Source organism: Streptomyces sp. NBC_01476 (assembly GCF_036227265.1).
Lineage (GTDB): Bacteria > Actinomycetota > Actinomycetes > Streptomycetales > Streptomycetaceae > Actinacidiphila.
In genome coordinates this window covers 940,368-995,722 of sequence record NZ_CP109446.1, presented here as the reverse complement: position 1 = coordinate 995,722, position 55,355 = coordinate 940,368, and the positions used below count along the sequence as shown (strand labels likewise).

The window sequence follows — 55,355 nt, the reverse complement described above, 5'->3', positions numbered from 1 at the left end:
CCGAGAGCACCGTCCGCCCGGCCCGGCCGGCCGGCCGCTGGGTGCGCCGGCCGGCCGCGGCACTGGCGGCCCAGGGCTCCTCCTGGTTCCGGATCGGTTTCGGGCTCGGACTCGGCGCGGTGCTCGCCTGGCTGCTGGTGCAGACGGTCCTGCAGATCAGCGAGTTGCTGACGCTGCTGCTGCTCTCCTTCTTCATCGCCGTCAGCCTGGAGCCCGCGGTCGCCCTGCTCTGCCGGCTCGGGCTGCGCCGCGGCTGGTCGGTGGCGGCGGTGCTGGTGGCCTTCGCCGGAGTGCTGGCCGGCTTCGTGGCACTGGTCATCCCACCGGTCACCGCCGCCGTCAACGCGCTCTCGAACGGGGTGCCGCGCTGGCGCGACCAGCTACACGACCACCACTCCACGCTCGGCCGGCTGGAGGACCACTACCACGTCATCGAGAAGGTGCAGGCCCAACTCGGCTCCGGCGGCGCCTCCCAGGTGGCCGGCGGGGTGCTGGGCGCGGGGCAGATGGTGATCAGCCTGGTCACCTCGACGGTGATCGTCATCACCGTCACGCTGTACGTGATGGCCGCGCTGCCGGCGATCAAGCGGTTCGGCTACCGCTTCGTGCCCGGCACCCGCCGGGATCGGGTGGAGTCGGTCACCGAGGAGATCCTCAGCCGGGTCGGCCGGTACATGCTCGGCAACATCGCCACCTCGGCGATCGCGGGCGTGGCCACCTTCGTGTGGTGCGAGGCGATCGGTGTGCCGTACCCGGCCGCGCTCGGCTTCTTCGTGGCGCTGATGGACATGGTGCCGGTGGTCGGCTCGACCGTCGGGGGAGTGGTGGTCAGCCTGGTGGCGCTGGCCGCCTCGCTGCCGGTGGCGATCGCCACAGCGGTCTTCTACGTCGGCTTCCGGGTCGCCGAGGACTACCTGATCATGCCGCGGGCGATGAAGTTCGCGGTGGACGTGCACCCTGTGGTGACGGTGGTCGCGGTGCTGGCCGGCGGTTCGCTGCTCGGCATCATCGGCGGCCTGGTCGCCATCCCGGCGGCCGTCGCGCTCGGCATCGTGCTGGACGAGTACGTCTTCCCCCGCACCGACGCGTCCTGACCGGGCGGCCCGGGCGGCCCGGGCGCGGACAGCCGGTTTGGCGGCGCCGTCCGGGGCAAGGCGCACTGATGCGGCTCGCCCGCGTCTCCGCCTTCCCCGGGCGTGGGCGAGCACCCGACGCATCCCCTACGACGGAGGAGGCCCTGATGCGGACGACCTTGGGTGTGGTGCTGGCGCTGTGGGGCGTCTTCTTCGTACTGTTCAGCGGCCGGGTGGCCCGCGGGCAGTATCCGCGGGGCCGGGTGGCCGCGACCGAAGCCCCCGCCGGGGGCGCCGGGCCGCACCGCGCGACCACCGCGTTCAACGCGGTCGTCGGCTGCGTGCTGACCGCCTGCGGTATCGCCCTCGCGGTCGGCGCCTTCTAGCCCGCGCCTTGTTGGCCCGCGCCTGTGACCGTGCGGTGCGCCTTCCGGCCCCGCGTCTTCGGGCCCCCGCGTCTACGGACCCCGCGTCCTTCCGGCCCCGTGCGGAAGCCGGCCGGCCGGTGTGATCCACGGCGCTGACAACTCCTGTTGTCGCCCGGGCGGCGGCATCTCTAGGATTCGGTATCTGTCCCACCCCGGGCCGCGCCTCCGCGCGGCCCGGGTTTCCGTGTCCACGGCACCAGGAGCCACCCGATGAACGGCCTCAACCAGTCCCGTAGCTACAGCGTCCTGCTGGTCGAGGACGACCCCGCCGACGCCCTGCTCATCGAGGACGCACTGAGCGAAGGCGGCGTGGCCCGGACCCTGGTCCACGTGGAGGACGGCATCGAGGCGCTGGAGTACCTGCGCGACCCCGAGCGGGAGCGCCCCGACCTGATCGTGCTCGACCTCAACATGCCGCGGATGAACGGCCGGGAGCTCCTCGCGGTCCTGCGGGACGACGAGGAGCTCAGCTCCATTCCGCTGGTCGTGCTCACCACCTCGGCGGCGCCCGACGACATCACCGACGCCTACCAGAAGCACGCCAACGCCTACGTCACCAAGCCGGTCAACCTGGACGACTTCCTGCTGGCGGTGCAGCGCATCGACGCCTTCTTCCTCGACACCTCCGCGCCGCTGCCCCGCGACCGCAGGTGACCGCCCGGCCGGTCAGGACCGCTCGCCGTCCTCCCGGATCAGCACCACGGTGGCCCGCGCCGTCACTTTCACCGTCTCACCGGTGCTGAAAGCCGCTGACGGCTCGCTGCCCGCCGCGGTGTCCACCACGGCCCGCCAGCGCTTCCCGTAGGCGGCGGCAGGCAGGGTGAAGGCCACCGGCTCCCAGTGCGCGTTCAGCAGCACCAGGAAGGAGTCGTCGCGCACCGCGTTCCCGTGCGCGTCCGGCTCGGCGATCGCGTCGCCGTTGAGGTGTACGGCCACCGCGTGCGCGTCACCGCGCCGCCAGTCCGCGTCCGCCATCTCCCGGCCGTCCGGGCGCAGCCAGGTCAGCTCGGCGGTGCCCGGGGCGGCGCCCGCCGCGTGGCCGAGGAAGAACCGGCGGCGGCGCAGCACCGGGTGATCGCGTCGCAGGGCGATCAGCCGGCGGGTGAAGTCGAGCAGTTCGCGTTGTTCGGCGCCGAGGTTCCAGTCGGTCCAGGAGGTCTCGTTGTCCTGGCAGTAGGCGTTGTTGTTGCCGTGCTGGGTGCGGCCGAGTTCGTCGCCGTGGGAGATCATCGGGACGCCCTGGGAGATGAGCAGGGTGGTCAGCAGGTTGCGCTGCTGCCGGGCCCGCAGCGCCAGGATCTCCGGGTCGTCGCTCTCGCCCTCCGCCCCGCAGTTCCAGGACCGGTTGTGGCTCTCGCCGTCCTGGTTCTCCTCGCCGTTGGCCTCGTTGTGCTTGTCGTTGTACGACACCAGGTCGCGCAGCGTGAAACCGTCGTGGGCGGTGACGAAGTTGACGCCGGCCCGCGGTCTGCGGAAGTCCCCCTGGTACAGGTCGGAGGAGCCGGTCAGCCGCGAGGCGAACTCCGGCAGGGTGCCGTCCTGGGCCCGCCAGAAGTCCCGCACGCTGTCGCGGTACTTGCCGTTCCATTCGCTCCACAGCGGGGGGAAGTTGCCGACCTGGTAGCCGCCGTCGCCGACGTCCCAGGGCTCCGCGATCAGCTTCACCCGCGAGACCACCGGATCCTGCTGCACCAGATCGAAGAACGCCGACAACCGGTCCACCTCGTGGAACTGCCGCGCCAGCGTCGCCGCCAGATCGAACCGGAAGCCGTCCACATGCATCTCGGTCACCCAGTACCGCAGACTGTCCATGATCAGCTGCAGCACATGCGGATGCCGCATCAGCAGACTGTTGCCCGTCCCCGTCGTATCGAAATAATGCGCCGGATCATCATCCACCAGCCGGTAGTACGACGCGTTGTCGATCCCCCGGAACGACAGCGTCGGACCCATGTGATTGCCCTCCGCGGTGTGGTTGTACACCACATCCAGGATCACCTCGATCCCCGCCGCGTGCAGCGCCTTCACCATCGCCTTGAACTCCTGCACCTGCCCACCCCGGCCACCCGCCGACGCGTAACCATTGTGCGGAGCGAAGAACCCGATCGTGTTGTAACCCCAGTAGTTCGACAGCCCCCGGTCCAGCAGATGCCCGTCCTGCACGAACTGATGCACCGGCATCAGCTCCACCGCCGTCACCCCCAGACCCGACAGATGCTCCACCACCGCCGGATGCGCCAACCCCGCATACGTCCCCCGCAACCCCTCCGGCAACCCCGGATGCAACCGCGTCAACCCCCGCACATGCGCCTCGTACATCACCGACTCGTGGTAGGGGCGCTTGGGTTGGCGGTCGCCCTCCCAGTCGAAGGCCGGGTCGACGACCACCGAGAGCATCGCGTGCTTCAGGTTGTCGGTGGTGCTGGGCAGTTCGGGCGCCTCCGGGCGGTAGCCGAGCAGCGACGGGTCGCCGTCGGCCTGGCCGTCGACGGCCTTGGCGTACGGGTCGAGCAGCAGCTTCGCCGGGTTGCACCGGTGCCCGCGGGCCGGGTCGTAGGGGCCGTGCACCCGGAACCCGTACCGCTGCCCCGGCCCCACCCCCGGCAGATACGCGTGCCGGATGAATCCGTCGACCTCGTCGAGGGTGACGCGTTCCTCCCGCCCGGAATCGTCGATGAGGGCGAGCTCGACCTTCTCCGCGACTTCCGAGAAGAGAGCGAAATTCGTTCCCGCGCCGTCGTAATGGGCGCCCAGGGGAAACGGATGACCGGTCCATTTCTGCATTCCGCGAGCCTATCCGCGGGAGCCGGTCTCCCATTCCACGTAGCGGCCCGACTCGCGGATTATTCCGGTGAGGAACCACAGCGCGACCGCGCCGTCGTCGGTCCAGCCCAGCACCGGGATGAAGTCGGGGATGGCGTCGATCGGGGAGAGCACGTACAGCACCGCCACCGCGGCGAACGCCAGCAACTTGCTGCGGGACAGGCCCGGGTAACGGCGGGTCAGCACCGACGCCACCAGTCGCGGCACGGCGAACAGCCGGCGGAACAGTCCGGGGGAGCCCGGGCGGCGGGTCTCCCGGTACAGGCCCCAGGCCGAGCGGCCGCGGCTCCATGTGGCCGGCGCCTGCCCTGCCTTGATCACTTCGGTCTTGCGCACGGTGCTCCGCCTTCCTTCACGGTCCTCACTCGATCCTGACGTTGGCCCCGCCGCTGAGCGGGCAGGCGCCACGGTGAAGCGCCGAGGACGCGCGTCCCCCGTAAACCACCCATGGAAGGCGGAATCCCCGTGAGCTGGCAACAACAGGCTGCCTGCCGGACCGAAGACCCCGAACTCTTCTTCCCCGTCGGCCAGTCCGGCCCGGCGAAGCTGCAGGAGCGCCGTGCCAAGGAGGTCTGCGCGCGCTGCCCGGTCACTGAGACATGCCTGCGCGACGCCCTCGCCGCGGGCGACATCGGCGGAGTGTGGGGCGGTACGACGGAGGAGGAACGGCGCGCCATCCGGCGCCGGACCGGCCGCCGGCGCTCCACCACCGGCCCTAAGGGGCACAGCGGCGGATGACGCCGGACAGCCGGACCGCAGTGCGCCGGCATCCGCCTCACCGGCGGTGCAGGCGCCTGTTGTCCAGGGCCGCGATACCGAGGGCGGCCAGGCCGATCTGGATCAGCCACTCGATCCAGTCCACGCCCTTGGTGCTCTGGACGTCGAAACCGGCGGCGATGGCGGAGCCGATGAAGGCGGCCACGATGCCGACCAGGATCGTCCAGATCACGCCGACGTGCTGGCGGCCGGGCACCACGAGGCGTCCCAGTACGCCGATCACGATGCCGATGATGATGGCGCTGATGATTCCGGAAATCTCCATGACGTCCTCTCCTGTTCACAGTTCTTCGCGGTCGTGCCTGCGACTGCGTCGCTGGTGGCTGCGCCCGGGCCTGCGCGGTCCGGGGCTTTCAGCGGAACGTGTGCCCGCCGGTGGCATGCGCACGCACGGTCAGCGGTCCTGGTGCCGAGCTGTTACGTATCAGTGTTCGATCGCGACATTCTGAGCGGTGATCAGCTCGATCACGCCCTTCACCCCGTCCCGGGCGAACGCCCTCAACTGCCGCTGCGCCGGGCCCCCTTCGGCCGGCAGCCGGTGCGTCAGCGCGAGGACCTGCCGGGTGTCGCCTGCCGCGTCGAAGGCCGGCGTGAGGTGGTCCACCAGATCCGACACCACGTCATGAGCAGGGCGGGAGACACCCTCCGTGTCGATCAGGGTGCCGGTGAGCCCATAGCGGGCCGCAGCAGATGCCCGGCCACCTCGTCCGGGTGCGGGCAGACCGGTGTCAGGGTCCAGCAGGAAGTATTCCTCTTCCACGCCCAGCGTGATCATGCGGGTCGGCTGCCCGGTGCCGGCGGACGCAACTCCGGCACTCCCGCGCCCCCGCCCCCCGGTATCCAGGTGCCCGGGCGGCCGGATCACGGGCCGGTGTCGGCGCGCTCCGCCCGCTGCGCCTCGTCCACCGTCGGGTACAGCGCGATGATCCGGTCCGCCCCGGTGATGCCCAGCAGCCGCAGCAGCTGCGGCGGGGCGCCCGCGATCCGCAGGTCGGTCAGCTGCCGGATGGTCAGCAGCACCGACAGAAAACTCGAGTCCGCGAAGGTGACGCCGGAGGCGTCGAGCACGACCGCGGGCGCCTCGGCCGCGGTCTCCAGGGCGTGCCGCAGCGGCCCGAGGCTCTCGATGTCGAGATCGCCGTGCGCCGCCACGACGCGTACCGGACCGGCGGACGGGCCGCGCTGCGGGGAATCATCATGCGTGGGCATGGCGGAAGTATGCACGAGTGTTCGGTCCGCCCGGAGCAGGTCGGGGATCGTTTACCCCGGGGGGTGTACGCCTCGGAAGCCGGGGTATGCGGTCGATCGGTCGTGAACGGCGACCGGACAGGGGAAGCGGAGATGGAAACAGGGACGGCAACCGGCCGCAGCAGCCGGCGTGGGCCGGCGGGCCAGGGCATCTGGGCCGGATCGGCGTACGACGGTCAGACCGGCGCCATCGCGGAGGCGCGTGCCTTCACCGCGGCCTTCCTGGAGCGGGCCAGAACGCTGCACGGCGCCCGGGTCCCCGAGCAGGCGGACGCCGACGCGCAGCTGGTGGTGAGCGAACTGGTCACCAACGCCTTCAAGTACGCCCCCGGGCCCTGCGCGCTCGACCTGGAGATCCGCGGCCCTGTGCTGGAGATCACGCTGTGGGACACCAACACCGCGCTCCCCATCGCCAGGGCGGCTGAGCCGGGACGGATCGGCCAGCACGGACTGGAGATCGTCTTCGCGCTCGCCGACGGCTTCGACGTACGGCGCGAGCCGGTCGGCAAACGGATCACCGTGACGCTGGCACTGGGTCCGATCGGCCCCTTCGACCTCTAACCGGAGGGCGGATCCGGGTGCTTCCGGCCGCATCCGGAGCCGGCACTCTTTCGAACACCTGCGCACTTACCGGGGCGACATGTGCCGTAACCTCAGGGCTCAACGAGCCGCGATCACCACGGAGGGGCCCGCACATGGCGGAGGAAACACCGGCACAGGGGCTTGAGCGCCTCCTCACCGAGCGGCGGGAGGAGTTCCTCGCCAGCTGGACCGGCGTCGTCACGACGACGCTGGCCGGGCGCCTCACGGCGGCCGAAGCGGAGCGTGAACTCACCGCGCTCTACGACTCCATCACCGCGGCCCTGGCCAAGGGCGGACTCGCCACCCGCGGCGACCACTTCGCGGAGACCCGCGGGCTGCTGGCGGAGCTGTCCCGCAACCGCGCCCGCCAGGGGTTCAGCCCCACCGAGACCGCCTTCGGCGTCTTCGCCCTCAAGGACGTGCTGGAGCCGGCCCTGACCGGCGACCCGGCGGACACCGCCGCGGGCCTGCGTTTCTTCCACGCCCTGGACGACCTCGGCCTCTACACGGTCGAGACGCACGCCAAGACCCGGGAGGAGATCATCGCCGCCCAGGCCGAGCAGCTGCTGGAACTCTCCACCCCGGTGGTGAAGCTCTGGGACGGCGTGGTCGGCGTACCGCTGGTCGGCACCCTGGACTCGGCGCGCACCCAGGTGGTGATGGAGAAGCTGCTCCAGTCGCTGATCGACCTCAACGCCACGCACGCCATCATCGACATCACCGGCGTGCCCGCGGTGGACACCCAGGTCGCCCAGCACCTGCTGAAGACCGTGGTCGCGGCACGGATGATGGGCGCCGAGTGCACCATCTCCGGTATCCGCCCGCAGATCGCGCAGACCATCGTGGCGCTCGGCATCGAGTTCGGCGACATCGCCACCAAGGCCACCCTCGCCGACGCGCTGCGGCACGCCCTGACCCGGATCGACCAGCGCAGGGCCGCCGACGAGCGGTCCGGAGGACTGGTATGACCGAGCGGGTGCCGGTACTGAAGATCGGCGACGTCCTCCTGGTCTCCATCCAGATCGACCTGGAGGACCAGATGGTGCTCGACCTCCAGGACGACCTCTCCGAGCGGATCGTCGCCACCGGGGCGCACGGCGTGGTGATCGACATCTCCGCGCTGGAGATCGTGGACTCCTTCGTCGGCCGGATGCTGGCCACGATCGCGGCCATCTCGCGGGTGCTCGGCGCCGAGACCGTCGTCGTCGGCATGCGGCCCGCCGTCGCGATGACGCTGGTGGAACTCGGCCTGTCGCTGGGCGGGGTGCGTACGGCGCTCAACCTGGAGCAGGGGCTGGCCAAGCTCGGACGGGCCAAGGCCGACCCGTCGGGCCTGCTGTGAGGACGGAGACCGGGCACGCCGGCGAGGCCGACGAGGCCGGCGAGTCGTCGGTGCAGGAACTGTCCATCGTGGCGAGCGCCGACGTGGTCAAGGCCCGCCAGGTGGTACGGATACTGGCCCAGCAGGCCCGGCTCTCCCTGGTCGACCAGACGAAACTCGTCACCGCCGCCAGCGAACTGGCCCGTAACACGCTCTCCTACGGCGGCGGCGGAAGCATGCGCGGCAGCCTGCTGGCGCGCGGACTCAAAGGAGGGGTCAGAGTGCGGTTCAGTGACCAGGGCCCCGGCATACCCGATCTGGACCTGGCCCTCACCGACGGCTGGTCCTCGGGCAAGGGCATGGGCCTGGGCCTCAGCGGCGCCCGCCGGCTGGTCGACGAGTTCGACCTCGTCTCCGAGGCCGGCAAGGGGACCACGGTCACCGTCGTCAAGTGGGCCAGATGACCCCCGCCCCCGCCACCGAGGCGGGCGACGTGGTGTGGCTGCGGGTCGGTGAGGCGATGCCGTCGGCCGCCCGCCGCGAGGCCGGACGGCTGGCCGCCCGGATCGCGCTGGGCACCGACCGCGCCAACGACCTGGCGCTGGCCGTCACCGAAGCGGCCACCAACCTGCAACGGCACAGCTCCGACGGCGCTCTCGCGCTGCGGATCGAGAGCCGCGGCCGGCCCGCCGGGGTGGAGTTCCTCGCCCTGGACAGCGGACCCGGCATCACCGACATCCGGGCCGCGCTGACCGACGGCATCTCAAGCGCCGGCACGCTCGGTCTGGGCCTCGGCGCCATCAACCGGCTCGCGGACACCTTCGGCATCCACTCGCTGCCCGGCCGCGGCACCGCGCTGCTGGCCCGCTTCTACCCGCGCGGCGCCGCGGCGCCCGCCGCCGGCGGCGCGGTGGGCGGGCTCACCCGGCCGATCACCGGCGAGGAGCTGTGCGGCGACACCTGGGCGACCCGGGAGGGGAGCACCGGCACCCTGGTGATGATGTGTGACGGGCTGGGCCACGGCCCGCTCGCCGCGCGCGTCGCCGAGACCGCCCGGCTGGCCTTCCGGGAGAGCCGGGCCACCGCACCGGCGCAGATCGTGCAGGACCTGCACGTCCGCCTCAAGGGTTCCCGCGGCGCGGCCGTCGCGGTGGCCCGGGTGGACGGGCCGGGCCACCGGGTGGAGTTGTCCGGAGCCGGGAACATCAGCGGCTTCGTGCTCGGCCCCGACATCCGCCGCACCCTGCTCTCCACCCCCGGGATCGTCGGTCACAGCATCTCCCGGCTGCAGACCTTCGAGGCGGAACTCCCGCCCGGCGCCGCGCTGGTGCTGCACTCCGACGGCCTGAGCAACCGGTGGACGCCCACCGACTTCCCCGGGCTGCTCGCCCTCGACCCGGTACTGATCGCCGGACAGCTGCTCTGGCAGGCCGGTACCCGTGGCGACGACGCAGGGATCGTCGTGGTGAAGGCGGACCGATGAGCGCCGGAGCGACCCCGGCCGGCGCGGGTGGAGCGGGTGGAGTGGGTGGAGCGGGTGGAGTGGGTGACGCGGCTGACGCGGCACGGTCCGCCGGTCCGCCGGCGGTGCTGACCATCCCGCTGCTCGGTGAGCGCGAGGTGTTCGCGCTGCGCCGCGACGCCAGCGCCGCCTTCCGGCTGCTCGGTCTGCCGGAAGCCGAGACGGTACGGCTCACCACCGTGCTCAGCGAGGTGGGCCGCGACCTGCTCGGCGCCCCCGGCCTCACCGCCCGCCTCGGGGTGGAGGCCGCGGACCCGCCGCGGGTCACCGTCCGGCTGGACTGGAGCGGGGACCTCGAACCGTCCGGGGACATCCTGCGGGCGGCGGACCGGCTGCTCGACCAGTGCGACTGGACCCCGGGGACGCGCTCGGTCCTGGTGCTGGGGCAGCCACTGGCCCGCACATCCCTATCCCCGGCGGAGCTGGCCGCCCGCGCCCGAGAGGAACTGGTCGGACTGAGCGGTATCAGCATGAGCGAGGAGCTGCGCAACCAGAATCACCACCTGCTGGCGGCGCTTGAGCAGGCCCGCGCCCACCAGGAGGAACTCCAGCGGCTCAACACCGAGCTGGAGGAGACCAACCAGGGCGTCATGGCGCTGTACTCCGAACTGTCCAAGGAACTGGAGGAGACCAACAGCGGCGTGGTGGCGCTCTACGCGGAACTGGACGAGAAGAGCCGCCAGCTGGCCCTGGTCAGTGAGGCGAAGACCCGGTTCTGGGCCAACGTCAGCCATGAGCTGCGCTCCCCGGCGAACGCCGTGATCGGCCTGACCCGGCTGCTGCTGGCGGCGGGCGCGGATCCGCTCAGCGCCGAGCAGCGGCAGCAGATCGCCCTGATCGCGGCCTCCGGCAGTACGCTGCTGGCCCTGGTCGAGGAGCTCCTGGACGTCGCCAAGGCCGAATCCGGCCGGCTCGAACCCGAACTCGTCGACACCGACCTGCGCTCCCTGCTGCACCAGTTGCGCGGCACCCTGGGCGGGACCGCCCGCCCCGGCGTGCGCCTGGTCGTCCCCGACGACAGCCGGCCGCAGCCGCTGGTCACCGACGAGGTGATGCTCACCCGGATCCTGCGCAACGTCCTGTCCAACAGCCTGAAGTACACCGAGACCGGCGAGGTGCGCCTCGACGTCGGCACCGAGGACCGCCGCGGCCGGCCCTGGTACGTCTTCACCATCACCGACACCGGCGTGGGCATCCCCGCCGACCAGCAGGAACGGGTCTTCGAGGAGTTCTACCAGGTGCGCGGCCCGCACCAGCGCGCGGTCGGCGGCACCGGCCTCGGTCTGCCGTACGCCCGCAAGCTCACCGAACTCCTCGGCGGCCGGCTGTCGCTGTCCAGCGCCCCCGGCGAGGGCACCCGGGTGGTGGTCGAACTCCCGGCGGAGACCCGGATCCCGCTGCCCGGGCCCGCGGCCGGCGACAGCGACGAGGGCGACGGGGTGCCGCCGCTCGGCTCCCTGGTGGTGATCGACGACGACCCGGCGTTCCTGGTCTCGGTACGGCCCGTGCTGGCCGCGGTGGCCCGCGGCGTCACCGAAGTGGTCGACAGCTCGCAGGCGATGGCGGCGGTACGCGCCCAGCGGCCCGACGCCGTCCTGCTGGACCTGTCGATGCCGCCGCCGGACGGCTACCAGCTCCTCGAACACCTCGCCCGCGACCGGGCGCTGGCCGGCATCCCGGTGGTGGTGCTCACCGCGGGCGACCACGAGGGCATCGACCGGTCACGGCTGACCCACGCCCGGGCCGTGCTCGGCAAGACCCACCTCACCCCCGGCCGGCTGGCCGGGGTACTGCACCGGCAGCCGGCCACCGGCCGTGGCCAGGAGGGCGGTACCCAGCCATGAACAGCGAAGCGGCAGCCGACACCGATCCGGCACTGGTCCTCGTGGTGGACGACAATCCCACCAACCGCTACATCCTCAGCGCCTGCCTGCAGCGGGCCGGCCACGCGGTGGTGGAGGCGGCGGACGGCGCGGGCGCGCTGGCCCTGCTGCACGGCGGCGGCCCGCTGCCCGAGGCGGCCGTGGTGGACGTACGGCTGCCGGACATGACCGGGTTCGAGGTGTGCGAGCGGATCAAGTCCGACCCGCACACCGCCGCCGTACCGGTGATCCACATCTCGGCCTCCGCGATCACCGTCACCGACCGCGCCCACGGCCTCAACCGCGGTGCGGACGCCTACCTGACCGAGCCGATCGCCCCCGACGAACTGCTGGCCACCGTCACCGCCACGCTGCGCTACGCCCGGGCCAGACGGCGCGCCGAGACCCTCGCCGACCGGCTCAGGCGCCTGAACCAGGCCACCTTGGCGCTGTACAGCGCGGGCAACGCCGCCGCGCTGGCCCGCGGCACCGCGCTCGGCGCGGTCGGGATCTTCGGGTCCGCGGCCACCGTCCTGCTCACCGCGCCGCAGGGCCGCCTCGTCCACGCGGCCGGCGCCGCGGACGGCCCGGTGGAGGTCACGGAACCGGCCGCCGCCCAGGTGCAGGCGCTCGTCCAGCGGCACCCGCTGGGCGTCACCACCGGGGTACGGGTGCACACCGTCCCGGCGGCCGGCGGCGCGCCGGTGCTCGCGGTCGCCATGGCCCGGGTCAAGGCCGGCCGGCCGCCGCTGTGCATAGCGGTGCCCGACGAGGGCCTGACCGCCGACGACCACGAACTGCTCACCCAGCTCGCCCACGCCAGCGCGCTGTCGCTTGAGGCGCTGCGCTCGTACAGCGAGGAGCACATCCTGGCGCTGACCTTGCAGCGGACCTTCCTGCCGGCCTCGCTGCCGGAGACCGGCCACGCCGAACTCGCCGTGCGCTACCTGCCGGCCAGCGAGACGACCGAGATCGGCGGCGACTTCTACGAGGCGCTGGCGGTACGCGACGGGCTGATCGTCGCGGTCGGCGACGTGGCGGGGCACTCGCTGGACGCGGCCGTGGTGATGGGCGAACTGCGGCACGCGCTGCGGGCGTACGCCCTGGAGGGGCACCCCCCGGACGTCATCGCCGCCCATCTGGAGCACCTGATCCGCACGCTGAACCCCCATGTGTGCGCCACGCTGTGCATCATGCTCATCGAGAACGGCGGTGACACCCTGCGGATCGCCAACGCCGGCCACCTGCCGCCGGTGCTGCGCGCACCCGACGGGCACACCTGGTTCGTCCGCGAGCACGGCCCGATGCTGGGGCTCGGGCTGCCGCACCCGCCGGCCGTCCGGGTCGGCGTGCCGGCCGGCTCGCAGATCGTGATGGTCACCGACGGGCTGCTGGAACGGCGCGGCACCGACATCGGCGACAGCCTCACCGAACTGGAGCAGGCCCTGGCGCAGGCACCCACCGGGGCCGAGGAGGTCTGCGACTACCTGCTGGAGCGCTTCCCGCCGGACGGCAACGACGACGTCGCGCTGCTGGTGGTGCGGCTGCGATGACACCGGCCGTCCGGAGCGTAGGGTGCACCGCAGTGGTCCGTAGGATGAAGCAGGCACCAACCGGTGACTTCAGGGTACGAGCATGCTGAGCACGCAGTGGCCCGTCCACCGGACCACGGCGGGGAACCACCGCTCACCGACCATGAGGAGCACCGGTGCCAGATCTGACCCTCACCGTCTCGGCCAGGCCCACCGGCAGTTGCGTTCTCGAGGTCGCGGGGGATCTGGACCTGCACACCGCGAGCCGGCTGCAGCACGCGGTGGAGGACGTGACCCTCGGCAGCGGCCTGGTGATCGACCTGTCCGGCGTCACGTACTGCGACTCCACCGGTCTCACCGCGCTGATCACGGGTTACCGCCGTACCCAGGAGGCGCACACCGGCTTCGCGCTGAGCGGGGTGTCCCGGGAGCTGGCCCGGATCTTCCAGATCGTCGGCATCGATCAGATCGTCTCGGTGTACGGCTCGGTGGACGAAGCGGCGACCGCTCTCGCGGAGCTCTCCGGCCGCCCCCGGTAATCTCGTCGTACGGTCCACCGACCAGGACGGGTACAGGTGTCCGAACGAAGAATGTGTCCGAACGGAGGGGGGAACGCGTGTCGGAGACCGGCGAGCTGATAACGGTGCTGGCCGAGGGTGACACGGTGGTGGTCCGGGTCACGGACGAGATCGACGCCGATTCCGCCCCGCTGCTGGAGCGGACCCTGGCACAGGCCGTGCTCAGTGCCCCGGTGCGCACGGTGATCGATCTGTCCGCGGTGCCGTTCGCCGATTCCTCGATCCTGCACACGCTGCTGACCGCGCAGCACCGGCACCGGGAGGCCGGCGGGAAACTCGTACTGGCCGGCCCGTTCAGCGACATCGTGCAACGGCTCTTCGACATCACCGGTACCGCCGGGCTGTTCACCATTGCCGCCACGTTCGACCAGGCGTTGGAGGCGTGACCGGATGGGTGACCGGATGACCGAGTACCGCAGGAGCCGGGGACGGAGTCCGCTGCCCGCGACGGGCGCGGCCGCCCGGCCCGGTGAGCGGCCGTGACGACGATGGAGCCGCCCTGTGACGCCGGGTACGCGCTGCCGACCAGCGCGGCCGCGGCCCGCGACCTCGTACGCGCTCTGCTGGAACGGCAGCCGGCGCCGCCCGCCGGCCGGCCGGCTCCCGCCGAACAGACCGTCACCGACGTGCTGTTGGTGACCTCGGAACTGGTCACCAACGCGATCCGGCACGCCGGCGGGGTCACCGCCTTCACCGCCGTCGTCGAGGACGGCTTCGTGTACGTCATGGTCGGCGACGCCAGCAGCGCGCCGCCGGTACGCTCCCCGGCCGCCGCCCCCGGCCGGCCCGGCGGCTACGGCTGGCCGCTGGTGTGCTCGGTGGCCGAGGACGTCACCGTCACCACGCACCGCTCGGGCGGCAAGGACATCCGCGTCCGGGTGCGGCTGAACTGACGGGCTGAGCTGAGGAGCTGAGCTGACGGGCCGACCGGCCGGCCGGCCCGGCCGGACCGGCTCTCCTGGCCGCCGGAAGACCCCTTGCGGGGGCCGGCACCCCAGGCCGGCGGGCCGGGAAAAATCTCCCCGCCGAAGGTGCATGGGACCCCGGACCCCGGGCAGGCGGAAGTCATCCCCCGCAGGGGACTCGCAGGGGACACGGTCCAGCCGGTGGTTGTCCGGCAAACGGCTGGACCACGCCCGGCGGCGCCACCCCCCCCCGGCGCTTCCGGGCCGCGCCCGGCCACCGACACGCCCCCCAGCACGGTGGCCGGGCGCCTGCCGTCCTCCGCCCTCCGGCGAGAGCCCGCGGCGGCCCGCACGGAGACTGTCCGGACGCTCACCACCGCGGTGCGAAGAGGAAGCGAGATGCCAGTGAAGGCCGTCGGCTGGGCGCGATCGTTCCCCGTTTCCGAAGGAGTGAAGGCGGGCCGTGACTGGGCCCGTACCCACCTGGACATGCTCGGCTGGACCCAGCGGGCACCGGACACCGCGGACGACGTGCTGCTGGCCGTCTCGGAACTGATCACCAACGCCCATGTGCACGCGCACAGCGACGCCCATGTCGTCCTGGTCTGGGACGGGAAGTGCCTGCGGGTGAGCGTCGGTGACTCCTCCGCGCAGCTGCCCGCGCCCCGGTCCCCTGACCCCGAGCGGACCTCGGGGCGCGGAATGGCGCTGATCGAGGCGCTCGCCGACGACTGGGAGGCGCACACCAAACCGGACGGGAAGACGGTCACAGCCGCCTTCTCCTTCGCGCTGCCGGACTGCCCCGACTGACCCGCGGGTCACGGCCGCTCGGCGCCGACCCGTGTTCCCATCCGGAGAGAACGGCGCATACGGTGAATGCCTGATCCACTTCGAGGAGGCATCCACATGCGGTACACCCGACTGGGCTCCACCGGCCTTGAGGTTTCGGCCCTGAGCCTGGGGTGCATGAGCTTCGGTGAGTCGGCCCGCGGCAACCACCGCTGGTCACTGGACGAGGAGAGCAGCCGTACGATCATCCGCCAGGCCCTGGAGGCCGGCGTGAACTTCTTCGACACCGCGAACGTCTACTCCGACGGCAGCAGCGAGGAGATCACCGGCCGGGCGCTGCGCGACTTCGCGTCCCGTGACGACGTGGTGATCGCCACCAAGGTGCACGGCCGGATGCGCCCCGGTGCCAACGGCGGCGGGCTCTCCCGCAAGGCGATCCTGACCGAGATCGACCACAGCCTGCGCCGGCTCGGGGTCGACTACGTGGACCTCTACCAGATCCACCGCTGGGACCCGCAGACCCCGCTGGAGGAGACCCTGGAGGCGCTGCACGACGTGGTGAAGGCCGGCAAGGCCCGCTACATCGGAGCCTCCTCGATGCACTCCTGGCAGTTCGCCCAGGCGCTCTACACCGCTGATCTGCACGGCTGGACCCGCTTCGCGTCCATGCAGAACCACTACAACCTCCTCTACCGCGAGGAGGAGCGCGAGATGCTGCCGCTCTGCGCCGACCAGGGCATCGGCGTCATCCCGTGGAGCCCGCTGGCCCGCGGCCGGCTCACCCGGCCCTGGGACGCCACCACCGCGCGGACCGAGACCGACGAGTTCGGCGCCACCCTCTACCACGAGGATGACCGGGTCATCGTGGAGCGGGTCGCCGAGATCGCCGGGAACCGTGGTATCCCGGCCGCCCAGGTCGCACTGGCCTGGCTGAACCGCAACCCGGTGGTGACCGCGCCGATCGTCGGTGTCACCAAGGCACACCACCTGACCGACGCGGTGGCCTCGCTCGACGTGGAACTGGACGACGCCGAGGTCGAGCGCCTGGAGGAGCCGTACCAGCCGCACCGGGTGGCCGGCTTCCGCTGAGCCGCGACGGATCCCCGCGATCTCTGACGGTGGGTCACTTCCGGTCCCCGCACCGGCCGCAGCCGTATGAAGGCCCGGTGCGGGGGCAGAAGGTCCGGCAGGCCAACTGAGGAGATCACCATGCCGATGACATTCCGGAAGTCGTTCCACATCCTGCCGGGCGTCCGGCTCAATGTGAACCGCAAGTCCCTGTCGCTGACGCTCGGCCGCAAGGGCGCGCACCGCACCTGGTCCACCACGGGCCGCCGCACCACCTCCGCGGACCTGCCGGGTCCCTTCGGCTACCGCCACACCGACCGCCGCGACTGAACCGGCACCGGCACGCTCGCAAGAAATCCGCAGAGCCGAGGGCTGAAGAGGTGAAGGGGCTCGCCCGCGAGCCCCGTGAAGGTGGCGAATCCCGCGAGGCAAGGCATCGAGACGGCCGGTGACACCGCGCCGGGCACCGGATGGCAGCGCATTCCCTTTCCGGTGCTGCTGGTGGACTCCGGCGGCGTGGTGCGCCGCGCCAACGACGCGGCGGTGCGGCTGCTGCCGCGGGCCCGGACCGGCGCCGAACTGGCGCAGGCCGCGCCGTCCTGGCTCGCCGAAGGACACCGGCGGCTGACCGGAGCCACGCCGGGCCCGGACCGCTCCGGGCCGGTGCACGGACCGGTCGGTGACCGCAGTTTCGAAGCGCACCCGTCGGCGCCCGACGAGACCGGCGCGGTGGCCTGGTGGCTGGTGGACGACACCGAACGCCGCCTGGCCGCCGACGCGTTGACCCGGGAGCGGGAGCGCACCGCCTTCCTCGCGGAGGCGTCGAACCTGCTGCTGGCGTCGCTGGACCTGGCCCGCTGCATGGACGAGGCCGCCCGGCTCGCCGCGACCCATCTGGCCGGCGTGGCCCTGGTGGTCGCCACCGGCAGCGGCCGCCGCCTGACCGTCAGCTCCTGCGTACGCGGCGCAGAGCCGGTCCGCCGGCAGGTCACGGGCGGCTCGACCACGGTGCCGGGACTCGCCGAGGCACTGGGCGGACTGCTGCCGGAGCCCTGCCGCCGGATCGAACCGGCCGACCTCCCCGCGTGGGTGGTGCCGGACGGTTTCGGCCCGGTGGGCGCGGCGGCAGTCACCTCGCTGCCCGGCCAGGGCGTGCCGGCCGGCGCGCTGATCCTGCTCCGCCCCGCGGGCGGCGCCGGGGACCGCGGGCTCGGCGCCGCCGACGAGAACCTCGCCAAGCTCTTCGCCGACCGGGCAGGCGCCGCCCTGTGCGCCGCGCGGCTGCACACCGAGCAGACCTCGATCACCGAGACCCTGATGCGGGAGCTGATGCCGCCGCGGCTGGGACATGTGGGAGGGGTGGAGTTCGCGGCGGACTACCGGGCGGCCCGGCCCGGCGACCGGATCGGCGGCGACTTCTACGATCTGCACCCCGGCCCGGGCCCCGGCGCGGAATCACTGGTGGTGCTCGGCGACGTCTGCGGCAAGGGCCTGGACGCCGCGGTGCTCACCGGCAAGATCCGTAACACCCTGCATGCCCTGCTGCCGTTGGCCGGCGACCACCAGCGGGTGCTCAGCCTGCTCAACGGCGCCCTGCTGAACTCCCGGCACACCCGCTTCGCCACGCTGCTGCTGGCCTCCACCGTCCGCCACGGCCCCGACGTACGGGTGCGGGTCACCAGCGCCGGGCACCCGGCGCCGCTGGTGGTCAGGGCGGACGGCCAGGTGGAGCCGGTGCCCACCCGCGGGAATCTGGTCGGGGCGATGCCGACGGTGGCGGCCAGGACCGAGCGGGTCACCCTGGCGCCGGGGGACACCTGTGTGCTCTTCACCGATGGCATCACCGAGGCCAAGGGCGGGCCGGGCGGCGGGGAGTTCTACGGGGAGACACGGCTGGCCGGGGCGCTCGCGCAGTGCGCGGGCGAACCGCCGGAGGCGGTGGTGGAACGGCTGATGACGCTGGCCGCCCAGTGGGTGAGCGGCGGACCGCACGACGACATGGCCGCGGTGGCGATCACCGCCCCGCGCGGTACCCACCTCAGCGCGGTGGGAGGGCACGGACCCGGGAGGTTCACCGGATGAGCACGGAAAGCATGCAAAGCACGGAAAGCACGGAAAGCACGGAAAGCACAGAAAGTACGGCAAGCGCATCCAGCACGACCGGCACGCCGGGCATACCGGCGGCAGCGCCAACGACCAGCACACCGACCGCATCAGCAGCCGGCGGCCCGCACCGGGCCGCCCACGCACCCCGTACCGGACGGCCCGTATGAGCACACTTCCCGAGACGCCGCTGATCCTCACCACCGTCGTGGTGGACGCGGCCACCGCCCGCACCGTGATCGACGGCGACCTCGACTTCGACACCGCCGGGGAACTGGTGACCGCGGTCGAGGACGGACTGGCCGCGCAGCCCGGGCTCCGCGACCTGCACCTGGACTGCGGGCGGCTCGGGGTCTGTGACTCGGTGGGCCTGTCGGTGCTGCTGACGGTCCATCGGCGGACGTCAGCGGCCGGCGTACGGCTGCACCTGGACGACCGGCCGCCGGCGCTCGACCGGCTGCTGGAGGTGACCGGGACCCTGGAGTTCCTGACCGCGGACCCGGCCGCCGGGGCCGAGGAACGGGCGGACCCCCGCGAGCGGCAGACCGGCCGGCCCTCGGCCGGCCCGCCGAACGCCTGACGCGCGTCCGGCCGGACCTCCGATGCCCGTCCGCCGGAGCCTGACGCGCCCGCTCAACACCTGACGTGTCCACCGGGGACCCCACGCCCGTCCCCGGGACGCCAGGCCGCACGCGCCGGACACCGACCCGCGGCCTGACGATCTGTGTGAAGTGGCGATGCCCGGGCACACGCCCCCTCCCGGGCACCGTCAGGCGCCCGTCGAGAAGGGGAGGCCGGGCGCCATGTCGTCGCACGTACAGTCGAAGGGCCGACGGGCAGCCGGAGCGGCCGCCCGCCGCTCACCGCGCGAGGTGCTCACCTCCGCGGGACGCGCGGGATTCGTCGCCCGTGGAGTCATCTACGTCCTTGTCGGTGTTCTGGCCATCCGTATCGCGTTCGGCGACGGCGGTCAGGAGGCCGACCGGCAGGGCGCGTTGCAGTCCATCGCGGCCAAGCCCTTCGGGACCGCGCTGCTGTGGGTCCTGGTGGCGGGCTTCGCCTGCATGACACTGTGGCGCACCGCGCAGGCCGTCATCGGCACCGACGAGCCCGGTGAGTCCGGCAGCGGCGGGTCCGCGGGCAGCGGCAGCGGCACCGGCAAACGGCTGATGAACGCCGGCCGGGCCGTCTTCTACGGCTTCGTCTGCTGGGGAACCGCCACCTTCGCGGCCGGCGGCGGCGGTTCCGGCAGCAGCGACCAGAAGTCCAGGGACTGGACCCGGTCCGCGCTCGACCTGCCCGCCGGCCGCTGGCTGGTCGGCGCGGTGGGCATCGGCCTGGTGGCGGCGGGCGCGACCATCGCGGTCCGCGCCGCCCGCCGCACCTATATGAAGAAGCTGTCCACCGCCGGGATGGGCCGCCGGACCCGGCAGGCGGTCACCGTCACCGGCACCGGCGGCGGGATCGCCCGCGGCACGGTCTTCGCCGGAGCCGGCGTCTTCGTCGTGGTGGCGGCGGTCCGCTTCGACCCGGGCCGGGCGAAGGGCATCGACGACACACTGCGCTCCTTCACGCACACCGCGGCCGGTCCCTGGCTGCTGGTCCTGGTGGCGGTCGGCCTGGTGCTCTTCGGCTGCTTCTCCTTCGCCTCCGCCCGCTGGCGCCGGGTCTGACCCACCGCCAGATCCACCGCCAGATCCGCGGCCGGATCCGCGGGCGGATCAGGTCCCGGGCCGGCTCGGCGGCGTAGCCGGGGCCGGCCTGGGCATAAGGCCGCCATGGGAATCGTGAGCTGGATCATCCTCGGCCTGCTGGCCGGAGGCATCGCGAAGATACTGCTGCCCGGCCGTGACCCCGGGGGCCTGCTCGGCACCCTCTTCTTCGGCGTGGCCGGCGCCTTCGTCGGCGGCTGGCTGTCGGCGAAGTTCCTCGACCGGCCGGTGCGGCACGACTTCTTCGACGGCGCCAACTGGCTGGCGGCGATCGGCGGCGCGCTGGTGCTGCTGATCGCCTACCGCCTGGTCTTCGGCAATTCGCGGAACAGCCGGCGCTGACGGCGCGTTGTCAGTCGGTGTTCTGTCCTGCCGCCGCCCCGCCCCGATCGGCCGCTTCAACAGGCCGCGCGGGCCGGGCGGCGGCAGACTGACCACCGGAGCCGAAGCGTGAGCACCCAGGAGCACCGCATGAGCGAGAAGGCCGACATCGGAGTGACCGGGCTGGCCGTTATGGGCAGCAACCTGGCCCGGAACTTCGCCCGCCACGGCTACACCGTGGCACTGCACAACCGGACCAAGGCCAAGACCGACGCCCTGATGGAGCAGCACGGCGAGGAGGGCGCCTTCATTCCGACCGGCAGTGCAGAGGAGTTCGTCGCGGCGCTGGAGCGGCCCCGCCGGCTGCTGATCATGGTGAAGGCCGGCAAGCCCACCGACGCGGTGATCGCCGAGTTCGCGCCGCTGCTGGAAGAGGGCGACGTCATCATCGACGGCGGCAACGCCCACTTCGAGGACACCCGCCGCCGCGAGCGCGAACTGCGCGAGCAGGGCATCCACTTCGTCGGCACCGGCGTCTCCGGCGGCGAGGAGGGCGCGCTCAACGGCCCGTCCATCATGCCCGGCGGTTCCCCCGAGTCGTACCAGTCCCTCGGCCCGATGCTGGAGAAGATCGCCGCCAAGGCCAAGGACGGCAAGCCCTGTACCACCCACATCGGGCCGGACGGCGCCGGGCACTTCGTGAAGATGGTGCACAACGGCATCGAGTACGCCGACATGCAGCTGATCGCCGAGGCGTACCACCTGCTGCGGACGGTGGCCGGCTACACCCCGCAGCAGATCGCGGAGACCTTCCGCACCTGGAACAACGGGCGGCTCGACTCGTATCTCATCGAGATCACCGCCGAGGTGCTTGCCCACACCGACGCCGCCACCGGTAAGCCGTTCGTGGATGTCGTCGAGGACCAGGCGGAGCAGAAGGGCACCGGTCGCTGGACCGTACAGACCGCGCTCGACCTCGGCGTCCCGGTCTCCGGTATCGCCGAGGCGGTCTTCGCCCGTGCGGTCTCCGGCCACGCCGACCTGCGGGCCGCCTCCCGGGACCTGGCCGGGCCGCAGGGCACGCCGCTGGACGAGAAGGCCGCGGCCGCCTTCGCCGACCAGGTGGAACAGGCGCTCTACGCGTCGAAGATCGTCTCCTACACCCAGGGCTTCCACCAGATCCAGGCCGGCAGTGACGAGTACGGCTGGAACGTCGACCTCGGTGCCATCGCCTCCATCTGGCGCGGTGGCTGCATCATCAGGGCGGCCTTCCTCGACCGGATCACCGCCGCCTACGACGGCCGCCCCGACCTGCCGAGCCTGCTGTCCGACCAGCGCTTCGCCGACGAGATCGGCGCCGCCCAGGACGACTGGCGGGCGGTGGTCGGCGCCGCCGTGCAGCAGGGCGTCCCGGTGCCCGGCTTCTCCGCGGCGCTGGCGTACTACGACGCGCTGCGCGCCGAACGGCTGCCCGCCGCCCTCACCCAGGCGCAGCGGGACTTCTTCGGTGCCCACACCTACCGCCGCACCGACCGCCCGGGCAGCTTCCACACGCTGTGGGGCGGCGACCGCAGCGAGACCGAGGTCTGAGGGCGCGCGTACCGCGTCAGGACCGGGGCAGGCGACAGGGTGAACAGGACGTCGAACGAGCCACGGTGAGAGGACCGGCCATGATCGAACCCGCTGATCTCCGCGAGTGGCGAGACCACGATGTGGTGGATGAAGAAGGCCACAAAATCGGCGCCCTGGAGGCGGTCTATGTGGACACCGTGACGGACCAGCCTTCCATGGCGACGGTCCGGATCGGTGTGCCCACCCGGCACCGGCTGGTGTTCGTACCGGTCGGTTCGGTGATCGCCGGACCGGGTTACGTACGAGTGCCGTATGCGAAGACACTGGTCAAGTCGGCCCCCTCGATCGGAACGGACGATGTCCTGCCGATCGAGGACGAGGAGGCGGTCTTCCAGCACTACGGCCTGCCGTACAAGCCCGGGGCGGACGGCGCGCGTCAACTCGCCCGCCGCTGAGCGTGGGCGCCGCGGGGGAGACCCCGACTCCGCGGCGCCCGGCAGCGCCTGACGCATGGCACATCAGCAGAGCAACGCACCATCCCAGCGGCGCACCGGTTCGCACCGGGGCCGACCGGCCGGGAAAGGAGATCAGACCATGAGCGTGTTCCTCTTTCTCATCCTCGTCGCGATCGTGCTCGGTCTGATCGGCGCGGTCGCCGGCGGACTCGGCTACCTGCTGGTGATCGCCGTCGTGCTCTTCGCCGCCGACCTGGTGTTCGGCTGGTGGCGACTGCTGCGCAAGTCGCGCCCGGCGCGATAGGCGCGCATGCACGCCATCACCGACTGGCTGACACGATCCTCCGGGCCCGCGGTCTACGCCATCGTCTTCGCCCTGGTCTTCTGCGAGGACGCGCTCTTCTTCGGTTTTGTGCTGCCCGGTGAGACCGCGGCCGTCCTCGGCGGCGTGGTGGCCGGGCAGGGCCATGTCTCGGTGTACCTGCTGGCCGCCCTCGTCGTACTCGCCGCGATCAGCGGCGACTCGGTGGGTTACGAGATCGGCCGCCGCTACGGCACCCGCATCCTGGAGACCAAGGCGCTGCGCGGCCACCACAACCGGATCGACCGGGCCCAGCAGCTGATCCGCCGGCGCGGCCCGGCCGCCGTCTTCCTCGGCCGCTTCATCGCCTTCTTCCGCGCCCTGATGCCGGCGCTGGCCGGCATCAGCCGGATGCCGTACCGCGTCTTCCTGCTCTTCAACTCGCTCGGCGGCCTGGTCTGGGGCGTCGGCTTCGTGCTGCTCGGCTACTTCGCCGGCGCCGCCTACCAGCAGGTCGAACGCACCGCGGGCACCGCGGTGGCGGTGGTCGTCGCGGTCGTCGTGGTGGCCGCCTTCATCGTCTGGCAGATCCGCCGCAGGCGCCGCGAGCACGCCCCGGAGGAGGAGCAGGACAGCGGCGAGTCCCACGAGGAGAAGACCCGGCACTGAACGCGCGGGCCGGCGCCGGGCGGTACCGGCCCGCCCCGAGCAGATCGGGCGGGGCCCGTTCGGGCGCACTTCGGTGCCGGGCGGCGTGAGCCGGGGGCCGGGGGGAAACCGCTCAGGCATGGCGAACCCCGCAAGCCTTCCCGGCACCGACGAGTCGTACTGGGTGCACACCACCGACAGCAGCCGTTTCGCCCCGCTGACCGACGACCTCACGGTGGACGTCGCCGTCGTCGGCGGCGGCATCGCCGGGCTCAGTACGGCCTGGGAGGTGGTCCGCACCGGACGCTCGGTGGTGGTCCTGGAGGCCGACCGCATCGCCGTAGGCGTCAGCGGCTACACCTCCGCCAAGGTCACCGCGCAGCACACGCTGATCTACGACCGGCTGCGCCGCAGACACGGCGAGGAGGCCGCCCGGCTCTACGCCGAGTCCCAGCAGGGCGCGGTCGGGCGGATCGCCGCCGTCACCGCCGAACTCGGCCTGGCCTGCGACCTGGAACAGCGCCCGGCGGTCACCTACTCGCTCGACCCGGCCGACCGCACCGAACTGCGGGCCGAGGCCCGTGCCGCGCGCGACGCCGGGCTCGACGCGGAGTACACCGAGACGACCGGCCTGCCGTTCGCGGTGGCGGCAGCGGTCCGGGTGAACGGGCAGGCGCAGTTCCACCCCCGGCACTACCTGCTGGGCGTGGCCGCCGATCTCGCCAAGCGCGGCGGCCGGATCCACGAGCGCACCCGGGTGACCGGCCTGCACGAGGGCGAGCCGTGCCGGGTCACCACCGAGACCGGTGCCACCGTCACCGCCCGCGACGTGGTGGTCGCCACCCACTACCCGGTCTTCGACCGCGCGCTGCTCTTCGCCCGGATGGCCCCGCGCCGCGAACTCGTGGTGGCCGCGCCCATCGACGCGAGCGCCGACCCGCAGGGCATGTACATCAGCCGCAGCGAGGGCAAGCGCTCGGTGCGCACCGCGCCGCTCCCGGGCGGCCGGCGGCTGCTGATCGTCACCGGAGAGGACTTCACCCCCGGCGCGGGCGGCGTCGCCGACCGCTACCGCCGGCTCGACCGGTGGATGCACGAGCGCTTCCCGGCCGCCGCGACCAGCTACCGCTGGGCCGCCCAGGACAACGACCCCAGCGACAAGATCGCCCTGGTCGGCCCGCTGCACCCCGGTGCCCGGCACACCTATGTGGCCACCGGTTTCGGCGGCTGGGGCATGACCGGCGGCGTCATGGCCGGCGCACTGCTCAGCGAACTCATCGCCGGCCGCTCCCCGGCCTGGGCCGGGCTCTACGACCCGCGCCGCCTGTGGTCCACCCTCAAGGAGGCGCCGACGCTGCTGAAACAGCAGGCCGAGGTGGGCCTGCACTTCGTCGGCGACCGGCTGCGTACCACCCACGCCGACTCGGTCGCCGACATCCCACCGGGCAGCGGAGCCGTGGTCAGGGCCGGCGGCCGGCGGCTGGCGGTCTACCGGGACGAAGACGGCGCCGCGCACGCGGTGTCCGCCCGCTGCACCCACCTCGGCTGCCTGGTCGCCTTCAACGACGCAGAACGCAGCTGGGACTGCCCCTGCCACGGCTCCCGCTTCGGGATCGACGGCACGGTGACACACGGGCCGGCGGTCCGGCCGCTGGAGCCGCACGACCTCGACGGTCACGCAGAGTGAAACGCATGGGGTCCCGTCGGCCGGCCGCGGAATGTGCGGGTACGGCAACAATCGTGACGTGTGGGGTTCGAACGACCCCTGGCTGAGCACCTGAAGAGTATGCGTACTACGCCAGAGCAGGTAAGCACCCCGTCGACATCCGGACCCGCCGCTGTCGTACGCCGTCGTCACCGAGTGGCACCACTCGGCGCGGCGGCGGTGGCCGTGCTGGCCCTCGCCGCGGCCGGCTGCGGCAGCAGCGGCACCTCCAACGCCTCCGCTTCCGCCACCCCGGCACCCACCACGACGGCCCCGGCATCGTCCCCGGACACCACCACGCCACCCGCGGGCCTGGCGCCCAGCGCCACCTCGGCCCCGCCGGTGACCACCGCGCCGCCGAGCGCCACCGGCGCGCCCGCCTCCGGCAGCCCGCAGGCAGCCTCCAGCCGGTGCACCGTCACCAGCCTGAAGATGCGGCTCGGCCGCGGCGACCCGGGCGCGGGCAACGTCTACTACCCGCTGCAGTTCACCAACACCGGCAAGAGCGCCTGCGTACTGAACGGCTTCCCCGGCGTGTCGCTCATCCAGCGCGACGGCAGCGTCATCGGCAAGCCCGCCGCCCGGCAGGGCGGCGCCGGAAAACCGGTGACCATCGCCCCCGGGAAGACCGTCCAGTCCGACCTGCACACCCTCAACAAGGGGATAAAGGGCAACAGTTGCTGGAAACAGCCCGCCTATCTGATGGTGTACCCTCCTGGGTCCACCGAGTCCATGACGCTGGCCACCAGCAGTCCGCTCGTCTGCGGTGACACCTTCGACGTCAGCGCCGTGCACTGAATCCCTTCCGGCCGGCCGCCTGCCCGTAGCACTCAAGGACACCCATGACCGTCAACGGAATCGACGTCGCCTCGTATCAGGACACCGCGTACGCCACCTCGGGGCTGGGCTTCGTCATCGTCAAGGCCACCGAGGGCACCAGCTACGTCAACCCCAAGCACGCCGCGCAGATCGCCACCGGCCGGCAGCACGGCCTGGTCATCGGCCACTACCACTTCGCCAGGCCCGGGTCGGTGAGCGCCCAGGTGTCGTACTTCCTCCAGCACGCCGCCCCGAAGGCCGGGGACATCCTGGCGTTCGACTGGGAGGACACCGGGGTGCCCGACGAGGACAAGGACGCCTGGATCAAGCAGGCGCAGAAGGCCGCGCCGGGCCACCGGGTGCTGCTCTACTGCAACCGCGACTTCTGGCTCAACCGCGACCACACCTCCTTCGCCGGCGACGGCCTGTGGATCGCCGACCCGGGTGCGCCCGCGGGCAAACCGCGGGTGGAGCACGCCTGGCTCATCCACCAGTACAGCGAGGCCGGCGGTATCGACCACGACGTGGCCGACTTCGCCGGCAAGGCCGCCATGCAGACCTGGGCAGGCAAGGGCGCGGGAGCACCCGCGTACGAGCCGTTCCCCGGCGCGGCCTGGTTCACCACCGGCCGCCGCTCGCCGATCGTCGCCGCCATGCACGACCGGCTGGTCGCGGTCGGCTGCAACCACTACACCACCACCGCCAACAAGGACGTCATCGGCTCCGGGGACGTGGCCTCGTACGAGGCCTGGCAGCGCAAGTACAACACCGACCACCACAAGGGCTGGAGCGGCTCGGCGCTGAAGTGGCCGCCCGGGAAGGAGACCTGGGACGCGCTGAAGGTGCCCAACGTCTGACCGCCGCGGCGCCGGCTCCTGACGGGTGACGGGTCCTCACGGGTGACCCGGACCCGCCCCGGCGTTAGCGCCCGCCCACCGCGGGAAGAGCGCTGACCATGGGACCGATCGAGGCACTGGAACGGATCGCGTTCCTGCTGGAGCGCTCCGGCGCCCCCACCTACCGGGTGCGGGCCTTCCGCAACGCCGCCGGGGTGCTGGCGGCGCTGCCCCCGCAGGAGCTGGAGCGCCGGACCGCGGCCGGCCGCTTCACCGACCTCAAGGGCATCGGCGACACGACCGGCCAGGTCATCGCCGAGGCCTGCGCGGGCCGGGTGCCGGAGTACCTGGCCGCCCTGGAGGAGCGGGCCCGCACCCCGCTCACCGAGGGCGGCCGGGAACTGCGGGCCGCGCTGCGCGGCGACTGCCACCTGCACTCGGACTGGTCCGACGGCGGCAGCCCCATCGAGACGATGGCGTTCACCGCCCGCGAACTCGGTCACCAGTGGGCGGTGCTCACCGACCACAGCCCGCGGCTCAAGGTGGCCCGCGGGCTGTCCGCCGACCGGCTGCGCCGCCAGCTCGACGTGATCGACGAGCTCCGCCCCCGGCTGGCGCCCTTCCGGCTGCTCACCGGGATCGAGTGCGACATCCTCGCCGACGGGTCCCTCGACCAGGAGGACGCCCTGCTCGACCGGCTGGACGTGGTGGTCGCCTCCGCCCACTCGGAGCTGCGGATGCCGGCCCCGGCCTTCACCCGCCGCCTGGTGGCCGCGGTCTCCAACCCGCTGGTCGACATCCTCGGCCACTGCACCGGCCGGCTGCTGGGCCCCAAGACCCGCCCCGAGTCACAGTTCGACGCCGAGGCGGTCTTCGCCGCCTGCGCCGCGGCGGGCACCGCGGTCGAGATCAACAGCCGTCCGGAGCGTCTCGACCCGCCCCGCAGGCTGCTGAGGGCCGCCCGTGACGCCGGCGTGCTCTTCAGCATCGACACCGACGCGCACGCGCCCGGCCAGCTCGGCTGGCAGATCTACGGCTGCGCGCGGGCCGAGGAGGCCGCCATCGCGCCGGAGCGGGTCGTCACCACCTGGACCGCCGACCAGGTGCTGGAGTGGACCAGGACCCGGCAGCCGCCCGCGGGGCGGTGAGAGCGGCTGAGAGCGGCCAGCGGGGGAGGTGTCATGCGGGGACGGCCGGGTGGGACCGCCCCGGTGGAAGTGCCGCGGGCAGCCGGGGTCAGTGCGTCATGGCCGCCTGGTCGATGACCCGCCGCGCCGCCAGCACCAGGGTGGCGTTGTCGGGGGCCGGCGTGCCGTCCGGGAGCCGCAGGGTGTCCTCCAGGCCGATACGGGTGTCAAGACCGCCGGCCGCGGCCAGCTCAAGCACCGGCCAGCAGGCGGCGTCCTCGCCGTGCAGCAGCACCGGGTGCCGCCCGGCCGTGTCGAGGCCGTCGAGTTCGGCGAGTTCCGCGAGCAGCCGGTCCGCGGAGGCCGGGGCGGTGTGCGGGTCGGTGTCGGTGACCTCGGCGAGAATCCGCAGCACCCGCTCCGCGCGGGGCCAGGCCCGTAGCCGCGAGGCCGCGCCGGTGCCGGAGAAGATACCGGCCTCGATGCCGATGCCGGTGTCCAGCAGGGCGTCGGCGACCTTGTCGGCGCCCGGCTCGTGCCAGTTCACCGACGCGTGGTCGGGCAGCACCGACCAGGCGCGTACGAGCGACGCGCGGCGCATCGGGTCGGATTCGGTCCACGCCCCGGTGGTCACCCCGATGGGGATGCCGGGGGCACTGGCCCGTACCGCGGCGACGGCGGCGTCCACGAAAACGGGTTCCATCGTGTCGGCGCCGGTGTCGTCCTTGGGGTGGAGGTGAACGGCCCGGGCGCCCGCGGCCACGGATTCGGCGGCGGCGTCGCCCAGTTCCTGGGGTGTCACCGGGAGACGTTCGCAGTCCGAACGGTCCCGGGAGCCGTTGAGGCATACCTGCAGCATGGCTGCGATCATGGCATCCGCAGCCTGCCCTGTCGCTCAGCGGCGGCGGTCGGCCGCCGCCGGATCAGTCTTTCGAGGGGCCGGCCGAGCGTTCGCCTGATGCTCGGCCGGCGGCTTTTCCCGGCGGGGTCCGCCCTCGCCGGGCAGCTCGGGAGCCGCTACCAGCGGCGGCAGATCACGTACCAGATGTTCGGGGTTGTCATCCGTCATGAACTTCGCATACCCCACATCAGCGATTCACCCGGACGAGCGACGAGAAGACTGAAATCGTTCGCGCGTTCGTCTGCATGCGCCTTTCACGAGGGGGCAAGCGGCGGTCAGGAGGTTGATAATCATGGGTCCCCTGCTTCTGGTACTTCTGCTCGCACTGGTCCTCTTCGGCGTCGGATTCGCCGTGAAGATCCTCTGGTGGGTCGCGGTCGTCGTCCTTGTCGTCTGGCTGCTCGGTTTCGTGATGCGCGGCACCGGCTCCGGCGGTTCCAGGGGACGGTGGTACCGCTGGTGAACGGCGCTCGCGCGCAGCACGACGGGCCGGGGGCCCGGCCGGAATCCGGCCGGGCCCCCGGCCCGTAGGGGCGTCACTTCCCGGTGGGCCCGCCGTGCAGGTCGGCCACCAGTCCGGTGAGGCCGCGGACCCCGAGTTCGGCGAGCCTGGAGCGGGCGACGACCGCGGCGGTCTCCCTTTCCCGGCGGGCGGCCCGCAGGTCGCGCTGGATCCGCCGCCGGAGCTCCCGCAGCTCTCGCTGGGCGCCCGAGCGGCGCCGCTCGGCGGAGGCGCGCACCCGGTGGTCCTCCCACCGGGTGCGGGCAGCGTGCGGCGAGGTTCCCTGATCCGGCATGTCCGTGCCCGATTCTGCGGGACGCGGCTGCGGCAGCGGCCGGGCCGCCTCGGCGGGAAGGACACCGACGGTGTCGAGGTAGGCGGTGATGGCGTCGAGGCCGGTGGCGCCGGTCACCGCGGCGATGTAGCCGTCCGGGCGGACCAGCACCCACTGCCCGGGCGCCAGGCCGTAGGCGCTGCGCACATGGCCGCCGCTGTCGCGGATGTCGCCCCGCACGCCGATGGTGTGCATGTGCAGGCCGCCGCGCGGCTCTGGTGCCGCGGCGCTGTCGACGCCGTAGCCGAGCAGGGTCCAGTGGGGGCCCTGGAAGAGGCTGAACAGCCGGGTGGGCAGGCCGCCGGCGCCGGTCACCGGGGCGTCGGGCGCGCGGTCACCGGCCGGCAGGCCGGTGTACTCCGGGTCGTCGGGCAGGGTCAGGGGCGAGTCCGGGTAGCCGAGGTCGAGCTGGCTGACCTCGCGCCCGCGGTGGGTGTGGCGGGTCCTGGCGGCCTCCAGCAGCTTCTCGGACAGGCCGAGCACCGCCTCGGCGACCGGCCGGCGCTCCTGCTCGTAGGTCTCCAGCAGCGATTCCGGAGCGCCGTCGAGCACCGCGGCCAGCTTCCAGCCGAGGTTGTAGGCGTCCTGGACGCTGGTGTTCAGACCCTGGCCACCGGTCGGCGGGTGGCAGTGCGCCGCGTCTCCGGTCAGGAGCACCCGATCGCGCCGGTACGTCTCGGCCAGCCGGGCGTTCATCGAGAACGCGGAGGCCCAGGAGACCGAGCGGATCACGATGTCGTCCCGGCCGGTGCGCTCACGCAGCAGCGCGGTGAGCCCCTGCGCGGAGAGGTCGGCCTCGATGTCGAAGGGGATCGGGGCCTGGAACTGGAACAGGCCGGTGCCCGGCAGCGGGCAGAGCGACACCTGGGAGGAACCCCCCTGGCCCCAGCGGTGCCAGGCGTCCGCCGGGACGCCGTCGACCAGTACGTCGGCCACGATCGCCCGCACGCCGAGGGTCTTTCCGGGGAAGCCGATGCCCAGGGACTTGCGCACGAAGCTCGATCCGCCGTCGGCGCCGACCAGATAGGCCGCCCGTACGGTCCGCTCGCCGTCCGGGGCCGCGATCCGCGCGGTGACGCCGTCGGGGTCCTGCTCGAAGCCGACGAGTTCGCAGCCGTAGGACGGGGTGTGGCCGAGCTCGGCCAGCCGCTCGCGCAGCCGGCTCTCGGTGCGGAACTGCGGGACGAGCAGCGGGATCTGGTACGGCTCGTCCGGCGTCGGCTCCGCCAGCACGACGGCCGCCCGGTCGACCGGCCCGTCGGCGGTGTACACGCGCTCAACGGGGTACTCACCCCCCGAGGCGACGATCCGGTCGATCACCCCCAGATCCTCGAACACCTCCTGGCTGCGCGGCTGGATGCCCTTTCCGCGCGAGCCGGTGAACGGGTGCGGTGCCTTGTCGATCAGCAGGAACTCGATCTCCCGGCGGGCGAGGTCGATGGCGAGGGTCAGCCCCGCCGCGCCCGTTCCGCAGATGATCACTTCGGTGTCAGCGGTGTGCGTCATAACGCGGTCTCCGGCGGTGGCAGGTGTCCGGGCGGTACGGCCCGCCCGGGATGTCGGCTGCGGGGTGATCAGGCGGACATGGTGAACACCAGGCGCCGGCCCGGCTCGGTGGGTGCTCCCCATGCCTCCTCGACCTCGGTCAGGGGCACCGGCTGGGCCGCGGCGGTCAGCGTGCCGGCCGAGAACTCATCGATCAGGGACGGCAGTTCGGCGACGATGCCGGCGGCGGTGACCGAGCCCTGCCCGCTGCCCATGATCCGCAGATTGGCCGCCCGCAGGACGAAGGAGGGCAAGGTGAGGTCGAGCCCGGCCGTCGAGCCGATCTGGATCCAGTCCAGCGGGGCGCTGCGGTCGGCGCGGTGGGTGAGCAGCGCGGGGATGGCCCGTTCGGTGGGCGCGCCCCAGGTGTAGTCGATCACGACGTCGACGTCCGCGGCGGCCTTGCCGAGCTGGTCGGCGGCGTGTTCCGGGTCGCCGGCCAGGGAGACCAGGCCGGTGGCCCCGAGGCCGGTGAGCAGGTCCAGGCGCTGCGGGTCGCGGCCGGCGGCGACGATCCGGTCGGCGCCGAGGCGGCGGGCGATCTGCACGGCCATCCGGCCGGCGTTGCCGGTCGCGCCGAGCACCAGCACGCTCTGCCCGGGCTGGAAGGAGATCCGGCGGCGCAGCGCCACCCACGAGGACATCGCGGGGTTCATGGCGGCCGCGATGACGGCCGCGTCGGCGTCGTCCGGCAGGGGGACGGCGCGGCGGGGGTCGACCACCGCCTGCTCGGCCATCGTGCCGGGGTCGTCGTCGTCCGCCACGAAGTACACGCGCTGTCCGTCGGGCAGCTGTCCCACGCCGTCGACGCCGGGGATCAGGGGCAGCTGCCCCTCGCTGGTGTAGTGGGTGCCATTGGCGCCCGAGCGGACCCGGGGGTGCAGGCCGGCGGCGAGCATCCGCACCAGGACCCGGCCCTCGGCGGGCTGCGGGGCGGCGGTCTCCTCGTAGCGGGGCGGACGGTCGAACGAGCTGACCACGGCGGCGTACATGGTGACTCCTCTCGGCATGGCGGGCCCGTTGCCAGGGCCGCCGGCCAGGTTTAGTTCGTGACACCAACCAAATTAGTTGGTGCCGCGTACTACGTCAAGTACGATGGGGTCATGCCCGATGACGCCACGCTGCCGCCGACCCGACCCGACGCACCCGTTCCCGGAGGGCCGCCGGGGCAGGGCAGGGCCGCGGGGCCGGCGCGGACACAGGACCTGGGGATCGTGGACAGCCTCGCCCAGCTGTCCTTCGCGGTGCAGGGCGCGCTGGGGAAGGTCGCCGCCCAGCAGGGCCTTTCGGTCATCCAGCTGCGGCTGCTCGGGGTGCTGCGTGATCGCACCCCCGGCATGCAGGAGCTCGCCCGTCATCTGGGGCTGGACAAATCCAGCATGACCGGGCTGGTCGACCGGGCCGAGCGCCGCGGTCTGGTCCGCCGCACCGCGGCGCCGCACGACGGGCGGGCCGTGCGGGTGTCGCTGACCGAGCAGGGGCACGAGGTGGCCCGTGCGCTCACCGAGGACGCCGACCGGGAGGTCCAGGCCCTCGCGGCGCATCTCACCGGACCGCAGCGCGCCCAGCTGTCGCTGCTGGCGAGCCTGCTGGTGGGCGGCGACGCCACGATCTGACGGCCGGCTGTCCGGGTGTCCGGGTGCCGCGCCCCTGCGGCTGCCGTGCCACCGTCAGCGGTGCCTTGCCGGCCGGGGCGGTCCGGGCGCGGCTCGGGCGCGGTCGGGCGCGGTTCAGGACAGCGCGTCGTACCCGACGAAGGTGAACATCCGCTCCCCGGGGCCCAGCGGTTCCGGCGAGCCGGTGAAGCGGTGGACACCGACCCCCTGCTGGGCCGCCGGGTCGTTGAGCCAGACCCGGGTGAAACCGCGGTCCTCCAGCAGGCCGCAGATCCACGGGAAGCGGTCCGGCGCCTTGCGGTTGCGGGTCCAGATCAGCGTGCCGCCGGTGGCGCACAGCCGGCTGCCGTAGGACACCGTCCGCTCGATGTCCTCGTCCGTGATGTTGCCGAACAGACCGCAGAGCAGCACCAGTTGGGCCGGGGCCAGGTCTGTGTAGTGGTCGGTGAGCGCCGCGTCGCCGACCACCGCCTCGATGCCGTCAAGACCGAGCACCGAAGCGTCCTCGCGCGCCCTGGCCGCGTTGCGCGGGTCGAGTTCCACCAGCCGGGCGGTGACATCGTGCCGGCGCGGATGGTCCTCCAGTGCGCCCAGCAGGTCCCGGCCCTGCCCGGCACACACGCTCAGTACGCGCACCCGGCCCGGCGGCAGATCGTCCAGCGCGATGGCGACCCGCTGCTGCACGGTCCGCAGCTGGTTGACGAGCGGTGATTGGGGGGAGTCGTACGCGCCGTGCCAGGCATGCCAGTCCATGCCCGCACCCTAAGGAGCGGCACCCCGCGGGCGCAGCCACTTTCACCGGCCCGGCCGCGCCGGCCGCCCGGCCAGGGCGAGGGCTCAGCCGTCCATCCGGTCGATCTGCCGGATCTTGTTGGTGACGTCCAGCGCCGCGACCTTGTAGGACTCGGCCAGCGTCGGGTAGTTGAAGACCGCGTCCACCAGGTAGTCCACCGTGCCGCCGCAGCCCATCACCGCGTGGCCGATGTGGATCAGCTCGGTGGCGCCGGTGCCGAAGCAGTGCACGCCGAGCAGTTTGCGGTCGGTGGGGGAGACCAGCAGTTTGAGCATGCCGTGCGCGTCCCCGATGATCTGGCCCCGGGCCAGCTCGCGGTAGCGCGAGACGCCCACCTCGAACGGGATCAGGTCGTCGGTCAGCTGATCCTCGGTCCGGCCGATGAAGCTGATCTCGGGAATGGTGTAGATGCCGATCGGCTGCAGGTCCTGCAGGCCCTCGGCGGGTTCGCCGAAGGCGTGGTAAGCCGCGCAGCGGCCCTGCTCCATCGAGGTGGCGGCCAGCGCCGGGAAGCCGATGACGTCACCGACCGCGTAGATGTGCTCCACCGCCGTGCGGTAGTCGTCGTCCACCGCGATGCGGCCGCGCTTGTCCGCGCTCAGTCCGGCCTTGTCCAGGTCGAGGCCGTCGGTGAGGCCCTGCCGGCCCGCGGAGTACATCACCGCGTCCGCGGCGATCTTCTTGCCGCTCGCCAGGACGGTGAGCGTCCCGCGGGCGTGCCGTTCGACGGCCGCGACGGTCTCGCCGAAGCGGAAGGTCACCGCCAGGTCCCTCAGGTGGTACTTGAGCGCCTCGGTGACCTCGCCGTCGCAGAAGTCCAGCATCCCGGCCCGCTGTTCGACCACCGTGACCTTGCTGCCGAGAGCGGCGAACATGGAGGCGTACTCCATGCCTATCACCCCGGCGCCCACGATCACCATGGACCGCGGCACCCGCTCCAGATTCAGCACACTGTCCGAGTCCATCACCGTGACGTCGTCGAACTCCACGCTCGCCGGGCGGGCCGGCCGGGTGCCGGTGGCGATCACGATGTGCTCGGCGGTCACCAGCCGGTCCTGCCCCGAGGCGTCGCGCACCGCCACCGTGTGGTCGTCCATGAACCGCCCGACGCCGGGCAGCATGGCGACCTGGTTCCGCGAGAGCTGATTGCGGATCACATCCACCTCGCGGGTGACCACGTGCTGGGTGCGCGCGGTCAGGTCGGCGATGGTGATGTCCTCCTTCAGCCGGTAGCTCTGCCCGTACAGATCGCGCTGGTTGAGCCCGGTGAGATAGAGCACCGCCTCGCGCAGGGTCTTGGAGGGGATGGTGCCGGTGTGCAGCGACACCCCGCCCAGCCGGTCCGGGACATCCACGATCGCCGCCCGGCGGCCGAGCTTCGCCGCGGCGATCGCGGCCTTCTGCCCGCCGGGGCCTGAACCTATGACCAGCATGTCGAAATCGGGCACACCGCGAGTGTGGCATCCGCCCGCGCGGTCCCGGAAGAGCGGACCGGGACCCGTTACCGGCTTGGTGCGCCGCGCACCGCGCCGTTCACCGCGCCGTTCCCCGGACTCCCCGCCGGACTCCCTGGGCAGCCGGTGTCCCCTGACGGATTCTCAGGGCCGGAAGACCACCTTGATCGCACCGTCCTCCTTCTTCTGGAACATCGCGTACGCGTCCGGCGCCTCGTCCAGCGGTACGTGATGGGTGGCGAAGGAGTCGACGCCCAGCGGGTCCTCGTCGGTGAGCAGCGGCAGGATCTCGTCGCTCCAGCGCCGTACGTTGGCCTGGCCCATCCGCAGCTGGACCTGCTTGTCGAACATCGTCATCATCGGCAGCGGATCGGCGGCGCCGCCGTACACCCCGCTCACCGAGATGGTGCCGCCGCGCCGCACCAGTGAGATCGCCAGCTCCAGCGCCCCGAGCCGGTCCATGCCCGCCGTCTCGGTGAGCCTGCTGCCCAGGCTGCGCGGCAGCAGCCCCGCCGCGGCCTGCGCCAGCTTCGCCACCGTGCTGCCGTGCGCCTCGGTGCCGACCGCGTCGATCACGCTGTCCGGGCCGCGGCCGTGGGTGAGGTCCTGCACCGCGCTCTTCAGCGCGTCCGCCGAGTCGAAGGCGGTCAGATCCAGCGCGATCACCCCGTCCTGGCGGGCCCGGTCGAGGCGTTCGGGCACCAGATCCACCGCGATCACCGGACCGGCGCCCAGATGCCGGGCCACCCGGCAGGCCATCGCGCCGATCGGCCCGAGACCGAGCACCAGCAAGGTGCCGTCCTGCGGCAGGTCCGCGTACCGCACCGCCTGCCACGCGGTCGGCAGTACGTCGGAGAGGTAGACGAAGCGGTCGTCCGGCGGGCCCTCGGGCACCTTGATCGGACCGAACTGGGCCTGCGGCACCCGCAGATACTCCGCCTGCGCGCCCGGCACCGAGCCGTACAGCTTCGTGTAGCCGAAGAGCTGCGCGCCCATTCCGTACGCGGTCACCTGGGTGGTCTCGCACTGCGTCGGCAGCCCCTGGGCGCACATCCAGCAGTGGCCGCAGGCGATCTGGAAGGGCACCACCACGCGGTCGCCGGGCGCCAGGTTCCGCACCGCAGGGCCGACCTCCTCCACGATGCCCATCGGCTCGTGGCCGAGGATGTCGCCCGGGGTCATGAACGGCGCGAGCACCTCGTAGAGGTGCAGGTCGGAGCCGCACAGACCGGAGGAGGTGATCCTGATGACGGCGTCCGTCTCCTCCTGGATGGCGGGGTCCGGTACGTGCTCGACACGTACGTCCCGCCTGCCGTGCCACACGGTAGCCCGCATAAGTGCACCTCTTCCGTCCGCTGGGGCGCTGATGCCTTGTCCGTCAGGCTGCGGCTGCCCGGGACGCATCCGGGCAAACGGAACCCGCCGGCCGCGGTCACCCGTCCGGCCACGCCCGGGGCGCGGCGCCCGGCGGGCCGGGACAGCCTGGGAACTGCGGGCCGGCGGTGGCCGGCCCACGCCGGGGCAGGCGGCAGCGACCGGAGCGGAGAGGAAGGGTGCGGGACTGTGGACTCCACCCACCGGCGGGCAGCCGTCACCGCGCCGCGGCCGGACCGGGACGCGCGGCACGCGGGGATTCCGGCCGGGCGCCGTCGAGCCGGCTCCCGCCGCCGGCCGTACGAAGGAGCGGAGTGAGCGCCGGCCGGCCGCTGCGACGGCCAGGCGAGCGCGTCCCCGCGACGAGAGGACACGTCATGCGCCGTCCCCGGCTGAGCGGCACGGCCCTCCGGGGCCGCACCGAGGCGGTCGCGCCCGTGTGCCGCCCCGGCCGCCACCGCACCGGCCCGGGTGCCGGAGCCTGCGGCCCGGCCACGGCGGGGGACCGCCGGTGACCGCCCCGTCGCGGTATCCCGCCGCCGTGCAGCCGGTGGGGTCACGGACCGACGAGGACGTGGCCGGCGCGGTGGAGCGGGTACTGGCCGAGGTGTTCCGGGACCGGCGCGCGGAGGCGGCCGCGGTCGACCCGGTCTTCGCCGGGCACATCGCCCGGCGGCTTGCCGACTTCGCCCTGGACGGCGGGGCCCGCCGCCGGCCCGCCCTGGTGTGGTGGGGGTGGCGCGCCTGCGGCGGGCTCGGCGGCCCGGAGAGCGTACGGTCCGTGCTGGAGGTCGCCGCCTCGCTGGAACTGATCCAGTGCGCCGCACTGATCCACGACGACGTGATGGACGGCTCGGCGGTCCGCCGCGGGCAGCCGGCCGTGCATGTGGACCTCGCCGACCGCTACGGCGGCGCCGAACCGCCCGGGCCGCTCACCGCGCGGGCCGCGGCGCCCTTCGGCTGGTCCGCGGCCGTCCTGGTCGGCGACCTCGCGCTCGCCTGGGCCGACGACATGATCGCCGACGCGGACCTCACGCTCGCCGCCCGCTACCGGCTGCAGCAGGTGTGGCGGGCGATGCGCACCGAGATGGTGGCCGGCCAGTACCTGGACCTGCAGGCCCAGGTGACCGGCTCCCGCTCGCCGGCCCGGGCGATGCGGATCGCCTACCTCAAAAGCGCCCGCTACTCGGTGGAACGCCCGCTCGCGCTGGGCGCCGCCCTCGCCGGGGCGGACGCCGCCACCCGCCGGGCGCTGCGCGACGCCGGCCTCTGCGCGGGCCTCGCCTTCCAGCTCCGCGACGATCTGCTCGGCGTCTTCGGCGACCCGCTGCGTACCGGCAAACCGGCCGGCGACGACATCCGCGAGGGCAAGGTCACCTATCTGGTGACCACCGCCCGCCGGCTCGCCCGGCAGAACCCGGCGGCGCTGCGGGTGCTCGACACCGCCCTGGGCGACCGCGAACTGACCCCGGCCGCCCTCGACCGGGTCCGCGAGGTACTGGTCAGCACCGGCGGCAGACGGTACGTCGAAGCCCGGATCGACCGGCTGGCCGACGCCTGCCGGACCCGGCTGCGTGCGGTCCGGCTCGAACCGGCCGCCAGGGAACGGCTGCTGGCGGTCCTGGAGGACGCGGCGGGACGCACCGGTCAGCAGCAGAACCGCCCCGGCGGAGGCCCCGGATGAGAACGGTCCCCGGCCCCACAGGGCACACCGTCGTCGTCGGCGCCGGCCTCTCCGGGCTCGCCGCCGCCCTGCATCTGCTCGGCGCGGGGCGCCGGGTCACCGTGGTGGAGCGCGCCGCGCAGCCCGGCGGGCGGGCCGGCCGGATCGAACAGGGCGGCTACCACTTCGACACCGGGCCCACCGTGCTCACCATGCCGGACCTGCTGGAGGAGCCGCTGGCAGCGGTCGGCCGGACACTGCGGGACCACCTGGAGCTGATCGAACTCCACCCCGCCTACCGCGCCAGGTTCGCCGACGGCAGCAGCCTCGATGTGCACACCCGCGCCGAGGAGATGGAAGAGGCGGTCCGCGCCTTCGCCGGACCCGCCGAGGCGGCCGGCTACCGGCGGCTGCGCGGCTGGCTGGAAGCCCTCTACCGCGCCCAGTTGCGCCACTTCATCGACACCAACTTCGACTCGCCGCTGCAACTCCTCCACCCCGACCTCGCCCGGCTGGCCGCCCTGGGCGGCTTCGGCCGCCTCGACGCCGGGATCGGCCGCCACCTCCACGACGAGCGGCTGCGCCGGGTCTTCTCCTTCCAGGCGCTGTACGCGGGGGTGCCGCCGGCCCGCGCGCTGGCCGCGTACGCCGTGATCGCCTACATGGACACCGTCGCCGGCGTCTACTTCCCGCGCGGCGGCATGCACGCCGTCCCCCGGGCACTGGCCGGCGCGGCCGAGGCGGCCGGCGCGGACTTCCGCTACCGGCAGGAGGTGACCGGCCTGGAGCAGCGCTCCGGCCGGGTCACCGCGGTGCTCACCGCACACGACCGCATCCCCTGCGACGCGGTGGTCCTCAGCTGCGAACTCCCGCACGCCTACCGGCTGCTGGGCCGGACCCCGCGCCGCCCGGTGCGGCTGCGCCGCTCGCCGTCCGCGGTGGTCCTGCACGCGGGCACCGACCGCACCTGGCCCGAACTGGCCCATCACACCATCTCCTTCGGGGCCGCGTGGGAGCAGACCTTCGAGGAACTCACCTCCTCGGGACAGCTGATGACCGACCCCTCACTGCTCATCACCCGGCCCACCACCCACGACCCGGACCTCGCGCCCCCCGGCCGTCATCTGCACTACGTCCTGGCGCCCTGCCCCAACACCGACATCGGCCCCGGCCCGGCGGACTGGCGTGAACTCGGCCCGGGCTACCGGGACTCGATCCTGACCGAACTGGAAAAGCGCGGCCTGGCCGGGCTCGGCGCCGCCATCGAGCAGCAGCGCCTGGTCACCCCCGCCGACTGGTCCGACCAGGGGCACGCCGCCGGCACGCCCTTCTCCCTGGCCCACACCTTCGCGCAGACCGGCCCGTTCCGCCCCGCCAACCTGGTCCGCGGCGCCGACAACGTGGTGCTGGCCGGCTGCGGCACGACCCCCGGGGTGGGCGTACCGACCGTCCTGATCTCCGGGAAGCTCGCCGCCGCCCGCATCACCGGGGCGCCGCCCCGGCGCCGCCTGCCCGGACGTCCGGTCCGCACCCGGCCACCGGCCGCCGACGAGGGATAACGCGCATGCCCCGACACGAACTCGACGCCGCCGGAATCCACGACCCCGCGCTGCGGGCCGACTATCTGGCCTGCCGGCTGCTCAACTCCCGCCACGGCCGGACGTACTTCCTCGCCACCCGGCTGCTGCCCGCCGCCCGCCGCCCCGCCGTGCACGCGCTCTACGGCTTCGCCCGCCGGGCCGACGACATCGTGGACGACCTCGGCAGCGGCGCCACCGCCGCCGAGCGGGAAGCCGCCCTCACCGGACTCGGCCGCCGGCTCGACCGCTGCCTGCACGGCGAACCCGGCACCGAACCGGTGGTGCGGGCACTGGCGCACACCGCCGCCTCCTACGGCATCGCCCACCGGTACTTCACCGACTTCATGGCCTCGATGCGGGCCGACCTGCACGTCACCGACTACCCGGCCTTCGCCGACCTGCGCGCCTACATGCACGGCTCGGCCGCCGTCATCGGCCTGCAGATGCTCCCGGTACTCGGTCATGTCGTCCCCCGCGAGGAGGCCGAGCCGCACGCCGCCGCGCTCGGGATCGCCTTCCAGCTCACCAACTTCCTGCGGGACGTGGGCGAGGACCTCGACCGCGGCCGGGTCTATCTGCCCGCCGACCTGCTCGCCGCGCACGGGGTCGACCGGGCCCGTCTGGAGTGGAGCCGCGGCACCGGCCGCCGCGACCGCCGGATCACCGCCGCGCTCGCCGACTTCGCCGCCCTGACCCGCGGCTTCTACCACCGGGCACTGCCCGGCATCCCGATGCTCGACCCGGTGGCCCGGCCCTGCGTCCGGACCGCGTGCGTGCTGTACGGCGGCATCGTCACCGCGGTGGCGGACGACGGCTACGCGGCCTTGCACCGGCGCTCCGCGGTGCCCCGGCGGGTACGCGCCTCGGTGGCGCTGGACGGCCTGGTCCGGGTCGGCGCGGCCCGGCTGCGGGCCGCCCGGGCCGCCGAACCGCCCGGCACGGGAGGGCCGTTCGCCCTGGCGGAGGCTGCCGCATGATCCGGATCCCGCTCAGCTTGCGCCGGGGTGCGGTCCGGTGGGAGGAGCAGCGACCCACCTGGCAGGACGCCAGACCCGCGCTGATCGCGGCGGCCCTGAAGCGCGCCCAGGACCGCCCGTCCGGCAACTGGTACGTGCTCGGTGCGTCCAGCGCGGTCACCGCCGACCGCCCCTTCGGCCGTACCGTCGCCGGCGCCGAGGTGGTGGCCTGGCGCGACGCCCGCGGCCGGCTGGTCGCGGGGCCCGGCGCCTGCCCGCACCTGGGCGCACCCCTCAAGGACGCGGTGGTGCGCTGCGGCACCCTGCGCTGCCACTGGCACGGGCTGGCCCTGGGCGGCACCCGGCCGGTGGCCGGCTGGTCCGCCTTCCCCGCCCACGACGACGGTGTCCTGGCGTGGGTGCGGCTCGACGCGGCCGGCGGCGGGGAACCGCTGGACCGGCCGGTCGTCCCGGCCCGCCCGCAGCCTGCCGCGACCGTCGCCGCCGTCTACAGCGCCACCGGAACCTGCGAACCCGAGGATGTCGTCGCCAACCGCCTCGACCCCTGGCACGGCGCCTGGTTCCACCCCTACTCCTTCGTGGACCTCACCGTGGTGGACCCCGGGGCCGAGGACTCCTTCACCGTCCAGGTCTCCTTCAAGGTCGCCGGGCGCCTGGTGGTCCCGGTGCGGGCGGTCTTCAGCGCGCCCGAACCCCGTACCGTCGTCATGCACATCACCGACGGCGAGGGGCGCGGCTCCGCCGTCGAGACCCACGCCACCCCGCTGGGCCCCGACGGCACCGGCCGGCCGCGCACCGAGGTGACCGAAGCGGTGCTCGCCACGTCCGCCCGCCGCGGCTTCGCCGCCGCCCGCGCCGCGGCTCCCCTGCTGCGCCCGCTGATGCGGGCCGCGGCCGGGCGGCTGTGGCGCGACGACCTCGCCTACGCCGAAAGGCGCTGGGCGCTGCGCAGTTCGGGCCGCTTCCCGGGCTGAGCGGCGGCGCCGGTCAGCGGGCGGCCAGCGCGCCGAGCGCGCGCAGGGCCGCCGTCCGTCCCCGTGCCGGGACCGTCCACAGGGTCTGACCGCGCACCCCCCACCGTGCCAGCAGGGCGTTGGCGGCGAGGAAACCGGTCGTGGCGGCCCGCTCCATCAGCGCCACCGGGAGGCCGGTGCGGACCAGGTCGCCGGCCAGCATCACGCTGGGCGCCGGGGTGCGCACCCCGGGCCGGTCCCGGTAACCACCGACCGGGAAGAGCGGGCAGTCGGCGCGCCACTCGTGGCGGGCGTCGATGATCCTGGCGTCCCGGGTCTCGGGGTGGACCCGGTGCAGTTCGCCGACCAGCCGGTCCTGGAGCGCGGCGCGGTCGGCGGCCGGATCGACGGCGTAGGCGTGGAGTTCGAGCACCGAGCCGCCGGAGGCCGCCGCCCAGCGGGCCGCCTCGCCCTCCCAGGTGTGCAGGGCGCTGACGTTGTCCAGCGGGCCGTAGCCGCTGGTGCCGAGGAAGCCGGGCCGGCCGGGCTCGGTCGGGCGGTCGAGCCAGAGCCGGGAGACGAGGAACGGCGGAGCGGTACGCAGAGCGTCGATCCCGGCCCGCCAGCCGGCGTCCCCGAGGTCCGGGGACGCGGCGGCCACCGCCCGCAGGCCGGCGGTGTCCAGGGCGAGGACCACCCCGTCGTAGGTGCCGGAGCCGCCGGCGGTGCGCACCGTGGCCCGGGCGCCGTCGGCGGACGGCGTCACCGACTCGACCGCCTCCCCGCGGCGCACCTGGACGCCGTGTCCTTCCAGGTAGCCGCAGAGCGGGTCCCACAGGGCGTCGGGGAAGGGCTCGGCGGGCACGTCGAAGAGCAGGCCCTCGCTCGACCCGAGGAAGTAGATGTGGAACATCAGTGCCAGTTCGGCGGCGGACAGGTGACGCGGGTCGACGAAGAAGCTGCGGGAGAAGACCTCGAAGGCCAGGTGCCGGGCGGCCGGCGGGAAGCCGATGCGGTCAAGGAAGTCCGCGGCGCTGACCGTGTCCAGGCGGTCGTAGACGCCGGGCACCCGGACGTCCAGCAGCGGCAGCGCGGCCACCGGGTCCATGGCGGCCAGGTCGCGCAGACCGAAGCTGGGGCTGCGGGCGACGAAGCCCAGCGCGCTCCAGGGCGGGGTGCGCGGGACGCGGGCGAAGCTGTCGCGCGGTCCCGCGCTGTGCTGGAGCGGATAGTCCGGCAGCGGGGTGAGCATGCTCAGCCCCGGGTCGACACGGCGCAGCAGTCCGCGCAGGTTGTAGTACTGGCGGAAGAAGGCGTGGAAGCCGCGGCTCATCGTCGCGGCCGAGCCGTCCGCGAGCACCGTCCGCCAGCCGCTGAGCCGGCCGCCGAGCTCCGTCCCGCGCTCGAAGAGCACCACCCGCACGCCGCGTTCGGCGAGTGCGGTGGCCGCCGCGAGCCCGGCGATGCCGCCGCCCGCCACCGCGACCCGCGGGGGCCCTGCCGGGTCGGCCCGGGGGCGCCCGGGAGCGGCGGGCAGCACCTCGGCCCGCCGGTCGCGGCCCCTGCGGGCGCCCGCGGGGGCGGTCACCGGGGCGTCCGGCCGAGGAAGGTGTGCACGATGCCGGTCTGCCAGCCGGGCATCGGCAGCGCACGTACCGCCTCGAAACCGGCCGCAGCCAGCCGTCCGGCGAAGGCCGGCGCGGTGTCGAACTCCAGCACACTGCGCCGCAGATACCGGTACAGCTCCCGGTCGCCGCTGAGCGCCCCGGCCGGCTGCACCACCGTCGAGCAGACCGTGTTCCACACCGCGCGGTGCACCGGCCGGCCGCTGAGGGTGTACTCGTGGACCGCGAGCCGCCCGCCAGGCGCCAGCAGTTCCCGTACCGCGCCGAGCACCGCGTCGGGGTCGGTGACATTCCGGAAGAGGTAGGCGGCAAGTGCCCCGTCGAAGGGGCCCTCCACCCCGGCCCCGGCGAGCAGTTCCACCGGCGCGTGCACGAAGCGCACCCCCGGCGGCCACCGCTTGGCCCGCGCCCCGGCCAGCATGCCGAGCGAGGCGTCCACCGCGGTGATCCGGGCCCGGGGCGCCACCGCGAGCAGCGCCGCGGTGGAGGCGCCGGTGCCGCACCCCAGGTCGAGCAGGTGCAGCCCCGCGCCGCCGCCGGGCAGCCGCAGCCGCCGCGCGGACCGGCGCAGGCCGGCGTGGTAGCCGGGGTTGAAGGCGGTCAGCCGGTCGTAGCCGGCCGCGGCGTGGTCGAAGGCGGCGGACAGTTCACGGTCGCGCAGCAGCGTCATGTCCCGGTCCCTTCTCGGTGGCGGTGGCGGTGGCGGTGGCGGTGGCGGTGGCGGTGGCGGTGGCGGTGGTGGTGGCGGCGGTGCCGGTGCCGGTCGCGTGCGGGGCGCCCGGACCCCGGCGGGGCAGCCGGGGCAGCTCCAGCACGGTGCGCAGCATGGGCAGTACGGGGGTGCGCAAGCCGATGGCGATGTCCTCGGCGATCCGGGTGCGGCCGTCGAGGAAGCGCAGCAGCCGCGCCGGCGGCACCCGGGAGAAGAGCCGGACGAAGAAGTCCGCGCCGTCCACCCGGCCGGTGTCCAGGGCCCGCAGCAGCGCCGCGTCCATGGCCAGCGCGCGGGCCGGGTACGCGGGCGGCGGGGCGGGGTCGCGCCCGGCGGCCAGCGCGGCGGCGACCGCACCGGCCTGCCGCTGCGCCGCGGCGAAGGTGTAGCCGGTGGCCGGCCGGGTGGCGCCGCCCGCGGTGCCGATCCGGAAGACCCGGGCGCCGGCCCGGCGCGGGAAACGGGCGTCGGTCATCGGGATCACACCCTGCTCGGTGGCGGTGATCCGCAGCCCGGACAGGCCCAGCACGTCCCCGGCGTAATGGCGCAGCGCGGCCTCGTAGCCGGCGTCGTCGAGCGGCGCCGGCGAGAACTCGGTGTACTCCACCAGCGCCTCACGGGCGGTCAGCGGCAGCAGGTAGCCGAAGGAGAGCCCGCACGCGGGCTGCGGGGTCCTGAAGTCCATCAGATCCGCGACCGAGGGGTCGAAGACGGGGGAGCCACAGGTGACGAACCAGCCCCGGAAGTGCTGCAGCAGCGTGGTGCGGGCCGGCGGCAGCACCGCGGGCGGGCGGGAGTCGTACGCCCACCGGGTGCGCCACACCACCTCCCGGCCGGCCGGGTCCGTACCGCGGACCAGTACGCCGCCGGCGTCGTCGCGCACCTCCCGCACCGCCGCCTCGGCCCGCCGGACGTTCGGCGCGGTCGCCAGCCGGGCGGCCACCAGGGACTCGAAGTCCCGGGACCGCAGCATCTTGTACGTCAGGGGCGCGATCGACGCCAGGACCGGCCGGCCGTCGGCGGCACGCACCCGCAGCCGGTCCCAGCGGGCCGTCAGCACCGCGTCGTACGTGCCGCCAGGCTCCTCCCAGAAGCACCAGGTCCGCTCCGGCGGGCGCAGTTCACCGGCGGGCGCGTCGACGAGCAGCACGCTCGGGGCGCCGGTCAGGGCCGGGTCGGCGAGCCGGTGGGCCAGTGCGAGGCCGGCCGCGCCCGCACCCACCACGGCGACATCGGCGTCCCACGCCACTGCGGCTCCCTTCCGTGCCCGGAGCGCACCGCGCCGGTCCGCCCAGCATCCCGGTTCCGCGCCCGCGAGCCGCGCAGGCGGCCCGCGAGTCGTCCCGGTCGTCCGGGAGCACGTCCAGGAGCGCGTGCCGGCCGCGCACCGCACTCAGGCGCCGACGGCGGTGGCGGGGCCGGTCAGCGCACCAGCGCCCAGACCAGAGCCACGATCGCGATGATCACCACCACGCCCAGGATCGCCAGCGCGCCGGTGCGGGCACCGCGGGGTTCGGCGGCGGGCTCCTGGATGGGGACCGGGGTCGGGCCCCAGTCCGGTTCGCCCGGTCGGTCCAGGTTCGGCTCGGGTGCGGGCATCGCGGGATCGGTTCTTTCGGACATCGTCCGTCCTCCTCGGTAGGGGCGGGTCGCCCTGCCGTACCGTGTGCCCGCCGGGTGCACCGGCATTCAGGCCGAACAGCCGCCCTGGGCTGCCATGAAGCGATCCCGCGCGGGCATACACACCAAGGCGGCGACGGCCCGTTCGAAGGTGGAGGGTCAAGGGTGGGGACTGGGGAGAGCGCGGCGTCCCGGGCAGTGCGCAAGAGCGGGACCGGCCGGGAAGCGGGACATGCCCGCCGCCCGCGCCTGCGGCGGCTGACCGCCGTGTGGCGCTTCGGCCGCACCCTGGTGCGTGCGATCGCCGCGGCCTGGGACAAGGACGCCACCGAGCGGGCCGCGGCCCTGACGTACTACGCGGTGCTGGCGATCTTCCCGGCGCTGCTGATGACCGTCTCGCTGGTCGGCCTGACCGGCGGTGCATCGGAAGGCGGACTGTCCGCGGGCATCACCACGCTGCTGCCCGCCGAGTCGCGGCCGGTGGTGGCCCAGGCGCTGCAGGACATGGCCCGGGACAAGTCGGCGAGCCTGTCGCTGTCGGTGGGCGGCGGGGCCGGCGCGATCTGGTCGTCGTGCGCGTACGCCAGCGTCTTCCGGCGGGCGCTGCACCTCATGCACGGTGTCACCGACCGCCGCCCGGCCTGGCGGACCGTGCCGCGGGTGGTCTTCACCTCGGCGGCGCTGCTGGTGCTGCTGGTGGCCAGCGCCCTGTGCCTGGTGGTGACCGGCGCGCTGGCCCACCGGACCGGGGCGCTGCTGCACATGGACGACGCGGCGCTCGTCGCCTGGCGGAGCCTGCGCTGGCCGGCCCTGGTGGTGGTGGCCTCCGCGCTGGTCCTGGTGCTCTTCAGGTCCGGGCCGCGCGGCACCCGCTCGCTGCGCTCGCTCGCCCCCGGCGGCGCCCTCGCGGTGGTGCTGTGGCTCGCCACATCGGCCGGCTTCGCCGCCTACACCGCGCACCTGGGTACGTACAACCGGCTGTACGGGCCGCTGGCCGGGACCGTGGTGTTCCTGGTGTGGCTCTGGTTCTCCAATCTGGCCCTGATGGTCGGCGCCCACTTCAACGTGGAGCACTCCCGGGCCCGCGCCGCCCGGGAGCTCCCGGTTCCGGCGCCCAGAACCGTTCCGGAGGGCTGAGCACATTCCGGGGCAGGTGATCGTTGGGGGTGAGGGACGCAACGCCCCGTGCCGCGGTGCGGCCTGGTACGACTGCGCGCGGGCGCGGAAAGGATGACAGCGTGATCGTGGACTGTGCCATCTACCGGGACGGCCGCCGCGCCGAGACCCCCGGTGACCTCTCCGACGCGCTCGCGGCGTGCCGCACGTCGGGCGACGACTCGTTCATCTGGGTCGGGATGAACGAGCCGACCGCCGAGGAGTTCGACCTGCTGAGCTCGGAGTTCGGGCTGCACCCGCTGGCCGTCGAGGACGCGCTGAAGGCACACCAGCGCCCCAAGATGGAGGCCTACGAGGGCGCGCTGTTCACCGTGGTGCGGCCGCTGACCTACGACGACGCGAAGGCCACGGTCAATGCGAGCGAGCTGATGGTCTTCATCGGCGAGTCCTTCGTGGTCACCGTCCGGCACGGCCACTCCAGGATCGGCTCCCAGGTGCGGGCCCGGATGGAGGGGTCCCCCGACATCCTGCGGACCGGCCCCGTCGCGGTGCTCTACGCGGTCTGCGACGCGGTGGTGGACGCGTACCTGGACATCGCCGCGGAGCTCCAGGTCGACCTGCAGGAACTGGAGGAGCAGGTCTTCGCCCCGTCCGGCGGCGACTCCGGGCCGGTGGCGGCCGTCATCTACTCCTTCAAGCGGCAGGTGCTGGAGTTCCGCCGGGCGACCGGGCCGCTGACCGCGCCGATGAGCCGGCTCGCGGCCGGCACGGCGCCGTACGTCACCCACGAGACCAAGCCGTTCTTCCGCGACGTCGCCGATCACCTGGACCGGGCGAACGAGGCAGGGGACGGCCTGGACCGGCTGCTCTCCGACATCCTGGCCGCCCACCTCACCCAGGTCGGCGTCCGGCAGAACGACGACATGCGGAAGATCTCCGCGTGGGCCGCGATGGCCGTGGTGCCCACGATGATCGCCGGCATCTACGGCATGAACTTCGACCACATGCCGGAGCTGCACTGGGTCTGGGGCTATCCGGCGGCGCTCGGCCTGATGGCGGCGATCGTGCTGGTGCTCTACCTCATGTTCAAGCGCCGCGGCTGGTTCTGAACCCGCCGCCGGACCCGTACCGGCGCCACCAACCGCTCAGCCCGGGTGGTGGCGCCGGCGCGGGGCCCGGCCGGGCGGCTGTGTCGGCTCCGGCCGGTGCGGGTAGGCGGGCACCTTGCGCACCACCGGCCGCTCAGTGGTCAGCGTGAACGGCTCCTCGTAGTGCAGCACCTCCACCGGCGCCCCCTCGGCCAGGGTGTACGTCACGGAGGTGCCGGTGAACTCCACCCGCAGCCGCCGGCCGCGGAAGAGCAGCCGGAAGGCGACCCGGCTGAGCGCGTCGGGCAGCCGGGGCGCGAACCGGATCGAGTCGCCGTCGAAGAGCCGCATGCCGCCGAACCCCGCCACCAGCGCCGTCCAGGTGCCGGCCAGCGCCGCGATGTGCAGCCCGTCGCGGGCGTTGTCCTCCAGGTCCTCCAGGTCCATCAGCGCCGACTCGCCCAAGTAGTCGTGCGCCAGCTGGAGATGGCCGCACTCGGCGGCGATCACCGACTGGCAGTACGCCGACAGGGAGGAGTCCCTTACCGTCAGCGGCTCGTAGTAGGCGAAGTTGCGGACCTTCTCCTCCTGGGTGAAGGCGTCACCGCGCAGATACATCGCCAGCACCAGGTCGGCCTGCTTGACCACCTGCTTGCGGTACAGGTCGAAGTAGGGGTAGTTGAGCAGCAGCGGGTAGTGCTCGGGGGCGGTGCCGGCGAAGTTCCACACCTCGTGCCGGGTGTAGCCCTTGGACTGCTCGTGCACGCCCAGGTCCTTGTTGTACGGCACGGTCATCGCCGCCGCCGCGTCCCGCCAGGCCGCGGTCTCCTCGGCCTGTACCCCCAGTGCCGCCGCATGCCGGGGGTGGCGTTCGGCCGCGTCGGCCGCCGCCACCAGGTTCGCCTGCGCCATCAGGTTGGTGTAGACGTTGTCGTCGGCGACGGCGCTGTACTCGTCGGGCCCGGTCACCCCGTCGATGTGGAAGGCGCCCGCGTGGTCGTGGTGACCCAGCGAACGCCACAACCGGGCGGTCTCCACCAGCAGTTCGAGGCCGGTGTCCTTGTCGAACTCCTCGTCGCCGGTGGCCGCCACGTACCGGACCACCGCGTCGGCGATGTCCGCGTTGACGTGGAAGGCCGCGGTGCCGGCCGGCCAGTAGCTCGACGCCTCCTCGCCGGTGATGGTCCGCCAGGGGAAGGCCGCTCCTGACAGGCCCAGCTGGCGGGCCCGTTCGCGCGCCGCCGGCAGGGTGTTGTACCGCCAGCGCAGCACCTCGGAGGCGGCCCGCGGCGAGGTGAAGGTGAGCAGCGGCAGGACGAAGGTCTCGGCGTCCCAGAAGGTGTGCCCGTCGTAGCCGGAGCCGGTCAGCCCCTTCGCCGGGATGGCCCGCTCCTCGGCCCGGGCGCCGGTCTGCAGCACATGGAAGAGCCCGAAGCGGACCGCCTGCTGGATCTCGGTGTCGCCGTCCACCTCGACGTCGGCGCGCTCCCAGAAGTCGTCCAGATAGGCGCGCTGCTGGTCCAGCAGGCCCTGCCAGCCGGTGTCCCGGGCACCGACCAGCGCCGCGTCCGCCTGATCGCGCAGCGCCGGCAGCGAACGGGTCGCCGACCAGCCGTACGCCACGAACTTCTCCAGACCCAGCTTCTCGCCCGGGTTCAGCACCGCGGTCACGGTCAGCCGGCTGATGTCGTCACCGGACTCGGCCGAGATCTTGGTCCCGTCCGGGCCGTGGACCTGGTGGTCGGCCGCGGTCGCCACCCGCAACTGGCTGCGCACGGTGGAGTGCACCAGCCGCAGCCGGGTGCCGAAGGCCTGATTCTCCTCGGCGCGCAGCGGCGACTCCAGCGCGGCCGCCACCCGGGGGTCGCCGGCCACCCGCGGGATCTCCTCGTTGGCGATCAGCTCCGACTGCACGACCACCCGGACCTGCTCGTCCACCGGCTCGACCTCGTAGGAGATCGCCGCCACCGCGCGCTGCTGGAAGGAGACCATCCGGGTGGAGCGGACCCGGATCGCCCGGCCGGCCGGCGACACCCACTCGCAGACCCGGCGCAGCACCCCGGCCCGCAGGTCCAGCTCCCGCTCGTGCATACGGATGGTGCCGTAGCGCAGGTCGAACGGCTCGTCGTCGACCAGCAGCCGGATCAGCTTGCCGTTGGTGACGTTGATGACCGTCTGCCCGGACTCCGGGTAGCCGTAGCCGGCCTCCGCGTACGGCAGCGGATGCAGCTCGTGCAGGCCGTTGAGATACGTGCCGGGCAGCCCGTTCGGCTCGCCCTCGTCGAGATTGCCGCGCCAGCCGATGTGGCCGTTGGAGAGCGCGAACACCGACTCGCTCTGCGGCAGCACCGCGAGGTTCAACTGGCGCTCGCGCAGCGCCCACGGCGCGACCTCGTACGCCGGATGGCTGATCACACGGTCCTCCCGAGCAGATCGGACAGATCTGTCACGACGATATCCGCACCGTGTTTACGCAGTTCCTCGGCCTGGCCGACGCGGTCCACGCCGACCACGTAGCCGAACTGCCCCTCGCGGCCTGCGTCCATGCCGACCAGGGCGTCCTCGAAGACCGCCGCCTGTCCCGGCTCGGCGCCCAGTTCACGGGCCGCGGCAAGGAAGGTGTCCGGCTTGGGCTTGCCGCGCAGCCCCTGCTCGATGGCGGTCAGGCCGTCGACCCGCACGTCCATCAGATGCTCGATGCCGGCCGAGACGAGGACGTCCTTGGTGTTGGCGCTGGACGACACCACGGCGGTGCGCAGGCCGGCCGCCCGGACCGCCTCGACATAGCGCACCGACCCCGGATACGGCTTGACGCCCTGGGTGCGGATCTTCTCCAGCACCAGGACGTTCTTGCGGTTGCCGAGGCCGTGCACCGTCTCGGCGTCCGGCGGGTCGTCCTCCTCGCCCTCGGGGAGTTCGATCCCCCGGGAGTCCAGGAAGCTGCGCACCCCTTCGGCGCGGGGCCGGCCGTCCACATAGTGGTCGTAGTCCTCGCCGGCGTCGAACGGCCGGAAACGCTCCTCACCGCGCCCGCCGTCGCGCCGCCGCAGGAACTCGTCGAACATCTCCTTCCACGCCGCGGCGTGGATCAGGGCCGTCGGTGTCAGCACACCGTCGAGGTCGAACAGGCAGACACGCACGTCGCCGGGCAGGCCGATCTCCGTCATGACGCTGCATCTGCCCCGTTCCGCGGCCCGGCATGCGGTCCTGGCGGGAAGAACGCCCGACTCGCCGAATCGTCACTTCTCGGCCATCGCTCCGCATCCATCAGGCACCCAGCCGGTTGATGTCCGGGCTGTGCAGGATGTGCGGGCCGCCGCCGTCCAGCCGGACCACCGCCAGCATCGCGCGTCCCAGACGGTCGGTGGTGGTGACATGGCGGGGCACCACCCGGCGCAGCACCGGGTAGAGCCACGAGGTGAGCGCGTACAGCACCCGGTACCAGCGGGTGCGGGAGGTCTCGCCGTTCACCGGCTGGATCCAGCCCGGGCGGAACATGTACGCCCGCATGTCCATCGACAGCAGCGCGTTCTCGGTACGGCCCTTGATCCGGGCCCACGCCGACCGGCCGCGCTCACTGCTGTCGGTGCCCTCACCCGAGACATAGGTGAAGGTCAGCTCGGGGCTGCCGGCGGTGACGGCGCGGGCGGCGGCCAGCGCGTAGTCGTAGGTCAGCCGCTGGTACTCGGCCTCGGCGCGGCCCGCCGAGGAGACCCCGAGGCAGTAGAAGCAGGCGTCCGCGCCGGTCAGCTCGCCGGCCACGGCCGAGAAGTCGGTGAAGTCGTCGTGCAGGACCTCCCGCAGTTTCTCGGCGGATCGTTTCAGCGGGCGTCTGACCACCGCCACCACCTCGGTCACCCCCGGGTCCAGCAGACAGGCCCGCAGCACCCCTTGGCCCACCATGCCCGAACCACCGAAGACGATCACTTTCACCGCGGCCTCCCCGCACTCGCCGTCCCCCGGACCCCGCCGGGAAGCGGGGCCACCGGGGACAGTCTGCCTCAGCCGGTGATCATCGCGATCTTGTACGGGTAGGCCGGGGCGCCGGCTTCGCGGAGCATGAAGTCCGCGACGTCCGCCCGGGAGACCCGCGGCAGCCCGGTCAGCTTCAGATGCTCACCGGTCCGGTAGGTCCGCGTGCGGGGGCCGTTGGTCATCATCACCGGGTAGACCAGGGTCCACTCCAGGCCGCCGGCGCGCAGCGCCGCCTCGCCCGCGGCCTTGTCGGCGAAGACCCGGGCAAGCGGCCGGTACAGCAGCCGCAGCAGCGCCGGTGTGTCCGCGACGCTCTCACCGACCCCCAGCGACGACTGGTACACCACCCGGCGCACCCCCGTCTCGCGCATGGCCGCCACGATCACCGGGAGCGCCGCGGCGTGCACGGTGGGGGAGAGCATGCCCTGCCGGTCGCGGCTGGTGCCCAGCGTGCTGAGCACCGCGTCCTGTCCGCGCACCGCCCCGGTCACCGCCTCCTGGTCGGAGGTGACCTGGCCGACCGCGACCCGCAGCGCCGGGTGGGCGGCGGGCGCACGCAGCGGATCGCGGACGAAGGCGGTCACCTCGTGGCCCGCCGCCAGGGCCTGGGACACGACCTGGCGGCCGGTGGCGCCGCTCGCGCCGAACACGACGATCTTCACGGTGCTGCTCTCCTCGCGCGGTCGGTGATGGTGCGAGGGGAGTGACTCTACGTCAGCCCCGCACCACGGCCGGCCCGGGGCGCCGGGGCACCGGCCTCCGGTGCGGGGGCAGGCGCGGGGCCCGGCGCCGGGTCAGGGCGTCACCTGGATCTTGCGGCCCTTGCCGGCCCGGAACCGCTCCAGCGCCGCCGCGTAGTCCACCAGGGGCAGCCGGTCGCTGATGAAGACATCCGGGTCGAGCACACCGCCGGCGAAGAGTTCGGCGGCCCGTTCGTAGCTGTGCAGCACCGCCATGGACCCGGTGATGGTGATCTCCTGGTTGTAGATGCGGTACGGCTCGATGACCGCGCGCGCCGCGTAGTCGGCGACCCCGAACTGCAGATACGTGCCGCCCTTGCCGACCCGGCCGAGCGCGTCCTGGATCGCGTCGGCGTTGCCGGTGGCGTCGATCACCACGTCCCAGCCGCGCGGCCGTTCGATCTCGTCCGCGCCGGTCGCCGCCGCGCTGCACCCCAGCGACCGGGCGGTGGCCAGCCGTTCCTCGTTGATGTCCACCATGTCGACGGTGGCGGCCCCGGTGCGCTTGGCCAGTTCCATCATCATCAGGCCCATCGTGCCCGACCCGTAGATCAGCACATGGCTGGCCAGTTGGCTGCGCAGGATGTCGTAACCGCGCACCGCGCAGGACAGCGGCTCGATCAGCGCCGCGTCCTGGGTGCGGACGTGCTCGGGCAGCTTCACGCAGTTGGCGGCGGGCGCGGCGGCGTACTCCGCGGCGCCGCCCGGCACCGTGACCCCGATCGCCGCCCACCGCTCGCACAGGTTGCTGCGGCCGATCCGGCAGTAGTGGCACTCGTGGCAGTACAGCGACGGGTCGACGGCCACCTGGTCGCCGACCGCGAGACCTTCCACCCGGCCCCCGACCGCGACGATCTCGCCGGCGAACTCGTGGCCCGGCACGATCGGCAGGGTCGGCGCGAACTCGCCCTGCAGGATGTGCAGATCGGTGCCGCACAGCCCGCACGCGGCGACCCGCACCACCACATCGGACGGGCCGGGCGCCGGGTCGTCCACGGTCTCGATGCCCACCTGGCCGACGGAACTGATGACGGCTGCCTTCACTTGACGGCTCCAAGGGAAAGGCCCTGGACGAGCTTGTCCTGGGCGGCGAACCCGGCGGCGAGCACCGGTAGGGAGATGCACACGGCGGCGGCGCACACCTTGGCCAGGAACAGGCCCTGGCTGGTGACGAAGCCGGTGAGGAAGACCGGTGCGGTGTTGGCCACCACACCGGTGAGCACCCGTGCGAAGAGCAGCTCGTTCCAGCTGAAGATGAACGAGATCAGCGCGGTCGCGGCGATGCCCGGTGCGACCACCGGCGCCACGATCCGCACCAGCACGGTCGGCAGGCCGGCGCCGTCGATCGAGGCGGCCTCCAGGATCGCCACCGGGACGTCGGCGAGGAACGAGCGCATCATCCACACCGCGATCGGCAGGTTCATCGAGGTGTAGAGGATGACCAGCAGCCAGATGTTGTCCAGCAGCCCGGTGTTCTTCGCGATCAGGTACACCGGCAGCAGCCCGGCGACGGCCGGCAGCATCTTGGTGGACAGGAAGAAGAACATCACGTCGGTCCACTTGCGCACCGGCTTGATCGACAGCGCGTACGCCGCCGGGGTCGCCAGCAGCAGCACCAGGACGGTCGAGGCGACGCTCGCGGTCAGCGAGTTGATCAGCGGCGGCCAGGGGCTGACGCCGGTGCCGGAGCCGAAGAACTCCCGGTACCCGTTCAGGGTCAGTGCGGCCCCGAGGCTCGGCGGGTTGGTGGCCGCGTCCTGCTCGCTGTGCAGCGAGGTGAGCACCATCCAGGCGAACGGCAGGAAGAAGACGATCCCGCAGAGCCAGGCGAGCAGCCCCAGCAGTGTGCTGTTGCGCCGGGTGCGGCGCCGCGGGTCATGGCCGGGGGCCGGCGCGGTGGCGGCGGCGGGGGCGGTGAGTGTGGTCGCGGACATCAGCGGATCTCCTCCCGGAAGAGCGACGAGACGGTCCGCAGCGCGAAGGTCGCCACGATGATCGACAGCACCACCACGATCACGCCTTCGGCGGAGGCCTGCCCGTAGTCGTGGGCCTGGTAGAAGGTCGTGTAGACGGTGTACGGCAGGTTCGCGGTGCCGAGCCCACCCGAAGTGAGGGTGAAGACCGCGTCGAAGTTCTGCACCACGTAGACCGTGCCAAGCAGCGCCGCCAGTTCCAGATAGCGCCGCAGGTGCGGGAAGGTCAGATAGCGGAAGATGTGCCAGGCCCCGGCGCCGTCCACCCGGGCCGCCTCGGCGATGTCGGTGGGGCGGCTCTGCAGCCCGGCCAGCAGGATCAGCATCATGAACGGTGTCCACTGCCACACCAGCGACGCCTCCACCGACAGCAGCGGCACCACCGAAAGCCAGTCCGGCTGCGGCGCGTTGTCACTGCCGAACAGGCTCCACAGCCAGGTCAGCGTTCCGTTGAAGAGGCCGTACGTGGCGTTGTAGAGGGCGTGCTTCCACAGCAGCGCGGACGCCACCGGGACCACCAGGAACGGGGTGATCAGCAAGGTGCGCACCGCGCCGCGGCCGATGAACTTCCGGTCAAGCAGCAGCGCGAGGCCGAGCCCGAGCAGCAGGCTCACCGCCACCACGGCGGCGGTGAGCACCACCGTGGTGGTCAGCGCCGAGCGCAGCTGCGGATCGGTGAACTCCTCCTTGTAGTTCTGGATCCCGGC

General features: G+C 73.1%; 60 protein-coding genes (2 of these 60 cut by a window edge). 37 read left to right on the top strand and 23 right to left on the bottom strand.

Going from position 1 to position 55,355, the window contains the following annotated elements:
* The 3 genes from OG552_RS04430 to OG552_RS04420 all read left to right on the top strand — a co-directional run.
* On the top strand, window positions 1-1,094 hold the 3' portion of the coding sequence (locus OG552_RS04430) for an AI-2E family transporter (protein WP_329129762.1). Its footprint begins 310 nt before the window's first position; the window shows 1,094 of its 1,404 coding nt (coding positions 311-1,404); its start codon lies beyond the left edge, outside the window; its stop codon occupies window positions 1,092-1,094.
* Window positions 1,095-1,240: 146 nt separating this feature from the next.
* Window positions 1,241-1,459: a hypothetical protein gene (locus OG552_RS04425; RefSeq protein WP_329129761.1), complete on the top strand. Its 219-nt coding sequence runs from the start codon at window positions 1,241-1,243 to the stop codon at window positions 1,457-1,459.
* A 252-nt stretch (window positions 1,460-1,711) separates the two neighbouring features.
* The gene (locus OG552_RS04420; RefSeq protein WP_329129760.1) at window positions 1,712-2,155 is read left to right on the top strand and encodes a response regulator; all 444 of its coding nucleotides are present in this window, start codon (window positions 1,712-1,714) and stop codon (window positions 2,153-2,155) included.
* Window positions 2,156-2,167: 12 nt separating this feature from the next.
* Here OG552_RS04420 and glgX read toward each other — a convergent pair whose 3' ends face one another.
* Together glgX and OG552_RS36390 are read right to left on the bottom strand one after the other, a co-directional pair.
* Window positions 2,168-4,285, bottom strand: a complete 2,118-nt coding sequence (gene glgX / locus OG552_RS04415) for a glycogen debranching protein GlgX (RefSeq protein WP_329129758.1) — start codon at window positions 4,283-4,285, stop codon at window positions 2,168-2,170.
* Window positions 4,286-4,294: 9 nt separating this feature from the next.
* Entirely contained in the window at window positions 4,295-4,660 is a 366-nt protein-coding gene (locus tag OG552_RS36390) for a YkvA family protein (RefSeq protein ID WP_443070864.1), read from the bottom strand.
* Between the two features lie 129 nt (window positions 4,661-4,789).
* Here OG552_RS36390 and OG552_RS04405 point away from each other — a divergent pair, with 129 nt between their 5' ends.
* A complete protein-coding gene (locus OG552_RS04405) occupies window positions 4,790-5,062 on the top strand; it encodes a WhiB family transcriptional regulator (protein ID WP_329129756.1) in 273 nt (90 codons plus the stop codon).
* 37 nt (window positions 5,063-5,099) lie between these two features.
* Here OG552_RS04405 and OG552_RS04400 read toward each other — a convergent pair whose 3' ends face one another.
* The 3 genes from OG552_RS04400 to OG552_RS04390 form a co-directional block, all read right to left on the bottom strand.
* Window positions 5,100-5,366 carry a GlsB/YeaQ/YmgE family stress response membrane protein gene (locus OG552_RS04400; protein WP_329129755.1) on the bottom strand — a complete coding sequence of 89 codons (267 nt, stop codon included), beginning with the start codon at window positions 5,364-5,366 and terminating at the stop codon, window positions 5,100-5,102.
* Window positions 5,367-5,525: 159 nt separating this feature from the next.
* Complete coding sequence (locus tag OG552_RS04395; RefSeq protein ID WP_329129753.1) at window positions 5,526-5,876, bottom strand: hypothetical protein; 351 nt, start codon at window positions 5,874-5,876, stop codon at window positions 5,526-5,528.
* An 86-nt stretch (window positions 5,877-5,962) separates the two neighbouring features.
* Window positions 5,963-6,310 (bottom strand): STAS domain-containing protein, encoded by a 348-nt coding sequence (locus tag OG552_RS04390; RefSeq protein ID WP_329129752.1) that lies wholly within the window; start codon window positions 6,308-6,310, stop codon window positions 5,963-5,965.
* A 132-nt stretch (window positions 6,311-6,442) separates the two neighbouring features.
* Between OG552_RS04390 and OG552_RS04385 the strand changes: the two genes are divergently transcribed.
* The 25 genes from OG552_RS04385 to OG552_RS04265 all read left to right on the top strand — a co-directional run bounded on the left by OG552_RS04385 (window position 6,443) and on the right by OG552_RS04265 (window position 28,128).
* The gene (locus OG552_RS04385; RefSeq protein WP_329129750.1) at window positions 6,443-6,910 is read left to right on the top strand and encodes an ATP-binding protein; all 468 of its coding nucleotides are present in this window, start codon (window positions 6,443-6,445) and stop codon (window positions 6,908-6,910) included.
* Window positions 6,911-7,044: 134 nt separating this feature from the next.
* Window positions 7,045-7,899, top strand: a complete 855-nt coding sequence (locus OG552_RS04380; RefSeq protein WP_329129748.1) for an STAS domain-containing protein — start codon at window positions 7,045-7,047, stop codon at window positions 7,897-7,899.
* On the top strand, window positions 7,896-8,273 hold the full coding sequence (locus OG552_RS04375; RefSeq protein WP_329129747.1) for an STAS domain-containing protein: 378 nt from the start codon (window positions 7,896-7,898) through the stop codon (window positions 8,271-8,273). The genes OG552_RS04380 and OG552_RS04375 overlap by 4 nt, the downstream gene beginning before the upstream one ends.
* Window positions 8,274-8,323: 50 nt before the next feature.
* Entirely contained in the window at window positions 8,324-8,716 is a 393-nt protein-coding gene (locus OG552_RS04370) for an anti-sigma regulatory factor (protein WP_443071139.1), read from the top strand.
* A complete protein-coding gene (locus OG552_RS04365) occupies window positions 8,713-9,735 on the top strand; it encodes an ATP-binding SpoIIE family protein phosphatase (RefSeq protein WP_329129745.1) in 1,023 nt (340 codons plus the stop codon). The genes OG552_RS04370 and OG552_RS04365 overlap by 4 nt, the downstream gene beginning before the upstream one ends.
* A gap of 59 nt (window positions 9,736-9,794) precedes the next feature.
* Complete coding sequence (locus OG552_RS04360; protein WP_329129744.1) at window positions 9,795-11,618, top strand: ATP-binding response regulator; 1,824 nt, start codon at window positions 9,795-9,797, stop codon at window positions 11,616-11,618.
* Complete coding sequence (locus OG552_RS04355) at window positions 11,615-13,189, top strand: fused response regulator/phosphatase (protein ID WP_329129742.1); 1,575 nt, start codon at window positions 11,615-11,617, stop codon at window positions 13,187-13,189. Before OG552_RS04360 ends, OG552_RS04355 begins: the two co-directional genes overlap by 4 nt.
* Before the next feature lie 155 nt (window positions 13,190-13,344).
* On the top strand, window positions 13,345-13,707 hold the full coding sequence (locus tag OG552_RS04350) for an STAS domain-containing protein (protein ID WP_329129741.1): 363 nt from the start codon (window positions 13,345-13,347) through the stop codon (window positions 13,705-13,707).
* Window positions 13,708-13,784: 77 nt separating this feature from the next.
* The gene (locus OG552_RS04345; RefSeq protein ID WP_329129739.1) at window positions 13,785-14,132 is read left to right on the top strand and encodes an STAS domain-containing protein; all 348 of its coding nucleotides are present in this window, start codon (window positions 13,785-13,787) and stop codon (window positions 14,130-14,132) included.
* A 102-nt stretch (window positions 14,133-14,234) separates the two neighbouring features.
* A complete protein-coding gene (locus tag OG552_RS04340; protein ID WP_329140531.1) occupies window positions 14,235-14,639 on the top strand; it encodes an ATP-binding protein in 405 nt (134 codons plus the stop codon).
* A gap of 411 nt (window positions 14,640-15,050) precedes the next feature.
* The gene (locus OG552_RS04335) at window positions 15,051-15,461 is read left to right on the top strand and encodes an ATP-binding protein (RefSeq protein ID WP_329129738.1); all 411 of its coding nucleotides are present in this window, start codon (window positions 15,051-15,053) and stop codon (window positions 15,459-15,461) included.
* A 96-nt stretch (window positions 15,462-15,557) separates the two neighbouring features.
* Entirely contained in the window at window positions 15,558-16,529 is a 972-nt protein-coding gene (locus OG552_RS04330; RefSeq protein ID WP_329129737.1) for an aldo/keto reductase, read from the top strand.
* Between the two features lie 120 nt (window positions 16,530-16,649).
* Window positions 16,650-16,838, top strand: coding sequence for a DUF4236 domain-containing protein (locus OG552_RS04325; protein WP_311295652.1), 189 nt, complete (start codon window positions 16,650-16,652; stop codon window positions 16,836-16,838).
* An 81-nt stretch (window positions 16,839-16,919) separates the two neighbouring features.
* Complete coding sequence (locus tag OG552_RS04320; protein WP_443070863.1) at window positions 16,920-18,590, top strand: PP2C family protein-serine/threonine phosphatase; 1,671 nt, start codon at window positions 16,920-16,922, stop codon at window positions 18,588-18,590.
* Window positions 18,591-18,777: 187 nt separating this feature from the next.
* Complete coding sequence (locus tag OG552_RS04315) at window positions 18,778-19,191, top strand: STAS domain-containing protein (RefSeq protein ID WP_329129733.1); 414 nt, start codon at window positions 18,778-18,780, stop codon at window positions 19,189-19,191.
* A 223-nt stretch (window positions 19,192-19,414) separates the two neighbouring features.
* Window positions 19,415-20,284, top strand: a complete 870-nt coding sequence (locus OG552_RS04310) for a DUF1206 domain-containing protein (protein ID WP_329129731.1) — start codon at window positions 19,415-19,417, stop codon at window positions 20,282-20,284.
* A 105-nt stretch (window positions 20,285-20,389) separates the two neighbouring features.
* Window positions 20,390-20,665 carry a GlsB/YeaQ/YmgE family stress response membrane protein gene (locus tag OG552_RS04305; RefSeq protein WP_329129730.1) on the top strand — a complete coding sequence of 92 codons (276 nt, stop codon included), beginning with the start codon at window positions 20,390-20,392 and terminating at the stop codon, window positions 20,663-20,665.
* Between the two features lie 129 nt (window positions 20,666-20,794).
* On the top strand, window positions 20,795-22,234 hold the full coding sequence (gene gndA / locus OG552_RS04300; RefSeq protein WP_329129729.1) for an NADP-dependent phosphogluconate dehydrogenase: 1,440 nt from the start codon (window positions 20,795-20,797) through the stop codon (window positions 22,232-22,234).
* Between the two features lie 80 nt (window positions 22,235-22,314).
* On the top strand, window positions 22,315-22,671 hold the full coding sequence (locus OG552_RS04295; protein ID WP_329129727.1) for a PRC-barrel domain-containing protein: 357 nt from the start codon (window positions 22,315-22,317) through the stop codon (window positions 22,669-22,671).
* A 139-nt stretch (window positions 22,672-22,810) separates the two neighbouring features.
* Window positions 22,811-22,975, top strand: coding sequence for a hypothetical protein (locus OG552_RS04290; RefSeq protein WP_329129726.1), 165 nt, complete (start codon window positions 22,811-22,813; stop codon window positions 22,973-22,975).
* A 6-nt stretch (window positions 22,976-22,981) separates the two neighbouring features.
* Window positions 22,982-23,641 carry a DedA family protein gene (locus OG552_RS04285; RefSeq protein ID WP_329129725.1) on the top strand — a complete coding sequence of 220 codons (660 nt, stop codon included), beginning with the start codon at window positions 22,982-22,984 and terminating at the stop codon, window positions 23,639-23,641.
* 118 nt (window positions 23,642-23,759) lie between these two features.
* Window positions 23,760-25,307 (top strand): FAD-dependent oxidoreductase, encoded by a 1,548-nt coding sequence (locus tag OG552_RS04280; RefSeq protein WP_329129724.1) that lies wholly within the window; start codon window positions 23,760-23,762, stop codon window positions 25,305-25,307.
* Window positions 25,308-25,481: 174 nt separating this feature from the next.
* Window positions 25,482-26,123 (top strand): DUF4232 domain-containing protein, encoded by a 642-nt coding sequence (locus tag OG552_RS04275; protein ID WP_329129721.1) that lies wholly within the window; start codon window positions 25,482-25,484, stop codon window positions 26,121-26,123.
* A 44-nt stretch (window positions 26,124-26,167) separates the two neighbouring features.
* Complete coding sequence (locus OG552_RS04270) at window positions 26,168-27,001, top strand: GH25 family lysozyme (RefSeq protein ID WP_329129719.1); 834 nt, start codon at window positions 26,168-26,170, stop codon at window positions 26,999-27,001.
* A gap of 98 nt (window positions 27,002-27,099) precedes the next feature.
* Entirely contained in the window at window positions 27,100-28,128 is a 1,029-nt protein-coding gene (locus OG552_RS04265) for a PHP domain-containing protein (RefSeq protein ID WP_329129717.1), read from the top strand.
* An 88-nt stretch (window positions 28,129-28,216) separates the two neighbouring features.
* On the opposite strand, the gene OG552_RS04260 is transcribed toward OG552_RS04265, so the two are convergent.
* Entirely contained in the window at window positions 28,217-28,966 is a 750-nt protein-coding gene (locus tag OG552_RS04260; protein WP_329129715.1) for a 3-keto-5-aminohexanoate cleavage protein, read from the bottom strand.
* Between the two features lie 36 nt (window positions 28,967-29,002).
* Window positions 29,003-29,176, bottom strand: a complete 174-nt coding sequence (locus OG552_RS04255) for a hypothetical protein (protein ID WP_329129713.1) — start codon at window positions 29,174-29,176, stop codon at window positions 29,003-29,005.
* Window positions 29,177-29,300: 124 nt separating this feature from the next.
* Between OG552_RS04255 and OG552_RS04250 the strand changes: the two genes are divergently transcribed.
* The gene (locus tag OG552_RS04250) at window positions 29,301-29,471 is read left to right on the top strand and encodes a hydrophobic protein (protein WP_329129711.1); all 171 of its coding nucleotides are present in this window, start codon (window positions 29,301-29,303) and stop codon (window positions 29,469-29,471) included.
* A gap of 73 nt (window positions 29,472-29,544) precedes the next feature.
* Here OG552_RS04250 and OG552_RS04245 read toward each other — a convergent pair whose 3' ends face one another.
* Both OG552_RS04245 and OG552_RS04240 read right to left on the bottom strand, forming a co-directional pair.
* Window positions 29,545-31,350, bottom strand: coding sequence for an FAD-dependent oxidoreductase (locus OG552_RS04245; RefSeq protein ID WP_329129708.1), 1,806 nt, complete (start codon window positions 31,348-31,350; stop codon window positions 29,545-29,547).
* A 68-nt stretch (window positions 31,351-31,418) separates the two neighbouring features.
* Window positions 31,419-32,381, bottom strand: a complete 963-nt coding sequence (locus tag OG552_RS04240) for a quinone oxidoreductase family protein (protein WP_329129707.1) — start codon at window positions 32,379-32,381, stop codon at window positions 31,419-31,421.
* A gap of 111 nt (window positions 32,382-32,492) precedes the next feature.
* On the opposite strand from OG552_RS04240, the gene OG552_RS04235 reads away from it, so the two are divergent.
* Window positions 32,493-33,005, top strand: coding sequence for a MarR family winged helix-turn-helix transcriptional regulator (locus tag OG552_RS04235; RefSeq protein WP_329129705.1), 513 nt, complete (start codon window positions 32,493-32,495; stop codon window positions 33,003-33,005).
* 114 nt (window positions 33,006-33,119) lie between these two features.
* Here the strand turns inward: OG552_RS04235 and OG552_RS04230 are convergent, their stop codons facing one another.
* From OG552_RS04230 to OG552_RS04220, 3 genes are all read right to left on the bottom strand, one after another.
* The gene (locus tag OG552_RS04230; RefSeq protein WP_329129704.1) at window positions 33,120-33,758 is read right to left on the bottom strand and encodes a class I SAM-dependent methyltransferase; all 639 of its coding nucleotides are present in this window, start codon (window positions 33,756-33,758) and stop codon (window positions 33,120-33,122) included.
* 84 nt (window positions 33,759-33,842) lie between these two features.
* Window positions 33,843-35,246, bottom strand: coding sequence for a Si-specific NAD(P)(+) transhydrogenase (sthA, locus tag OG552_RS04225; protein ID WP_329129702.1), 1,404 nt, complete (start codon window positions 35,244-35,246; stop codon window positions 33,843-33,845).
* Window positions 35,247-35,396: 150 nt separating this feature from the next.
* Window positions 35,397-36,587 (bottom strand): zinc-dependent alcohol dehydrogenase, encoded by a 1,191-nt coding sequence (locus OG552_RS04220; RefSeq protein WP_329129700.1) that lies wholly within the window; start codon window positions 36,585-36,587, stop codon window positions 35,397-35,399.
* 550 nt (window positions 36,588-37,137) lie between these two features.
* Here OG552_RS04220 and OG552_RS04215 point away from each other — a divergent pair.
* Genes OG552_RS04215 through OG552_RS04200 form a run of 4 tightly spaced genes read left to right on the top strand, consistent with a single transcriptional unit; the run spans window position 37,138 to window position 41,820 of the window.
* Window positions 37,138-38,310 (top strand): polyprenyl synthetase family protein, encoded by a 1,173-nt coding sequence (locus tag OG552_RS04215; protein WP_329129699.1) that lies wholly within the window; start codon window positions 37,138-37,140, stop codon window positions 38,308-38,310.
* Window positions 38,307-39,848 (top strand): phytoene desaturase family protein, encoded by a 1,542-nt coding sequence (gene crtI / locus OG552_RS04210; protein WP_329129697.1) that lies wholly within the window; start codon window positions 38,307-38,309, stop codon window positions 39,846-39,848. Before OG552_RS04215 ends, crtI begins: the two co-directional genes overlap by 4 nt.
* Window positions 39,849-39,853: 5 nt before the next feature.
* Window positions 39,854-40,846 (top strand): phytoene/squalene synthase family protein, encoded by a 993-nt coding sequence (locus OG552_RS04205; protein WP_329129696.1) that lies wholly within the window; start codon window positions 39,854-39,856, stop codon window positions 40,844-40,846.
* Window positions 40,843-41,820 (top strand): DUF5914 domain-containing protein, encoded by a 978-nt coding sequence (locus OG552_RS04200; protein ID WP_329129694.1) that lies wholly within the window; start codon window positions 40,843-40,845, stop codon window positions 41,818-41,820. Before OG552_RS04205 ends, OG552_RS04200 begins: the two co-directional genes overlap by 4 nt.
* A gap of 13 nt (window positions 41,821-41,833) precedes the next feature.
* On the opposite strand, the gene OG552_RS04195 is transcribed toward OG552_RS04200, so the two are convergent.
* The 4 genes from OG552_RS04195 to OG552_RS04180 all read right to left on the bottom strand — a co-directional run bounded on the left by OG552_RS04195 (window position 41,834) and on the right by OG552_RS04180 (window position 45,759).
* Window positions 41,834-43,387, bottom strand: a complete 1,554-nt coding sequence (locus tag OG552_RS04195) for an FAD-dependent oxidoreductase (protein WP_329129693.1) — start codon at window positions 43,385-43,387, stop codon at window positions 41,834-41,836.
* Window positions 43,384-44,094 carry a class I SAM-dependent methyltransferase gene (locus OG552_RS04190; protein WP_329129691.1) on the bottom strand — a complete coding sequence of 237 codons (711 nt, stop codon included), beginning with the start codon at window positions 44,092-44,094 and terminating at the stop codon, window positions 43,384-43,386. Before OG552_RS04190 ends, OG552_RS04195 begins: the two co-directional genes overlap by 4 nt.
* On the bottom strand, window positions 44,072-45,385 hold the full coding sequence (locus tag OG552_RS04185; protein ID WP_329129690.1) for a lycopene cyclase family protein: 1,314 nt from the start codon (window positions 45,383-45,385) through the stop codon (window positions 44,072-44,074). The genes OG552_RS04190 and OG552_RS04185 overlap by 23 nt, the downstream gene beginning before the upstream one ends.
* A 173-nt stretch (window positions 45,386-45,558) precedes the next feature.
* Window positions 45,559-45,759 carry a hypothetical protein gene (locus tag OG552_RS04180; RefSeq protein WP_329129689.1) on the bottom strand — a complete coding sequence of 67 codons (201 nt, stop codon included), beginning with the start codon at window positions 45,757-45,759 and terminating at the stop codon, window positions 45,559-45,561.
* 162 nt (window positions 45,760-45,921) lie between these two features.
* On the opposite strand from OG552_RS04180, the gene OG552_RS04175 reads away from it, so the two are divergent.
* Together OG552_RS04175 and corA are read left to right on the top strand one after the other, a co-directional pair.
* Window positions 45,922-46,893, top strand: a complete 972-nt coding sequence (locus OG552_RS04175) for a YihY/virulence factor BrkB family protein (RefSeq protein WP_329129688.1) — start codon at window positions 45,922-45,924, stop codon at window positions 46,891-46,893.
* A gap of 101 nt (window positions 46,894-46,994) precedes the next feature.
* A complete protein-coding gene (corA, locus tag OG552_RS04170) occupies window positions 46,995-47,981 on the top strand; it encodes a magnesium/cobalt transporter CorA (RefSeq protein WP_329129687.1) in 987 nt (328 codons plus the stop codon).
* A 36-nt stretch (window positions 47,982-48,017) separates the two neighbouring features.
* On the opposite strand, the gene OG552_RS04165 is transcribed toward corA, so the two are convergent.
* The 7 genes from OG552_RS04165 to OG552_RS04135 form a co-directional block, all read right to left on the bottom strand.
* A complete protein-coding gene (locus OG552_RS04165; protein ID WP_329129685.1) occupies window positions 48,018-50,375 on the bottom strand; it encodes a glycoside hydrolase family 65 protein in 2,358 nt (785 codons plus the stop codon).
* Window positions 50,372-51,127 carry a beta-phosphoglucomutase family hydrolase gene (locus OG552_RS04160; RefSeq protein ID WP_329129682.1) on the bottom strand — a complete coding sequence of 252 codons (756 nt, stop codon included), beginning with the start codon at window positions 51,125-51,127 and terminating at the stop codon, window positions 50,372-50,374. The genes OG552_RS04165 and OG552_RS04160 overlap by 4 nt, the downstream gene beginning before the upstream one ends.
* 100 nt (window positions 51,128-51,227) lie before the next feature.
* Window positions 51,228-51,893: an NAD(P)H-binding protein gene (locus OG552_RS04155; protein WP_329129681.1), complete on the bottom strand. Its 666-nt coding sequence runs from the start codon at window positions 51,891-51,893 to the stop codon at window positions 51,228-51,230.
* A gap of 68 nt (window positions 51,894-51,961) precedes the next feature.
* Complete coding sequence (locus tag OG552_RS04150; protein WP_329129680.1) at window positions 51,962-52,597, bottom strand: NAD(P)-dependent oxidoreductase; 636 nt, start codon at window positions 52,595-52,597, stop codon at window positions 51,962-51,964.
* A 132-nt stretch (window positions 52,598-52,729) separates the two neighbouring features.
* Window positions 52,730-53,719, bottom strand: coding sequence for a zinc-dependent alcohol dehydrogenase family protein (locus OG552_RS04145; RefSeq protein WP_329129679.1), 990 nt, complete (start codon window positions 53,717-53,719; stop codon window positions 52,730-52,732).
* Window positions 53,716-54,609, bottom strand: coding sequence for a carbohydrate ABC transporter permease (locus OG552_RS04140; RefSeq protein WP_329129678.1), 894 nt, complete (start codon window positions 54,607-54,609; stop codon window positions 53,716-53,718). The genes OG552_RS04145 and OG552_RS04140 overlap by 4 nt, the downstream gene beginning before the upstream one ends.
* Window positions 54,609-55,355, bottom strand: the 3' portion of a protein-coding gene (locus OG552_RS04135; protein ID WP_329129676.1) for a carbohydrate ABC transporter permease. 225 nt of this gene lie beyond the right edge of the window; the window shows 747 of its 972 coding nt (coding positions 226-972); the start codon falls outside the window, past its right edge; the stop codon is at window positions 54,609-54,611. The genes OG552_RS04140 and OG552_RS04135 overlap by 1 nt, the downstream gene beginning before the upstream one ends.

Coding starts and splice junctions, on each gene's coding strand:
- OG552_RS04425 (WP_329129761.1), top strand. CDS start 1,241: ATGCGGACGACCTTGGGTGTGGTGCTGGCGCTGTGGGGCGTCTTCTTC.
- OG552_RS04420 (WP_329129760.1), top strand. CDS start 1,712: ATGAACGGCCTCAACCAGTCCCGTAGCTACAGCGTCCTGCTGGTCGAG.
- glgX (WP_329129758.1), bottom strand. CDS start 4,285: ATGCAGAAATGGACCGGTCATCCGTTTCCCCTGGGCGCCCATTACGAC.
- OG552_RS04400 (WP_329129755.1), bottom strand. CDS start 5,366: ATGGAGATTTCCGGAATCATCAGCGCCATCATCATCGGCATCGTGATC.
- OG552_RS04395 (WP_329129753.1), bottom strand. CDS start 5,876: ATGATCACGCTGGGCGTGGAAGAGGAATACTTCCTGCTGGACCCTGAC.
- OG552_RS04390 (WP_329129752.1), bottom strand. CDS start 6,310: ATGCCCACGCATGATGATTCCCCGCAGCGCGGCCCGTCCGCCGGTCCG.
- OG552_RS04385 (WP_329129750.1), top strand. CDS start 6,443: ATGGAAACAGGGACGGCAACCGGCCGCAGCAGCCGGCGTGGGCCGGCG.
- OG552_RS04380 (WP_329129748.1), top strand. CDS start 7,045: ATGGCGGAGGAAACACCGGCACAGGGGCTTGAGCGCCTCCTCACCGAG.
- OG552_RS04375 (WP_329129747.1), top strand. CDS start 7,896: ATGACCGAGCGGGTGCCGGTACTGAAGATCGGCGACGTCCTCCTGGTC.
- OG552_RS04365 (WP_329129745.1), top strand. CDS start 8,713: ATGACCCCCGCCCCCGCCACCGAGGCGGGCGACGTGGTGTGGCTGCGG.
- OG552_RS04355 (WP_329129742.1), top strand. CDS start 11,615: ATGAACAGCGAAGCGGCAGCCGACACCGATCCGGCACTGGTCCTCGTG.
- OG552_RS04340 (WP_329140531.1), top strand. CDS start 14,235: ATGGAGCCGCCCTGTGACGCCGGGTACGCGCTGCCGACCAGCGCGGCC.
- OG552_RS04335 (WP_329129738.1), top strand. CDS start 15,051: ATGCCAGTGAAGGCCGTCGGCTGGGCGCGATCGTTCCCCGTTTCCGAA.
- OG552_RS04330 (WP_329129737.1), top strand. CDS start 15,558: ATGCGGTACACCCGACTGGGCTCCACCGGCCTTGAGGTTTCGGCCCTG.
- OG552_RS04325 (WP_311295652.1), top strand. CDS start 16,650: ATGCCGATGACATTCCGGAAGTCGTTCCACATCCTGCCGGGCGTCCGG.
- OG552_RS04315 (WP_329129733.1), top strand. CDS start 18,778: ATGAGCACACTTCCCGAGACGCCGCTGATCCTCACCACCGTCGTGGTG.
- OG552_RS04310 (WP_329129731.1), top strand. CDS start 19,415: ATGTCGTCGCACGTACAGTCGAAGGGCCGACGGGCAGCCGGAGCGGCC.
- OG552_RS04305 (WP_329129730.1), top strand. CDS start 20,390: ATGGGAATCGTGAGCTGGATCATCCTCGGCCTGCTGGCCGGAGGCATC.
- gndA (WP_329129729.1), top strand. CDS start 20,795: ATGAGCGAGAAGGCCGACATCGGAGTGACCGGGCTGGCCGTTATGGGC.
- OG552_RS04295 (WP_329129727.1), top strand. CDS start 22,315: ATGATCGAACCCGCTGATCTCCGCGAGTGGCGAGACCACGATGTGGTG.
- OG552_RS04290 (WP_329129726.1), top strand. CDS start 22,811: ATGAGCGTGTTCCTCTTTCTCATCCTCGTCGCGATCGTGCTCGGTCTG.
- OG552_RS04285 (WP_329129725.1), top strand. CDS start 22,982: ATGCACGCCATCACCGACTGGCTGACACGATCCTCCGGGCCCGCGGTC.
- OG552_RS04280 (WP_329129724.1), top strand. CDS start 23,760: ATGGCGAACCCCGCAAGCCTTCCCGGCACCGACGAGTCGTACTGGGTG.
- OG552_RS04270 (WP_329129719.1), top strand. CDS start 26,168: ATGACCGTCAACGGAATCGACGTCGCCTCGTATCAGGACACCGCGTAC.
- OG552_RS04265 (WP_329129717.1), top strand. CDS start 27,100: ATGGGACCGATCGAGGCACTGGAACGGATCGCGTTCCTGCTGGAGCGC.
- OG552_RS04260 (WP_329129715.1), bottom strand. CDS start 28,966: ATGCTGCAGGTATGCCTCAACGGCTCCCGGGACCGTTCGGACTGCGAA.
- OG552_RS04255 (WP_329129713.1), bottom strand. CDS start 29,176: ATGACGGATGACAACCCCGAACATCTGGTACGTGATCTGCCGCCGCTG.
- OG552_RS04250 (WP_329129711.1), top strand. CDS start 29,301: ATGGGTCCCCTGCTTCTGGTACTTCTGCTCGCACTGGTCCTCTTCGGC.
- OG552_RS04245 (WP_329129708.1), bottom strand. CDS start 31,350: ATGACGCACACCGCTGACACCGAAGTGATCATCTGCGGAACGGGCGCG.
- OG552_RS04240 (WP_329129707.1), bottom strand. CDS start 32,381: ATGTACGCCGCCGTGGTCAGCTCGTTCGACCGTCCGCCCCGCTACGAG.
- OG552_RS04235 (WP_329129705.1), top strand. CDS start 32,493: ATGCCCGATGACGCCACGCTGCCGCCGACCCGACCCGACGCACCCGTT.
- OG552_RS04230 (WP_329129704.1), bottom strand. CDS start 33,758: ATGGACTGGCATGCCTGGCACGGCGCGTACGACTCCCCCCAATCACCG.
- OG552_RS04220 (WP_329129700.1), bottom strand. CDS start 36,587: ATGCGGGCTACCGTGTGGCACGGCAGGCGGGACGTACGTGTCGAGCAC.
- crtI (WP_329129697.1), top strand. CDS start 38,307: ATGAGAACGGTCCCCGGCCCCACAGGGCACACCGTCGTCGTCGGCGCC.
- OG552_RS04205 (WP_329129696.1), top strand. CDS start 39,854: ATGCCCCGACACGAACTCGACGCCGCCGGAATCCACGACCCCGCGCTG.
- OG552_RS04200 (WP_329129694.1), top strand. CDS start 40,843: ATGATCCGGATCCCGCTCAGCTTGCGCCGGGGTGCGGTCCGGTGGGAG.
- OG552_RS04190 (WP_329129691.1), bottom strand. CDS start 44,094: ATGACGCTGCTGCGCGACCGTGAACTGTCCGCCGCCTTCGACCACGCC.
- OG552_RS04180 (WP_329129689.1), bottom strand. CDS start 45,759: ATGTCCGAAAGAACCGATCCCGCGATGCCCGCACCCGAGCCGAACCTG.
- OG552_RS04160 (WP_329129682.1), bottom strand. CDS start 51,127: ATGACGGAGATCGGCCTGCCCGGCGACGTGCGTGTCTGCCTGTTCGAC.
- OG552_RS04140 (WP_329129678.1), bottom strand. CDS start 54,609: ATGTCCGCGACCACACTCACCGCCCCCGCCGCCGCCACCGCGCCGGCC.